Below are 57089 nucleotides of genomic sequence, written 5' to 3'. Positions count from 1 at the left end.
GATCCTTGAGATGACCATTGAGGAACTTGACTTATCTGTGCGTTCATTTAACTGTCTGAAGCGTGCAGGAATTAACACGGTTAACGATTTGATTGAAAAGTCTGCTGAAGAAATGATGAAGGTAAGAAACCTTGGTAAGAAGTCATTCGACGAGGTCAAGGAAAAGCTTCATTCATTGGGTTACGACCTTAATTCAGAGGACGATAATTAAAGTAAGGAGTGAAAATCTATGCCAGGCACAAGAAAGCTGGGAAGAACTAGCGACCAGAGAAAAGCAATGCTCAGAGCTATGGTTACTTATCTTCTCGAAAACGGTAAGATTGAAACCACTGTAACAAGAGCTAAGGAAGTTGCTGCTATGACTGAGAAAATGATTACTCTCGGCAAGGCAGGCGACCTTCACTCAAAGCGTCAGGTACTTTCTTATGTAACTAAGGAAGACGTAGCTAAGAAGCTGTTTGACAACATTGCACCTCATATGAGGCAGAAACGGCGGCTATACAAAGATCATCAAGATCGGACCACGTCGTGGCGACGCTGCTGAAATGGCTATCATTCAGTTGGTTTAATAAATTTTGCATAGCATTCAAGGCTGTATCCGTAAGGGTACAGCCTTTTTATGTGCTAATATGGGGCTTTGTATTTGAGTATAGGCGGGCGAACGCAGTTCGTCCCTATGTTTGTTGCGGTTGCTTGTGCTTATTTTAGAAGCTCGTTGCCTAAAAGGTCAATGAATTTCTTGCCTGCTATGCCGTTTTGTGAATAGCTGTGGTTTTTGAGTATATTGTTCACTGCTTTCTGAGTACCTGCACCGAAAATATCGTTTTTATCAAGGTTGATATTGTGCATACCCTTTTTCTTTGCAAGCATAAGAAGATATTTCAGTGCAAGGACACCATTGCCTTTATCGCCTTTTTTGTAGCCAGTGGTATCGAGATTTTTTGCGTTGGAAGGGTAAAGGTTAAGGCACTTTTTCTTCATTATGGCAGGGTAGTCTTTGTAGGCGTAGTTGCAATCACAGCGGTCGGAAACACCGTTTACAGTTCCTTTGCTTGTATACTGCCACATTCCATAGTTTGATATGGCAGGCTTTGCAACGTCAAAGTGTGCCACCCAAATGTCGTAGCGGTTTTTTACGGAGTCTGATACTTTGCGCTTGAAAAAGTTTGCGTAGCTGTAGACAGCCGCATAGTAGCCTTTATTTTCAAGATAGTCGCAGAAGGCTTCTATAATTTTGTTTATGGCAGCGTTTGGAAGTTCACTTTGGGAAGCGTCCTCGATATCAAAGGCGAGGGGATATTCAAACTTCTTGCCTTTGACCGCTTCAAGAAAAGTTTTCGCTTCCGCAAGTGCATCGGCTTCTGTGAGGGCGTAGGAATACCAGTATGTGCCGATATTAAGACCAGCTTTTCTGGCGGCGGCGTAGTTCTTCTCGAAATTTTCGTCTTTTTGACTGATGTACTTGCCGTAGCCTGCGTTTATCATCACAAAGCTGTAACCCTGTGACTTCACCTTGTCAAAATCTATTCTCCCCTGCCAATGGGAAACGTCTATGCCCTTAGCTTTTTCCATTGCCGTCACCTCCAGATTTTTTTGCCGTCTGTACGCCAAAGTAAAATGATATCACCACGGTGAAAACTGTGATGAACTGCTCTCCGCTGACTATCCCTTTCAGCGTGAGGATACAGAACACGCTTGTCATAAGCAGTGTGACAAGCGATTTTACGTCAATGAGCTTTGCGAGTTTTTCTTTCATGAATATCTCTCCCTTTCCATGTCTGTTATCTTTTGTTCCGCTGCCGCCATTCTTGAGATAAGTGCGTTATGCTCGGAAACTGTTTGTTCCAGCCTATCTATTCTATATATAATAAGCCGTTCGGTGGCTTCCTGTGATTTTTTGTTTTCTTTAGCTCCCGAACGAGCTATTATAAGCTGGCAGGCTATGCTGGCGGCCGCCGCTATGAACGCTGCTATAACTGCTTCCATGTTTATCACCTCCTACTTATCCCGAAAAAGAGGTGTTTTGTTGCATAAAAAATGCAACAATTGCAGAATTGTTGCCAAATTAAAATATAAATCATTTGTTTGCACAGTTTTGGTGCGGCACTTTTGTGCATTGGTCACATACTTTCATGAACAGAAAAGATATTTGTTAAGACGTAAAAAAACCACAGCTGAGTTTACATTCAGCCGTGGTTTTTGTTTTTAGTATGGTCTTATCTCTCAGGCAGAAGCATTGCAGCCGCAATATATGCGATAACGCCCGCACCGCCTGCACAGCCTATAAGCACTGCACAGATTCTGACTATGTTCACGTCGATGTTGAAATACTCGGCTAGTCCTGCGCAAACGCCTGAAATTATCCTGCCTTCTCTTAATTTGTAAAGTGGCTTTGCCATTTCTATCACTCCTTATCTGAAATTAAGCGAAATTTCGCCGATACCGTTGTCAATGTCAAGTTTTATTTTGTAGTGAAGCTCGTTCTCTTCTGTTGTGCTATTTATTTTCACTTTGCTGTCTGATTTTATCTTATAGTCGTTTTTGCAGCCATCGATATCAAAATTTATACTTCCTATGCCGCCGTCTATCTCAGCGTCACCGAGAAGCTTTCCTGCAAAGTCTGTTTCGCCTACTCCGCAGTCAAAGTCGGAATCGTTGAAGGTGCAGTCTTTGAAAACTGTTTTTCCTACTCCTAGGTCAAAGTCGGCTTCATTTTTGCAGGTGACGTTAATGACCTCTGAGCTTCCTGCACCGAAATCTATGTCGAGGTTTTCACAGGTCAGATCTGAAAGCTTCATTTGTCCTGCGCCTGCGTCTATCTTTACAGTGTCAAACGCTTTTTCAGGAAGCTCTATAGTCAGCGTAGGCTGACTTCCGTCAAAGGAGATATATCCGCCTTTAAGGTGCAAAAGGCTGTCGGCGGTCTTGACCTGAAGCTTGCTGTTTGATGACGAAAAATTTATCTTCTCTGGAAGATTTTCTCCTGTGACGTGGATATTTTCGTCACTGCTCTTTTTGATGTTGAGATCCCCTGCGGAGAAGTCGATCTCCATATTATCTATAGTGGCAACCTCAAAAGTTTCGTTGTAGGAATAACGCTTGCCAAGCTTTTGGTGTTTGTGACCTTGATAAGCACCACGCCCACAATGAAAAGCACTATGCCGATAATAAATATCGTCAAAAAAAATGGGAAACGTCTGCGTTTTACGTCGCCTGTGTTATCATATTTTGCCATTACGCCACCGCCTTTGAGCTTACAAACCTATGGACAAAGTTTGTGAATTTGTTGAAAAGGCTTACACAGCCACGCCATATGCACCTTATAACAGGCATTACAATCATGCCTCCAAGTCCGATACAAATAAGTCCTGCACCGATAAGGGCAATGCCTGCGGGATAGACCGTGAAAAGCGTTACTATACCGCCTATTGTAAGGGAGAAGCCTGTTGCGAAAACTGCAATTATTATGCTTAAAAGTGCGCAAAGTATCGCCAAGGCTATTGCGGCAAAGGCACACATAAGGCTGAACCATATTGGGCTTGTTATGATTATAACAAGAAGCTTTGAGAGAGAATTGCTGTTCTGTGGCACATTATTGTCAGTATCACGAGCCTGTGAGGGGTCAGCGGCGGCTTCCATTTGAAATACCGAGTCGCCTTGTGGGTGTATGCCACTGTCTTGCAAAATTTTGTTGGCAAGCTCTTCGGGCGAGCCGAGGTTTGCGGCAGTTTCAGCTTCATGGGCTGTTCCTGCATCAAGGAATATCTCCTCATAAAACCCCATTGCGTCATTTATTTCATCTTCGGCAAGTCCGCCGTCTTCAAGCAGTCTGCGCAGCCGGGTAAGATACTCAAGTCTGTTCATGTGTTTTCTCCACCTTTTTCTAATAATATACGGTCTACCATATTCTTATGCTTCTTCCACTCTCTGCGGTATTCTTCAAGAGCTTTTTCTCCCTTTGGGGTAACATGATAATAACGTCTGTTCCTGCCCATATATTCCTTATCGTAGGTTTCAAGCAGCTCGTTTTTTTGAAGCCGTTTCAGTACAGGATACAAGGTGGATTCTGAAACGTCCACCGCACTGCGTATGAACTGCGTTATCTCATATCCATAGGTATCCTCTCTGTCTACCACTGACAGTACCATGGAATCAAGCAGTCCTGCACTTATTGGAAAGCCCATTTACTCTCTCCTCTCTTTAGTCAGCTCAGTTATTATATAGATCTATAATACTATATCGTTGAATATATTATACGTCATATAATATTATTTGTCAAGGGGTAAAATCAATTTTTTTGTTATCATCACTTTATGCGAGTTAGTTTAGAATAATTGTTTGTTGAAAATTCCTAGACAGCCTTGAAGAAGCTTCTGCGCACATGGATATTTCCCATATGCCTGCGAGAGTAAAGTGCGCAATGCTTGGCTGGCGGACGCTTTCTGAGGCGCTGAAAGGTAAATAGGGTATAAAAATGCCGCTGAGAGAGTTCTCAGCGGTCTTTTTCTATTCTGCTTTAGAAGTATTTTCTTTTTTCATCTTGCTGTCAGCCTTTGAACTATCATTCTTTTTGCTCTCAGCGGATTTTTCTTCCGTGTCCTTTATGGAACTTGCAAGGTGGGTGAAGTCGGGGAGCTTATCCCTTGTTAGAGTGAGATTGTTGTTATACATCTTGATAAGCTCGGCGGCGGTGTTGTTTTCTTCAGCAAGCTTGCCGTCATCGGTCATAAGATAATTTCCGCCCCATTGACCTATGAACGCCCACATGGCTTTTTCGTCTGCAATGCTCTGTATGTCAGGGAAGCTTCCACATTCGCTCATTGCAATAGGCTTGTTCTTTGATATGCTTTGCAGGAAAAGCATTATGTTCACCTGTGCGTCCTTATTGCCGTCGTCATAAACATCGCAGGAAAGCACGTCGCAGTATTCGTCTCCCACATACCAATCGGCATTCTGTGCTGACCATACCCATATGAGATTGTTCAGCTTGTGGTATTTCGTCTGACGCTCGTACATAAGCTTCCAAAGCCATTTGTAGGCTTCCTTGTCATTGCCCCACCAGAAATCACCGTTGCTGGCTTCGTGGAGCGGTCGCCAAAGCACTGCTATTCCCTCATCACGGAGGGTGGAGAGTTTCTCAGATACGGTGTCGATATCCTGAACGACAGCGACACATTCTTTGCTTACCTTGCCGTCCTTTTGAAGCTTTTTGATATCCTCAAGGCTGAGTTGTGCAATATTTTCCTTTGTAACTGCCTTTTTGATGTCAAAATCCGTCTGGTCGGCATAATATTCACGCTTGTCGTCAGGGGCAGCCCAGTGCCACATATAGCCCACTATGCCGTCCTTTGAAGCCCAATCCATGGCGATGTTCATCTCGGTGTCGGTGGTAATGCTGTCCTTTTCAGTGGCAAGCATAAGGTCGCCAAAACGTATTGCAGGGTATTTTCCTGTGGTTTTGTATATCATGTCTGTTTCAGCAGATGTGCCGATGGTGTCATGCTGACCCAAAAGCACCTGCTTGCCGTAGCTTTCGCAAAGATACTGATAAAGCGCTTTTGCGTTGTAGTCGGAGTCTTTGTTTGAAAGAGCAGGCTTTGATATAGTAAGGTCAAGCTTTGATATATCCTCGCTTGCGGTGAGTGTCAGGCAGTCAACGTCAAGTCCGCCGTCCACAGGGATAACGGATATTGCCGTCTTGCCTTTTTCTATGTAGATATTCTTGAAAGTCACCTTTTCAAACTTGCCCGAGCCGCTGGCTGAGAAATCCTGAAGCTTTTTACCGTTCACAGCTATGCCGTTCACGCACGGCACATCGGAAGCCACTGTTATGGTAAGGTTATAATACTGTGAGTCGGTAAGCTCGATCTCTCTTGACCAATCTTCCTCAGCGGAAATGTTCGTCACATAACCCTTGCCCTTGTAGCCCTTGCGGTCGCTTTTTACTTTCGCCTTGCCTGAAACTGAGCCTGTTTCGGCTTCAACGCTTTTTGTAAATTTAACATAAGGTATGGCGTTTGCCACTATCTTTGTTTCTTCGTAGCTTTTTAAAGCCTGCTCGTCAGCCTTGCTGTCATCGTTTGTCTGTTTCTTTGTTGTGGTTACAACAGATGTTTTTTCGGGGGCGGTCATGCTCTCGTTTCTGCCTATCTGCACTCCGCAGCCTGACAGCGTGCAAATTGCTGCAACAGCCGCTGCCATTATCCGATAATGTCTCATTTCAATATCCTCTCAAATTTTGTCTTTTGCTCAGAATGTGAGCGTGTATGTTTTACCTGTTTCCGTGTCAAACTCTGCTGCGCCGTCTGTGTACAAGGTCTGTACCTCGCTGCTTGCAGTGTGTACCTTTACACTGTCACACACTATCCTGCATTTCTTTCCGCACTTTGAGTGAATGTGGCAGGCTGTTATCTTTGAGTCTTTCCACTCAAGGTCGATAACAAAGCCGCCTCTTGCACAAAGTCCTTTGAAGCTGCCCTCCGACCATTCTTTCGGCAGTGCAGGCAGGAGAATTATCTCGCCGTCCTCGCTTTGCAAAAGTGCCTCCGTGATACCGGCTGTGCCGCCGAAGTTTCCGTCTATCTGGAAAGGAGGGTGCATATCAAACATATTCTCGCTTGTGGAGTTTGAAAGAAGTGCTATAACATTTTCGTATACCTTTTCACCGTCAAAAAGTCTTGCCCAGTGGTTTATTATCCATGCCCTCGACCAGCCTGTGTGTCCGCCGCCATGTGAAAGACGTCTTTCAAGGGTAGCCCTTGCGGCTTTGGCAAGCTCAGGGGTCTTTCGCATTGTTATGATGTCAGCAGGATAGAGTGCGAAAAGCTGTGAGATGTGTCTGTGACCGGGCTCGACCTCGTCATAGTCCTCTGCCCATTCCATTATCTGACCGTATTTGCCTATCTCAGGTGCAGGAAGTCTGTCTCTTGCTTCAAGGACTTTCTTTCTGAAACCTCCGTCAGTTTCAAGTATCTTTGAAGCTTCCGCAACGGCTGTGAAAAGCTCATAGATTATCTGGCTGTCCATAGACGGCCCTATGCAGACAGAGCCTTTTGAGCCTGAGGCTGTGAGATAAGTATTCTCAGGGGAAACTGACGGGCAGGTAACAAGTCTGCCCTTTTTGTCTTCGATAAGGAAGTCAAGGAAAAATTCTGCCGCTTCTTTCAGGGTGTCATATTTCTCGCTGAGAAACTCTCTGTCCTGAACATAGAGATAATGCTCCCATATGTGCAGGCAGAGCCATGCCGCACCCATTGGCCACTGTGTTCCAGGTATCCACAAGTCCTGCGGTGCGGTGTCGCCCCATAGGTCGGTGTTATGGTGACAGACAAAGCCACGGCAGCCATACATATCCCTTGCGGTCTTTCTGCCGTTTGGACGGAGCTTCTCGATATGGTCGATAAGAGGCATATGAAGCTCTGAGAGATTACAGTTCTCTGCACACCAATAGTTCATTTCGGTATTGATATTTATTGTGAATTTACAGCCCCAAGCAGGCCACATATCCTTGTTCCAAATGCCTTGGAGATTTGTAGGCAGGGTCTTTTCTCGGCTGCCTGCAATAAGAAGATATCTGCCGAAGTTGTGATACATTTCAATAAGCTTGTTGTCGGGATTACCCTCTTTCACAAGTGCAAGTCTTTCGTCTGTAGGCAGGGTGGAATTACCTGAGCTGTTGTCGCAAAGGGAGATATTCGCACGGTCATAGTATGACTTGTAGTCTGCGATATGGTCAGCTTTAAGCTGTGCGTAACTTTTCTCTTCGGCTCTTTCAACGTCAAAGACAGCCTGTCCCTTGTAATCCTCACAGCGGTAGCTTGTCTGTGCACCAAGGAGGATAGTCACCTCGTCGCAGTCCTCGCAGGTTATGAAGCTTCCATATGGGTAGACCTTTCCGCCCTTGTGGAGTACCTTTATATAAGCGGCAAAGTTTATGCCATCCTCAGAACCGCATCCGCCGTAAAAGAGGATATCGTTGTCATGAACGGGCGAGTTATCGTCAAAATAATCATCTCTGCCGTCAATGCGTACACGGACGCTTATCGCCTTTTTCTCGGAAGCTGTTATGTGCATAACAAGCACTTGATCGGGCTGTGAGATGAACATTTCTCTTGTGTAGTCAACGCCGTTTATGGCATATTCTGTGGTGCAGACAGCGGTGTTAAGGTCAAGGCTTCTGCTCTTGAAGTCACATTCGCTCTCTTTATAATGTATAACGTTCATGTCGCCCAGTGGCATATAGTGCCTTTGATTTACAGGCGTGCCGCAGAAAGCGTCATAGATTATTTTTTCAGCCTCGCTTATTTTTTCCTCAAAAAGCAGTTTCCTGACTTTTTCAAGATTAGGCAGTGCGGACTTATTATTTCTTTTACGGAAGCCGCCTGACCAGACGGAGTCCTCGTTGAGCTGAATCCTCTCTTCAAGTGGCTGAGAGAACACCATTGCGCCTATCCTGCCGTTTCCAAGGGGCAGTGCTTTGTTCCAATCGTCTGCAGGGGTCTTATACCAAAGAAGTGCGGAAGTATCCATAGCTATTCCTTTCAATATCTGTATATATCTGTATTTTAATATGGTTGTAGGTTACAATCCCTTATATTATAGCATATTTTGTTTTGGTTGACAAGGGGGAGGGGACTTGTGAGATGCTAGGAAAATTATTGACATGAAAGAGAGTTTGTGATACAATAAAGGCATATAACAAAAGGGGGAGAGCATATGGCTGTAGATAAGGCGGACTGGCACTGGGACGATACTGAAAAGCTGTATAGGAAAACAAATAATGTGAAGGGTGAGCTTACCGAAGAACAGCAGGAAGAAATATGGCTGTTGGCGTCAAATCATATAGGATTATTTTTAAGGTGGCTTATTGACAGGGGTTTTAACGAGCTTATTGATGAAAGTGACGAGGAATCCTGTGTGCAGGTCCGTGAGGGCAAAATGAGCGGTGCGGAATATCTTATGCACATATTGGACGGTGCATTTTGTGAGAATGATATAAAACCCAATGTCCGTGACTTTGCGGTAAATTATTACGATAAGCAGTATTTTAATGATTATGGTAAGACTTGTCCTGCTAAAGATCTGTGTGTGCCGTGCTATAGCTTTATATCAGGTGACGATGACTACAACGCCCTGAGACCTCTTATAGACGAAGCATACGAAGAATATTGTCGTGAGAAATAACCAAAACCAGTGTAAGCCCACAGCAGGCTTTCACTGGTTTTGTTTATCATTTATAAAAAGTTTAACAATATTTTATACGCTGTTTTTATGTGCGGATTTTTTCTGCAATGCTCCGAAAAGCGTCAAAAATCTCTTCTCCCGAACGTCCTAAGGCTCTTATGGCTATGCCACGTTCCGTGTGAGTGGCGCAAAGCTGTGCGCAGTCAGGGTCGCCTGTGTAGTCGGCTTGGTAAATGCTTTCAAGCGTGGACTTATCAGGGGTGTAGATATACATAAATCCCGTGTGGGTGAAGCCCTCGAAAAAGCCTTTTTGCCGTATGGGCAGTGCGGCGGGGTCGATAAGAGTGTTGTCAATAAAATCCGCTCTGCCGTCAATTGCTATCTCGGTGCGTGAGCGAAAGCGCTTCAAGCCGAACTCCTCCCCCATTGCAGTTCTGCCACAGCAGTATATCTCAGAGAAAATAAGCTCAGAGCTTTCTGTGATGTTCACCTTGCCCATAGAGATATGCTCACAGCCTGTGAAAGTCATTATAGGGTGGGGCATATAGCAAAGCCTTGCGTTTTTGCGCACAACAAGCTTTATGCTCTGTTTTGATACGCCGCCGTTTGTGTTGAAAAGCTTTTGATAGCCCTGATCTGTGAAAATGACCTTGCAGTTTTCCCCCACAAAAAGCTTTATCTCGTTTTCGTCACCTGCCAATACTCCTGCTGAGCCGCACATTGAGATATATTTCGCCCAGCCTTTATGGTCATAAAATGGTGAATACACCTTGAAAGGGGGAGCAAAATATAAGTCCTCAGTAACGGTCTTTTGTCCGTCAAAGGCTGTTGACAGGCTTAGTCTGCCGTTCATTTCAGATCCTCAAAAAGCACTGATTTTTTTATCCAGTCTATGACCTGAGAAACGCCCTCACGGCTCATGAGATTTGTGAAAAGAAACGGTCTGTCGCCCCTCATGCGCTTTGAGTCGGAAGCCATTACTTCAAGGGAAGCTCCAACAAGTGGCGCAAGGTCTGTCTTGTTGATAACAAGCAGATCGGAACGTGTCACGCCAGGGCCGCCTTTTCTTGGTATCTTTTCACCCTGTGCAACGTCGATAACATAGATAGAAGCGTCTGCAAGGTCAGGGGAGAATGTGGCGGATAGATTGTCGCCGCCGCTTTCAATGAAAACGATCTGCGTGTCAGGGTGCTTTTTCACCATTTCGTCAACGGCTTCCAGGTTCATTGAGCAGTCTTCTCTTATGGCAGTGTGAGGACAGCCGCCTGTTTCAACACCAACTATCCTGTCAGCAGGCAGGCATGAGTTTTTTGTAAGAAATTCTGCGTCCTCTTTGGTGTAGATATCGTTTGTTACAACGCATATGGAATATTCTTTTGACATTTCTCTTGTAAGGCGTTCGATAAGTGCGGTTTTTCCCGATCCCACAGGTCCGCCTACGCCTATTTTTACATAGCTCATTTTTGGTACTCCTTATTATATTATATAAATCATAGCTTATGACATATACTGTCTTGAATACAGCCGTTCGTGCTGCATTGCACGCAGGTCAAAGCCTGCACCGCTTATGCCGATATCGTTTATATCAGTGAAAAGGGCTTTTTCTGAAGCGGAGGATATAAGCTCAAAACTCTCTCCGAGAATTTTCTGCCCTGCAAGCTGACTAAGAGGTACAAGCTTCACGCAGTTTGTGACTATGGCGGAGCATATGGAATAGCCGTATACCGCAAGCCCCTCTGAAAGCTCGATGCCATTGTCACGCATATAAAGCCCATAGGCGATGCACTGATGACCCTTGCATTTGCCCTGCTCCGTCAGGCTTTTATAAAGCCCCGTAAAGCTATCCTGACCCTTATCACATATTTTGAAAAAACGCCTTGTGACCTTTTCTGAGCCGCTTCGTATCTCAAATGGTGTTTTCACCGCAGAGTATATCTCATCAAGACGGCAAAGCTCCTTTTCGTCAGCATTGTATGCCGCTGCCGCTGCACCAAGTTCATTGTAGGGCAGCACTGAGATGTAAGAATGGAGATATTCCTCAAGTCCTTTTGGCGAAGTGATGATATCATGCTGAACGTAGGTTTCAAGCCCGTTTGAAAGCGTGAACGCACCCACTGGGAAAAGGCTGTCGCATATTTGCAGAATGTGCATAAGTCCTGCGGTATCGGTCATTTTTTATCAGCTCCGTTTAGTGAGAATGTTCGTGGTGATGATGTTCCCCATGCTCATGGGAGTGGCTGTGTGAGTGCCCGTGAGCTTTGCAGACGATAAAATCGTCAAATCTGCCTATGATGTTCTCGCACTCAAAGCCGAGGTTTTTCAGGTGCTTTTCTGTAGGCTCGTCATGTGGGATAAGCACGTTGTCGTCAGATATTTTAAGTGACAAATGCCTGTTGCCTATCTCAAAGCAAAGCCTGCCCATTTCCTGCATAGTGTGAACGTTTATCTTGATAAGTGGACAGCTTGTGAGCTTCACTGCTACGCAAAGCTTATCGTCAAGATAGATGATATCCCCGTCCTTTAGGTTTTCGTCAATGGCAATGCCTATGTCACGTCCTCCTGCGGTGGTTTTTCTTATGCGCTTTTTCTCGGCTTCAAACCAATCAAGCTCAACTGTGTCTACTTCTACAGAGGGGGTGCTTTCAGAGAGATTGCCTAATATTTTTTCTGCTATCATTTTTGTTTCCTCGCTTTAGAACATAAAGTAACGCTGTGCCAATGCAAGCTCGTCAAAAGGCTCGCAGGTAATAACTTCGCCGTCAACTGTGACAGTGTAGGTCTCAGGGTCTACTCTTATATCACCGCAGACGTTGTTGTATACCATATCAGCCTTTGAGATGTTTCGGCAGTTCTTCACAGGAAGCACCTGCCTTTTAAGACCAAGCTTCTCTTTTATGCCGTCCTCGTAGGCGTATTTTGATACGAACGTGATACAGGTGCTTGAAAGGGCAAGCCCGTGACCACCGAACATTTCTGTGTAACACACAGGCTGAGGGGTAGGGATAGAAGCGTTTGCATCGCCCATTTTTGATGCGAAAATAAATCCGCCCTTTATTATCATATCAGGCTTTGCACCGAAAAATGCAGGATTCCAAAGAACAAGGTCTGCCACCTTGCCAACTTCCACTGATCCTACATATTCTGATACGCCGTGGGTTATAGCAGGGTTGATAGTGTATTTTGAAATGTAGCGTTTTATTCTGAAATTGTCGTTTCGCTGGCTGTCATCTGGGAGTGCGCCACGCTGTTTCTTCATTTTGTCAGCTGTCTGCCATGTTCGTGTGATGACTTCGCCTACACGTCCCATTGCCTGAGAGTCGGAACTCATCATTGAGAATATGCCCATATCGTGCAAAACGTCCTCTGCGGCGATAGTTTCAGGACGTATCCTTGAATCCGCAAAAGCAATGTCCTCCGGTACGTTCTTGTCAAGGTGATGACACACCATGAGCATATCCAGATGTTCGTCAAGAGTGTTTGCGGTGTAAGGCATTGTAGGGTTCGTTGAGGAAGGGAGAACATTCGGGAACGCTGCTGCTCTGATAATGTCAGGAGCGTGTCCGCCGCCTGCACCCTCGGTGTGATAAGTGTGGATAGTCCTGCCCTTGAAAGCATTGACGGTATCTTCAACAAATCCGCCCTCGTTAAGAGTGTCGGTGTGGATAGCCGCCTGAACGTCATACATATCCGCAACAGTAAGTGCGTGGTCGATAACGTCAGGGGTAGAGCCCCAGTCCTCGTGTATCTTCAAGCCTATACAGCCTGCCTTTATCTGCTCCTCAAGAGTTGTGATGTCGCTTGAATTTCCCTTGCAGAGATAGCCGAAATTCATTGGCAGGTCTTCGGAGGCTTCCAACATTCTGTGGATATTGAACTCACCGGGTGTACAGGTGGTGGCGTTGGTGCCGTCGGCAGGACCTGTACCGCCGCCTATCATGGTGGTGATTCCGCTGTAAAGGGCTGTTCTCACCTGAGTTGGAGAGATAAAATGAATGTGCGTGTCAAGTCCGCCGGCGGTGAGGATAAGTCCCTCGCCTGCGATAGCTTCCGTGGAAGCGCCTATTATCATGTTTTTGTCAACGCCATTCATGATGTCGGGGTTGCCTGCTTTGCCTATTCCTGCTATCCTGCCGTCCTTTATGCCAACGTCAGCCTTTATGATGCCTGTGCTGTCGATGATAAGAGCGTTTGTGATAACAGTGTCAAGGCACTCCTTGTCAGTGGCTTTGCAGGATTGCCCCATGCCGTCACGGAGAGATTTTCCTCCACCGAACTTTGCTTCATCGCCATGAACTGTCAAATCTTTTTCCACTTCTGCAATAAGAGAAGTGTCGCCCAAGCGCACCCTGTCGCCAACTGTCGGACCATACATATCGCAGTAAGCTTTTCTCGATATCTCGATCATTTCCTACACCCCCTTGAAGCCAAGCTTTTTAGCCTTTTCAAAGGCTGCCTGCTTGATGTTCTCGTCGTCCATTTTTCCGTTTACAAGACCATTCAGACCATAGCCTATGCGGTCGCCGCCGATAGGTATAAGACGGACGTTTTTTTTCTCTCCCGGCTCAAATCTTACCGCTGTGCCTGCGGGGATATCAAGTCGCATACCATAAGCCGCCTTGCGGTCAAACTCCAAAGCCTTGTTTACCTCAAAAAAGTGGAAGTGGGAGCCTGTCTGGATAGGTCTGTCCCCTGTGTTTGAAACTGTAAGCTCAATGCTTTCTGTTCCCTCGTTGAGCTTGACAGTGCCTTCCTCAACGATAAATTCCCCTGGGTGAAGCTTGCTTGCACCCTTGATAGGGTCATGTACTGTCACAAGCTTTGTGCCGTCGGGCATTGTGGATTCTATTTGTATTTCGTGTATCATTTCAGGAACGCCGTCCATGACGTCATCAGCGGTAAGAAGCTTTGTGCCGTATTGCATAAGCTCAGCGGCTGACGCTCCTGCTCTTGCTTTTTCCATTACTTCCATGCTTATGTATGCCACAGCTTCAGGGTAGTTGAGCTTTAATCCCTTTGCTTTGCGGTCACGGGCAAGCATGCCCGCATAATGGAGCATAAGCTTATCCTGCTCTCTTGGAACAAGTCGCATTATTATTCCTCCTATTTATATAGTATAGTGTATCTACTGCTTTTTCTCTGAAAGGGCTTTTCTTACTACTCCCTCAGGGTCGCTTATGAGCATGGTGCCGAGCCATACGACGGTGCCGAGTGCAACAACGCAGATCCCTAAAAAGCTGTCGTTTATCATGTCTGCGGTGGCAGGTGTGAAATATCCTGCGCCCTGCTCTTTGTATTCAAAAAGTGCGTCGACCAGCCACATTATAGATGCGCCCCAGTACATATAGCACATCAGTCCCACTTTAAGCTTTCTGGCTTTTGGTGATGTGTACCATACTATGGTAATGATAACGGCTGCTATGAGAGTGATAAGAAGTGTCATACGGCGTCACCGCCCAGCTTTGCAGTCTCTTTTGGCTTACGTTTCAGTATCTTGTCAGACACCACAGTCAGCACAGCCCATACCGCTGTCACAAGAACAGCCATTGATGTTCCGACAGTCGCCATTTCGTGGAATGCTACTGCCATTTCCGAAGGGTCGTTAGCCGCTGTCAGGAATGGGAAGAACGGAGATATCTCGCCATGCCACAGATGCTCAAATGCCAAAAGTCCTGAGCCACCCCACAGAAAGCCTGAGAGCCTTGTTATCTTTTTAGAAAGAGGAAGCTTGTCCTCCGAAAGAGCTTTGACCTTTGTCTGCTCCTCTGCCTTTGCCTCGTGAGACTTTACTGCCTTTGCCACAATAGTTGTAACGATCGCTTCTGTTGCCGGTACTAAAAAACAAGCCATAATAAAACTTCCTTTCAAAATTGTTTTCTGAGTTTGACCTAGTGATAATAAAAAAACAACGCCCTTATAAACCGACAGGCATTGCCGTATCGGTTATAAGAGCGTCATTGCTTTGATTATCAGTATAGCACAGAGCTTTTTATTTGGCAATAGTGTTAATGAAAAATTCTTATTTTATTCAGTTTTGAATAAAAAATAGATGTGAACAAAATGAAAGTCTTATATATGAATGTTGCATTATTGTCATTTGTAGATTTGCACAAAGAAACTATTCAAAAATGAATAGCTTCGACTTTGACATGGACGAAATGACGCAAATACGCTATATAAGTGATAACAAAGCTTATTCCAAAGTGAATAATTTTCAGAAAAATTGAAAAATAGCTCTTGACAACTTGCAGGAATGGTGATATAATTCTGCACATAGAGCAATTCAGAAATGACTTGAACGGTCATGCGGATATGTTCCTCAGTGATTTTGAAAGGAAAGTGACCTCAAATGATCAACAACAATTGTCAGCCACCGAGTGCCTCAGGCTCTCCTCGTTTTTGTAATATGGGTAATTTCATGAGGCTTCCTCACGCGACCTCAGCAGAGGGGTTGGATTTCGCTATCGTTGGTATCCCGTTCGATACCGCCGCTTCTTTCAGAGCAGGCGCAAGATTTGGTCCTAACGGTGTAAGAAACATCTCGGCAATGATAAAGCCTAACAATGTTGCAATGGGCGTCAACATTATGGATTCACTCAAGGGTGCAGACCTTGGCGACGTTCCTGTGATCCCTGATTATATCCACGAAACATATGCAGCTATCGAGCAGACCTTGGACAGTGTTCTCGAATGTGGTGCAGTTCCAATAAGCATTGGCGGCGACCACGCTATCACCCTTGGCGAACTTAGAGCTGTCGCAAAGAAGCATGGAAAGGTAAGCCTTGTGCATTTTGATTCACACCTTGACCTGTGCGACACGGTTTTCGGTCAGAAATACAATCACGGCACACCATTCAGAAGAGCAATGGAGGAGGGTCTTATTGATCCTGAGAAGTCGGTTCAGATCGGCATGAGAGGTTCTCTTTACGATCCTGACGATTTCAAGATCGCCGCAGACCTTGGCTTCACGGTTATCCCAGGGGACAAGCTCCACACATATTCTCCTGAAGATCTTCTCAAGGTCATAAAGGAAAAGGTTGGCGACAACAAGGTGTTCCTTACGTTCGATATCGACTTTGTTGACCCGGCTTATGCACCAGGTACAGGTACTCCTGAGGTGGGAGGATTTACTTCATTTGAAACACTTCAATATATAAGAGCGCTGAAAGATCTGAACTTCACAGGCTTTGATGTAGTAGAAGTTGCTCCTCCATATGACCACTCAGAGATAACAGCTTATATGGGCGCAAATATCATTTTTGAGTTCATGTCTATCCTTGCTTATCAGAAAAAGATCGGCAAGAGAAAATAAAGATAGAAAAATAATTCACTCTCCAATAAATATAATATCAAACGCAACGGAGCGTTGACGGCGGCATTAAGGTGTCGGACTTGTCAGCGCTCCGAATTATTTAGAAAAGTAAGTGAAAGGTTGGAATCAGTTATGAAAAGCGGAAGAAGATTTGGAATGTTAAGAAAAGTTTGTGCAGTGGCAGTGGCTTCGGTACTTGCGGCAGGATGTCTTACAGCCTGCGGAAGCAGCAAGAACACAGGTCCGCTCACACTGGACCAGATCAAGGAAAACGGTAAGCTCACAGTTGCGACAGAAGCCGCTTATGAGCCTTTTGAATACATGGACGGCGATAAGATCATAGGCTACAACGCAGACCTCTTCGCAAAAATTTGCGACGATCTGGGGGTAGAGCTTGATTATATCGACCTGCCGTTCCAAGGAATACTTGCAGGACTTGAAGCAAAGAAATACGACGTTGTTGGAGCAACACTTGGTGTAACGGCTGAGCGTGCAGGCAAGTATACGATGACTTATCCTATCCAGAACGGAACTACAGTTTTCGTAAAGAGAAAGGGCGATGACAGCATCAAGTCTATCGAGGATATGTCAGGCAAAAAGGTCGGCACACAGACTTCTTGCTACAATGAGGACGATACAAAGAAATTCAACGAGAAGCTAAAGTCAGAGGGCAAGGACGGCTATGCTGAACTGCTCAAATACGACTCATTCCCTGAGGCTTTTGCAGAGCTTAAGAACGGCAAGATAGACCTTGTTGCTCAGAACTATGCAAGCTGCGCCGCAGTTGTAATGAAGAATCCTGACGATTATGAGATAGTGGCTGACGATTCAGGCAAGGCTGAAATGGTCGGTACAGACACTTGGGTATCATGGGCTGTTCGTAAGGAAGACACAGAGCTTTCTGACTATATCAACTCTGAGATACACAAGTTCAAAGAGGACGGAACTCTTGCAGAGCTTCAGAAGAAATGGTTCGGTGAAGCCGTTGACCTGCCTGAGAGCGATTATATCCCTGCCGAGTAAAAAGCACTTTTGAAAGGAGGAAATGCTCCGTCACAAACGGCGGAGCATTATATATCAATGGAGAATTTCAACATAGTATGGCATTATAAAGACCTGCTGCTGAAAGGTCTTGGCTATACAGTATTCGTATCCGTTGCAGCGATACTTATAGCGCTTTGCGTTGGTATGCTGCTTTCGGTGATGAGAATGGGCGGCGATTCGCTTCCTTCAAGGATACTGAAAAAAATAGTCGCAGTTTATATAAGCTTTGTCCGTGGCACGCCTGTGCTGGTGCAGATATACATTATATATCAGGCGCTTGCAGTAATGGGTCTGAACCTTTCAAACCTGGCGTCGGGCATAATCGCTCTTAGCCTTAACAGCGGCGGATTTATCGCAGAAATAATCCGTGGCGGACTTACGGCTGTGCCAAAGGGTCAGACGGAGGCGGCGAGAGCCTTGGGTATGAGTGAGCCAAAGATACTGATGAGGATAGTTTTCCCACAGGTATTCAAGGTAGCTTTGCCGCAGCTGACAAGCGAGTTCATAAACGTTATAAAGGTGTCGCCGATGCTTTCTGTGTTGGCAATCGTAGAGCTTACAAGAACGGCTCAGCGTCTTGTAACGCAGACATACATAAACCTGCCTTTCTATATGCTATCGCAGTTATGTATTTTGTTATCTGCGCAGGACTTGAAGAGCTTGTAAAGCTTCAGAAAAAAAGACTTGAAAGAAGATAAGGAGGCGCAGATATATGAATGAATTTATGCACGTTGCGGAAATAGCGCTTCCGCTGCTTTTGCAGGGTCTTGGAACAACGGCGGCAATATCGGTGCTGTCTATCCTTATTGCAATGGTGTTAGGCTCGGCTGTAGGCTATATGTGTCTTTCAAAAAACAAGGCTGTTGAGCTTATCGCAAGGGCGTTTATAAAGATATTCAGATGCACCCCTTTTATGGTGCAGGTATATCTTGCGTATTACGGACTCCCTGCTCTTGGTCTGAACGTTTCAGCGTTCTCAACAGGCGTTATAATTCTTGGAATGTACACAGCGGCTTATACCGCAGTTATCCTTGAAAGCGGCGTCAGCGCTATCCCAAAGGGACAGTTTGAAGCTTCATATGCAATGGGAATGTCAAGATTTAAAACAATGGTGAGAATAATTTTCCCTCAGACTTTGAAAATAATCGTTCCGTCACTGACAGGACAGTTTGTTCAGACTGTTAAGGACTCATCTATCCTTTCTATCATCACAGTTGCAGAAATGACAATGATGACAAAAGAGGCTATTGGTATAACTTTCAGCCCTCTGATAGTTTATATCTGTGCAGGCGTTCTTTACTGGGCGCTGAACCTTGTTATCGAGTTCGCATCAAGATGTATAGAAAAGCACAACAACCGTGTTGCTATCTGACGAAAAAGGAGTGTAAAATACAATGGCTGAAAGCAGAAAGCCTGTTATATCGGTTCGCGATCTGGCAAAGAATTACGGGGAACTTAAGGTCCTCAGAAAAATAGATATGGATATTTACAAGGGCGAGGTGGTAAGCGTTATCGGCCCCAGCGGTTCTGGCAAAAGCACTTTTCTCAGATGCCTGAACTATCTCGAAGAGCTGACATCAGGCGAGATAGATATAGGCGGAGTTTCCCTAAAGGGCATCGACGAGGACAAGCACAACAAAAAGCTCAACGAAAAAGCTGCAAAGGTCATAAGAAAGAACGTTGGAATGGTGTTCCAGCAGTTCAACCTTTGGCCGCACAAAACAGTGCTTGAAAACGTCATGGAGTGTCCTGTTCAGGTTAAAAAGGCTAACAAGGAAGAAACGAAGAAGAAAGCCATGGAGCTTCTTGCGAGAGTTGGAATGGACGGCAAGGCAGACGCTTATCCTACTCAGCTTTCAGGCGGTCAGCAGCAGCGTGTGGCTATTGCGAGGACCCTTGCAATGGAGCCTGAGGTCATACTCTTTGACGAGCCGACTTCCGCCCTTGACCCTGAGTTCGTTGGCGAAGTTCTGAACGTTATGAAAGACCTGGCTCAGGCAGGGATGACAATGATAGTTGTCACACACGAAATGGGCTTTGCGGCAGAGGTAGCAAACAGAGTCTGCTTTATGGACGGCGGCTATGTTATCGAGGACGGCACCCCTGAGGAAGTGTTCAAGCACCCTAAGAGCGACCGTGCAAAGCAGTTCTTCTCAAAGATACTTAATGTGTAAACTATAAAGCCGCAGAAAGGAGTGCAGATAAATGGATTATGAGCAGCTAGGGCACATTCTCGAAAGTATCCACCCAGGAGTGACTATTGCCGACAGCAGCGGAGTGTTCAGATTTGTTTCAGACTCCTATCTCAGCGGCAGAAGCGTAAAAGGCTCTGACATAATAGGTAAATTCGCAGGCTCAGAGGAAATGATGAAGATGTTTTCCCCTTGCGTGACGCAAATGGTTTTTGAAAGCCACAAGCGTGTCACAACAGTGCAAAAAGGCGTTGACAATGACGAAACTTTTGTCACCGGTATACCGGTATTCAAGGACGGAGAGCTTGAGATGATAATAAGCTATTCCTCTTGGGAGATAACGGGATTTGACGACTTGCGGGAGCGTTACAATGTTTTGCAGTATCAGAACAAGAAGCTTCTTGATGAAATAGAGCTTATGACGGGACGTGACGGCGGACAGCGTTATATCGCCCAAAGCAGCCGTTCAAGAGACGCAAGGCGGCTTGCAGGAGTTTTCTGTGACGCAGGCTGTCCGTGTTACATCTATGGTCCCACAGGAAGCGGCAAAAGCTATCTTGCTTCCACTATATACGGCAAAAAAGGAACACTTTACACCTATGACTGCGCACCTGTCGGGGAAGAAGTCATAGAAAAGGAGCTTCTTGGAGAGGGGTCGATGATATCGCCGCTTTCGGGCATTTACGCTGTGATAATAAAGCATATAGACAGGCTGTCGCCTAGGCTTCAAAGGGCAGTCCTTGAAAAATGCGCAAAAGCAGGCATTGTGCCTGTGGGGCTTTCTGAACACTCAGTGGAGGAGCTTAAAGGCGCTGACAAGCTGTCGGAGGAGTTTATAAGCGAGTTCGAACCTTATCAGGTACAGATGTATTCTCTTGGCGAGCGTGCGGAGGATCTTAAAAGCTTTATCGACTATTATCTCGGCTCGGCAAACAAGAAATACTCACGGAGCGTTGAGTTCACGCCTCGTGCCATGGGCTGTTTGTTGGGATATGATTGGAAAGAAAATATCGACGAGGTGCATAGGACTATCGAGCGTATCGTTCTTACTACCGAGAAGAAAAAGGTGGACGTTTTCGATTTGCCTGACAGGATAACAGGCGGTTCGTCTGAGGTATTTGCACAGAATGCTTCCCTAAAGGATATGCTTGAATTTTACGAAAGCGGACTTGTGATGAGAGCCTATGAAAAATACAGAACATCTGTGGCTGTGGCACAGAAGCTTGGCATAAGTCAGGCGACGGCGGTGCGGAAGATACACAAATATGCAGGCAGGGACGTTGAATGAATGAGCGTTTTGATGTTATCGTTACGATACTTGAACTTATCGGCACTGCGGCGTTTGCGGCAAGCGGTGCGCTGACAGCGATAAAAAGGCGTTTTGACCTTTTCGGCGTTATAATAATAGGAGTGACAACGGCTGTGGGCGGTGGGATAATGCGTGATGTCGTCATCGGAAGTCACCCTGTGGCGGCGTTTCGTGACCCCCTTGCGATGAGTGCGGCGGCTTTGATATCGGTGCTTGTGTTTGCTGCCTTGGCTGTAAAAGGCGACCTGGGGGGCAAGGCATTGAAGCTTTATGATACTGCAATGCTCATGCTTGATACTATAGGGCTTGGCATTTTCACTGTTACAGGTATAACAGCGGCAATGAGGAGCGGCGTGTCAGACAACACTTTTTTGCTTGTGTTTTCGGGAGTTATAACAGGCGTTGGGGGCGGAGTTCTCAGGGATATTTTCGTGAACAAGAAGCCTGAGATATTTGTGGGCAACATTTATGCCTGCGCTTCTGCCACAGGTGCAGCGGCTTTTCTGCTTTGCTATGGCATGATGTCGTTCATGCCTGCCTGCATGGTGAGCCTTGTGGTGACGTTTTCCCTAAGGCTCATGTCGGTGAAATTCGGTTGGAATTTGCCGAAGATCCAGATAAAAGCCGGACAGGAGCGGAGGATAGCCGCCACGGAAGAAAATCTCATAAATAAAAAAGGAGCATAGACTATGAAAAAGTTTATTATTACCATAAGCCGTGAGTTCGGCTGCAACGCAAGAGAGGTCGCAAGAAAGGCGGCGGCTGAGCTTGGCGTGGAGTTTTATGACAAGGATCTTGTAGATATGGCGGCAGAGCGTGCAGGCATAAGCCGTGACTCGTTTCTTGACAGTGAGGAAATGCTTGACAAAAACGCTGACCGCCTGCTGAAGTCATTCGGCTACGGCTCATCAACGCAGTTTTATTCCGACAAGGCTGTAAAAGCGCAGGTGGATATCATCAGAGATCTTGCAAACAAGCGTGTATCCGCCATATTCTTCGGCAGATGTGCAGACTATGTTCTCAGAGAATATCCAAATCACATGAACGTTTTTCTCTATGCGCCTTTGGAAGCAGGATAAAGCATATGTGTGAAACTTATGACCTTTCATGGCCGGAGGCTGACAAGCTCATAAAGCGTGTTGACCGCCAGCGCCACAACTATTATAAATACGTCACAGGCAAAAATCGTGGTGACCGTGACAACAAACATCTTATGATTGACGTAAGCGAATACGGCACTGATCTCACTGCCGAAATGATATGTTTCGCTGCAAGAAAGATGTTCAAGGACTAAGCTTTCTACTGATTACCAAATCTTCATTTGTGGGGTGCTTCTGCTTTGGAGCACCCCGCTTTCTCATATTTGTGAATATGAACAAAATGCAGGATATAAAATCACTTTATTCATACAACATTTTCTGTAAGTTTAAAAGACAGCTTGCGTTAATAAAAAGTTTATATATAAAATATAAAATGACTGATTTTCAGTATTGCAGTTGTAGTTGCTACAGGATATATCATAGGTATAACGAAAGAAAAGTTTCGTGGAGTAAATTATTTTTGAAAAGCAAAATGAAAGTCAAACAAGAAAATCCTGCAAAGTGCAGCTGTAAATATAGGAGGAATGTAAAGTGAAAAGGTTCAGGTTTATAATCAAACGGCTGCTTTCAATGATAGTCATAATGTTTTTGGTATCCTTTCTGGTGTTTGTTGTTCTGAGAATGTCAGACGCAGACCCTCTTACAGTAATGATAGGGAACAATCAATCCACTCCTGAGCTTAGGCAGGCTCTTACAGAAAAATATCACCTTGACGACCCTGTTCACATACAGTATCTCAGGTGGATAAAGGGAGTTCTTTCAGGCGACTTCGGCACAGACTATGTTGACGGTCAGGACGTAAAAGGTCTTATAATGTCAAGGCTTCCAATAACATTTGGACTTGTGATAATGAGCTCCGTCATAGGCTCAGTGATAGCTGTTATAATGGGAGTTGCAGCGGCACTGAGAAAAGGCAGACCCTCAGACGCAGCAATTTCAGGACTTATGCTTGTGCTTTCAGGTGCGCCGTCATTTTTGGTAAGCATACTGATACTTATTTTCATGACAAAGTACGTTCCCGGATATTCGTTTATCGGAACATATACAAATTTCGGAGAGTTCTTACAGCGTATAACGATACCGAGCCTGATAATGGCGCTGACGTTCGTTGCGATGCTTGGACGTATCACACGAAGCAACATGATAAATCAGCTCCAGTCCCCTTATATCGCAACAGCGGCTGCAAAGGGATTAAAGCAAAGCAGCATAACCTACAAGCACGCTTTTCACAATGCCGTTATTCCTGTTATAACAGTTGCAGGATATATGATAGCAGGCTCTATAGGCTCGACAGTAATAGTTGAGCAGGTCTTTTCTCTTCCCGGTATAGGCGGTCTGCTCATATCGGCGATAGAGGAAAACAATTTTCCTATAGTTCAGATACTTGTGCTTTTCATGCTTGGAGCTTATCTTGTAATGAGTTTTGTTATCGACATACTTTATACCGTTCTTGATCCGAGAGTTGATCTTAAATAAGGTGGGATTTTTAATGAAGAAGAAAAATAAAGCAGGAACGTTTTTCACACCTGTTGTGGCGGTGACGGGAATATTCCTTGCGGTCATAGTTTTCGTATCGCTTTTTGCAAGCGTTATCGCACCGTATGACCCTCTTGCCACAGACGTGAATGCCATATATGCTCCAGCCTTTTCTGAGGGACACATTTTCGGAACTGACGGACTTGGCAGAGATCTTTTTTCAAGGCTCATATGCAGTGCAAGAACTTCCATTCTGAATGCCTTTCTTATAGTTGCCATAGAGGTAGTAATAGGTGTTCCTCTTGGACTTATCTGCGGATACTACAGAGGTCCTCTTGACAGTATCGTAATGAGGGTGTGGGACGTTATAAGTGCAATACCGCCACTTCTTCTTTCCTTTATCCTTATTGCGGTAATGGGAAAGGGCATGATGACAGGTATCATCGCCATAGGCATTTCTTATATCCCTCTTACAACAAAGACCGCAAGATCAATGATAATGACAGAGAAAAAGGCGGTGTATGTTGAAGCCTGCAAATCAATGGGCTTTTCAGACGCAAGGATAATTTTCGTGCATATCCTGCCGAACATCATCACACCTATGATATCGCAGTTCACACTTGATATCGGTACGGCTATCACATCAATGGCGACTCTGAGCTTTCTGGGACTTGGCGTTCAGGCTCCGAATGCCGACTGGGGAACGCTTCTTCGTGACGGTATGGGCAACCTTTATAATAGTTCGGCACTGCTTTTTATACCTGCAATATGCGTAATACTTGTAACAGTATCCATAAACCTTTTCAGCGACGGTGTTCAGAACTATCTCGACCCGTCATCAAGAAAGCTTCCGTCATTCAAGAAATACGAAAAGAAACACGGCATAAAAAAGCTTTCAGCAGTTAAGGCAAACGGGGAGGCGTAAAAGATGAAAAAAGGAAACGTTCTTGAAATAAAAGACCTTTCTGTAGACTTTATGACAGTTAGAGGTATCGTATACGCCGTTCAGGGCGTTGACCTTGAAGTGAAGCAAGGGGAGATACACGGTATCGTAGGCGAGAGCGGCTGCGGAAAAAGCGTAACATCAAAGTCGGTCATAAGACTTCATAACGAGGAAACAACAAGATATGCAGGAGATATCTATATAAGAGATGACAGCGGCGAGAAAGACGTTCTTGCAATGAACAAAAAACAGCTCCGTGATTTCAGGGGCAGCACAGCCGCAATGATATTCCAAGACCCTATGACTTCCCTTGACCCTATCATGAAAGCAGGCGAGCAGATAGCAGAAATGCTCAGGCGAAGAAAAACTTAAATCGCCGTGAAGCAAGAGAAAAGGTCATCGAGATGTTTGAAAAGATAGGTATAACACCTGCTGAGAAAAGATACGAGCAGTATCCGTTTGAAATGAGCGGAGGAATGTTACAGAGAATAATGATAGCAATGGCGCTTATATGCGAGCCGAAGCTTCTTATTGCAGACGAACCTACCACGGCGCTTGATGTTACTATCCAGGCGCAGATACTAAAGCTTATAAAAAAGCTCCAGCAGGAAAGCGGAACGTCGGTAATATTCATCACTCACAACCTTGGTGTTGTGGCTGAGATTTGCGACAGCGTAACTGTAATGTATGCAGGAAAGGCTGTTGAAACCGCAAGCGTTGTGGATATTTTCGACCACCCTGCTCACCCATACACAAAGGCGCTCCTTGAAAGCAATCCAAGAGAGAGCGACACAGAAAAAAGAATGAAAAGCATACCCGGCAGTCCTCCGCTTCTGTATGAAAAGTTCAAGGGCTGTGCCTTTGCACCAAGATGTAAGTATGCTGACGATAAATGCAGAAGCTGTGTGCCTGTTACAGAAAATGTGTCTGAGGGACACAGCACAGCTTGCTTCAAGTGGCGGGAGGTGACATCACAATGAGCAAAGAAAAAGACAGACAGCCTTTTATAAGCGTCAGAGATCTGAAAAAGTATTTCTGCCTTGACAATTACAAGCTTGCAAAGGCAAAGACGAGATATATCCACGCCGTTGATGATGTTAGCTTTGATATCTACAAAGGCGAGATATTCGGCATAATAGGCGAGAGCGGCTCGGGCAAATCAACCATAGGAAGATGCGTTCTGAAGCTTATCGACGTTGATTCAGGCGAGATATATTTTGACGGCAAAAACATAACTCATGTGAGCCGCAAGGAACAGCAGGAGCTGCGTTCAAGAATGCAAATGGTCTTTCAAAACCCTCTTGCTTCCTTTGACCCGAAAAAGACTATACGCTTTAGCCTTGAAGAATCTGCAAAGGTGCATAAGATAAAGCCTGAGGTCTACAAGGCGAGGATAAAACAGCTTATGGAGTATATAGCGCTTCCGGAGGACTTGCTCACAAGATATCCTAAAGACCTTTCGGGCGGTCAGCTCCAAAGGCTTGCAATAGCAAGGGCGCTTATGCTGGAGCCTGATTTCATTCTTGCAGACGAGCCTGTTTCGGCACTTGACGTTTCTGTACAGGCGCAGATATTGAATCTTATGCTCGACCTGAAAGAGGATAAAGGGCAGACGATACTTTTTATCTCCCATGATCTGAACGTTGTCCGTCACGTTTGCGACAGGATAGCGGTGGTATATCTGGGAGCGGTAATGGAAATGGGTACGGTGGAGCAGATCTATAACAGCGTTGCTCACCCTTACACTCAGGCACTTATTTCAGCGAAGCCAAAGGAACACCCTCTTGAAAATAAGAAGCATATCCTGCTGGAGGGAGATATACCGAACGCAGTGGATATCCCCGAGGGCTGTCGCTTTGCAGGCAGGTGCAGATATTTCAAAGAGGGCTTGTGCGACAACCGCACGCCAAAGCTCAAAGACATTGGAAACGGGCATTACGTTGCCTGTCATTTCCCACTAGGCATTGACCGCAGCAAGACTGCTTCGGATATGTAATAAATCTTTTGAAGAAAGGAAAGCTATCATGAAAAAATTTTCACGCAAGATCGCGGCCGCTGCTGCATTGGCAATAACAGTTTCAAGCTGTATGACAGGCTGCTTCAACAACACAGGTTCCGGTTCAGGCTCAGGTTCTTCAGGAGGAAATTCAGAGACAGTTCTCAGGGTAGGCTATACTCAGGAGCCGTCATCATTTGACCCTGCCGACTTCACTATCGTGGCGGCAACTCTCACAGGTTATGACTGCTATGACACGCTTCTTAACTTCTCACATGACGGCACAAAAGTTGAGCCTGCCCTTGCAGAATCTTGGGAGCAGGTTGACGATACTACATACACATACAAGATAAGACAGGGAGTAAAGTTCTCAGACGGCAATGAAATGACAATGGACGATGTGCTTTATTCTCTTAACAGAGTAACAGAAGACAACTATTATATGAGCTATCTTTTTGCAAACGTTGACAGCTTTGAAGCCGACAACGATACTTGGACGCTTACAGTTCATCTTAAGCAGCCTGACTCATCGTGGCAGTATGTTCCTGCAACATCAGCCTGCACTATAGTCGAGAAGTCTGTAACAGAGGAGCAAGGCGACAAGTACGGCACTGCTGACGGAAAGACTGTCGGCACAGGTCCTTACAAGCTTTCTTCATGGTCATCAGGAAGCGAGATAGTTCTTGAAAAGAACGAAAACTGGTGGGGCGACCCTGATACTCTCGATATCGACAAGGTAGAATATTACGTTATCGAGGACGAAAGCGCATTAGCACTTGCGGCAAAGGGCGGACAGATAGACTTTGTCGAAGGTATGTCAAACAGCGTTATGTCTGTATATCAGAGCTGTCAGAACTTCAATATCCTCTCATGCGAGGGAACGACTTCAAACTATATCGCATTCAACACAGCTTCAAAGCCGTTTGATGACGAGTGGGCAAGAAAGGCTGTTGCATATTGTATCGACCGTTCCCAGATAACAACAACTATCGGCGGTGATTATGCAAAGCAGTCGGCTGTTGTTCCAATGAGCGAATCCATGATGTATATGGATAAGGATAAGTGGGATTCAACTATTGCCGAAAGCGATGTTTATACTCAGGATTATGACAAGGTAAAGGAATGTCTTGCAAAGTCAAAGTATCCTGACGGCTTTGAGTTTGATTTCTATACGACTTCACAGACGCAGAAGCAGGCTGAGCTTCTCAAGTCAATGGTAGACGCAAGCGGCTCTATCACAATGAATCTTGTGGAAGTGCCTGACAGCGATATCTTCAGCTATATGTTCGGCTACAAGACAAAGGATAACGGCGAGAGATATTACAACGCAGTCGGCACATACATGATGTCAGACTTCCTTGATCCCATGGGAATGTTAAAGACATTATATGCAGGCTCTAACGCTTGCGAGGGCGGAACGAATGAAACACTTTGGACAAGCACAGAAGCAGACGGACTTCTTGACAAAGCGGCTCAGACAACAGACGACGCTGAGAAAATGGGTTACTATACTGACGCATATAAGATATTTGCTGACCAGTGCCCTTACCTTGGACTTTACACATCATCTGATGTTTACGCAGTAAGCGACAAGTTCACATATGACCCAAGCCCGATGTTCTGGTATAACTTCAGTTACGCAGACGTTCATGTGGCAAAATAAGAAATAATATGAAAAAGGAAGTGCGATAATGTATTCATCTCTGGATACCGTGTGGGTTCTTCTCTGCACAGCTTTGATATTCTTTATGCAGGCAGGCTTTGCAATGCTGGAAACAGGCTTCACCAGAGCAAAAAATGCAGGCAACATAATAATGAAAAACCTTATGGATTACTGCATAGGCTCTGTTCTTTTCTGGGTTATCGGCTTCAGCTTTTTGTATGGCGACTCCATAGGAGGATTTATCGGAACGCCAAGCCTGTTCGCAGCAGGAAAGTTTGCAGCCGCAGGAGATCTGCCTAAGCGAGTGTTCCTTATGTTCGCAACTGTCTTTTGTTCAACTGCCACGACTATAGTTTCAGGAGCAATGGCAGGCAGAACAAAGTTCAAGGCCTATCTTACATATTCGGCTGTTATGAGCGGAATAGTTTATCCGATAACAGGTCACTGGATATGGAACAGTGCAGGCTGGCTCAAAAGTATAGGCTTCCACGATTTCGCAGGCGGAACTGCCGTTCACGTTGTTGGCGGAACTACTGCACTTATAGGTGCGCTGCTTGTGGGAGCAAGGATAGGCAAGTTTGATAAAAACGGCAAGGCGAGAGCCATACCGGGACATAATCTCACTATCGGAGCTTTGGGCATATTCATTCTGTGGATAGGCTGGTTCGGATTTAACGGTGGTTCGCTTCTCACCGCTCAGGGCGACAATGCGGCGGCAAAGCTTGGGGATATCTTCTTTAACACAAACATATCTGCGGCGGCTTGCGCAATAGCTGCAATGTTCATCACTTGGGTGCGCTACGGCAAGCCTGACGTGACAATGACCCTTAACGGAGCACTTGCAGGACTTGTGGCTTCAACCGCAGGCTGTGACACAGTTTCGGCAGGAGGAGCATTCTTTATCGGCATAACAGCAGGCTTTGTAATGGTGTTTGGTGTTGAGCTTATAACAAAGCTAAAGGCTGACGATCCTGTGGGTGCGGTAAGCGTTCACGGTCTGTGCGGAGCATGGGGAACGCTTATGACGGGCGTTTTCGCAAAGAAAAGCGGTCTTATATATTCAGGCAGCCCGAAGGATCTGCTTATACAGCTTGCAGGCGTGCTTTCAGTGGCGGCATGGACAGCGCTTATTATGGTGATAGTGTTCACAGTGATAAAGAAAACGATGGGTCTGAGAGTTAGCGAGAACACAGAGATAGTTGGTCTTGACAAGTGCGAGCATGGACTTTCAAGCAGCTATGCGGATCTTCTCAACACGGCTCAGTTCATCACCGCTGCCGCTGACGAGCCTTCAAAGGTGAGGGCTATAGACGAAGCCTCAGAGCTTAACGCTTCTGACTACAAGGCGGACGGAAAGATGCACAAGGTGGTCGTTCTTATGAACGTCGCAAAGTTCGAGATGCTGAAAAATGCTTTGGATAAGCTTGATATAACAGGTATGACAGTTACGCAGGTGAGCGGCTGTGGAATACAAAAAGGAAGCACTGAGCTTTACAGAGGCTCTGAGCTTGAATCAAGGCTTCTGCCTAAGATAAAGGTGGAGATAGTTATAAGCACTGTTCCTCTTGGACTTCTTATCGACACTATCAGAAAGGTGCTTTATACGGGCAAGATAGGCGACGGAAAGATATTTGTTTATGACGTTGCAAACGTTGTGAAGATAAGAACAGGGGCAGAGGACGAGCAGGCTCTTGAATAAGCTGCCATAATAATTGGAATGGGGGACAAGATATGACTGATGATATGAAATACACTGTGTTTTATACAGACGAAAACGGACAGCTTGTCCCGAATGGGGAAAAGCTTCTGAGCATAACCGAGATAGCAAAGTATCGAAACATACCTACAGAACGGCTTAGATATTACGATAAGATAGGGCTTTTAAGACCTGACTATGTTGACAAGCTCACAGGGCGGAGGTTTTATTCGGCACAGCAGTGTGAAAAGCTTGGCACTATAAAAGAGCTTCGCAGGCTGAACTTATCACTGAAAGAAATAGAGGACTATTTCAGCGACAGAAACCTTGAAAAGTCCGAGCGTGTTCTCAGACAGCGTTATGAGCTTTTACAGCAGGAGATAGCGGATAAGCTTGAAATAAGCCGTGTGCTGAAAGAAAAGCTTAAATTTATCAGAGAGCTTAACAACACAGATTTCAAGCTTGACGACCCTGTTATAAAGGAGCTTCCTGAACGATATGCTCTCAAAGGGGAGAGCAATAAGTTCAGAACAAATCTCACTGGTATAGAGTTTATGAAGCTTGAGGAGGCTATAGGCGGAACTTCACCTGTGCTTGCTACTGATAAGGTGGCAATGACTATAAAAAACTCAGTCGATCCTGACGATATGGATTCCGAGGTCTGCCCTATGGTGTTCTGCTCGGCAGATCAGGCTGACAAGAAAAGCTTCACAACAGTGGCAGGAGGAAAATACGTTTGCGCTTTTCACAGGAATTGCTACAGCTATTTCGGTGAGCTTATAATGAAAATGCGCTGTCTTGCACAGGAGCATGGCTACACCCTTGGAAGCGTCGGGGTGATGATATACCGTATAGACATAACCCTTACGGACAACAGTGATGAAACTATTGCGGAGCTTCAGTTTCCGCTTATAAAAGAAAGCAGGGAGAAATGATCATGATAGACAGAAATGAACTGCACGCCATGAAAACGGCGGCAAGATTTGATGAATTTGGCAACACAAGATTTCCTACAATGGCAAAGAGAGCCGTTGAGTTTGGATTAGAGCCTGCGGACAGCATTAAAAGCGAGGGCATGAGCTGTTTTGCAAGAACAAATCTCGGCCCTACATACACAAGCCACGAAACTTTTCTCAGAAGTCCTTTCTGCGAGGATATCCATAAGGTGTCGGAATATGACGTTGCAGTGGTGGGTATCCCATATGACAGCGGAGCGTCAAACCGCTCAGGCACAAGACTTGGCCCTGCCGGCATAAGACACGCTTCTTCGCAGATATCCCCTTTCAACCCTGACTATGGCGTTGACCTATACGAAAACATAAAGCTTTGCGACGCAGGAGATATCTACACACTTCCTGCAAATGCCGAAAAGACTTTCGACCAGATAACAAAGGGCATAGGCTATATATTCTCTCAGGGAGTAACGCCTATCGTTCTTGGGGGCGACCACTCTACACTTTCCCTACGCTCAGGGGCATTTCAAAGTATATCGACGGCAATATCGGCGTTATCCATATCGACCGCCACAGCGATTGCGATGCTATCCAAATGGACGAAAAAATGCACGGCACAGAATGGTATCATTCCACTCACCTGCCTAACCTCAGCGCAAAAAATCTTGTGCAGATAGGCATAGGCGGAAACTGCTGCAAGTCATGGTCAAAATTCACCCGTGACAGCGGCTGTACTGCGATCTCAATGGAGGATATAGACAAGTATGGTATCGACAAGGTGGCAGAGCTTGCTCTCGATATTGCATGGAAGGGCTGTAAGGCAGTGTATGTGAGCCTTGATATAGACGTTCTGGAAGCTGCTTTCTGCCCGGGTACTGGCACACCTGATTTTGGCGGTATGCTCCCGAGAGAGCTTTTAAGGCTTCTCAAGCTCGTGACAGCTCCCGGTATCTGTGGAATGGACGTTGTGGAGGTATCTCCTCCCTTTGATGTGAGCGAGATAACTTCACTTGCGGCGTCAAGATGTATAATCAATGTGCTTTGCAATCTTGCGCTGAACAAGTCGCTATATAAACACTGATAATATTTGTATCTGAAAGAGGCAGCTTATGAATGATCGGCAGCTAAAGGAACTTATACTGGCGGCTAAGGGTAAGCTGCCTTTTGATATTTATTTTTACAACGCAAGGATAGTTGACGTTTACAGAGAACGGATAATAGACAGCGGCTCGGTGGGGATAAAAAACGGCATTATCGACGCAGTTTGCCCTGACTTTGAGCCTAGAGCAGCAGAGTTTATTGATTGCAGAGGAATGTATCTTGCACCTTCTTTTATCGACGCTCATATGCACGTAGAGTCCTCAAAGCTCACACCTTTTGCATACTGCGAGGGCGCAGTGCCACACGGAACGGGCTGTGTATTCTTTGACCCTATGCAGATGTCGAATACTTTTGGTCTTAAAGGCATAAAAGCTATATGCGAAATGCTTGGGGAAATGCCCATAGAGAGCTTTTTGCAGCTTTCTTCGCAGTATCTTTCCACCCTGAAAACGCAAGACGATATCACCAATGTTATCAAAGAGTGCAGGGCGAAAACTGTGGGTGAGATAAGCGGTGCTGTGGTGGATAATGAGGAGATAATAAAGCTTCTCGGTGCGGCAAAAAGGGCAGGTGTAAAGGTGAACGGTCACTGTCCGTCAATGGGATATGGTAATGTTCAGCAAGCGGCTTGCGCCGGGCTTTGTGACGACCATGAGTGCGAAAGCATAAGCGACCTTGAGCAGCGGCTAGCCTGCGGAATGGCGGTGTTGGTAAGAGAGGGAACTATAGAGCCGAACTGCCGAACTCTTTGCGAGGGGATAGTAAAAAATCATATCCCTACGGACAATATAATGTTCTGCACTGATGACAAGTCTGCGGAGGATATAAAGGAAAACGGCTGTATAGATAATGCTCTGCGCATTGCAGTGAAATGCGGTATTTCCCCTGTGTCAGCGATAAAAATGGCAACTCTCAACGTCGCAAGGCATTATGGTGTTGATGATATCATAGGTTCTGTTGCTCCCTCAAGAAAGGCAAATTTTCTGCTTATGGATAGCCTTGAAAATATGACAGTGAAAAAGGTCTATCACCAGGGCAGGCTTGTGGCTGAAAACGGCGAGTTTCTTTGCAGGCATGAGTTTGACATAACTTGCTATCCTGAGCTTAAAAACACTGTGATATTGCCCAGAGGGCTTGACAGCCATTCTTTTGAGATAAAAGCAGGCTTTGAGAGGGGCTATGTTACTGCAAATGCAATTGAAATGCCCGAGGGTGGCATAGTCACAAGGCTTGTAAAAGGCAGGCTTGAAGTCAGCAACGGCATTGTATGCGGTGATACAAAAGCCGATATTCTGCCCATATTCGTTGTGGAGCGTTTCGGCAGGAGTGGTGAGATAGGCAGTGGCTTTATAAAAGGTCTTGGCATTAAAAGGGGAGCTGTTGCCGCAAGCTTTGCTCAGGAGAGCAATAATGTCGTTGTATCGGGCGTTGACCCTGTGGATATGCTTTGCGCTGTGAAAGCTGTTGAAGCGAACGGCGGCGGTGCGGCTATGGCTATTGACGGCAAGGTGGCAGGATTTTACTCACTTCCAGTGGCAGGCATACTAAGCGGTGAAAACATCACAGACGAGATAAAGGCACAGAAAGCTTTCAGAGAAGCCCTTGCCCTCACAGGCGGAAACATACAGCGTATGACGGTGGTGCTTACAGTGTCGCTGTGTCAGACTATCCCAGAGGTGGGGCTGACGGAAAAAGGGCTTTTTGACGTAAACCAGCAAAGATACATACCCACATTCACAGGCGGTGAAGAATTTGAAGAATAAGCCGGAAAATGTAATAATGACAGAGGGCGACCCTAAGAAAATAATATTCCGATTTGCACAGCCTCTTATATTTGCAAACCTTTTTCAGCAGCTTTACAACACCATGGACACCATAATAGTAGGCAAGATAAATGGTGACGAAGCTCTTGCGGCGGTGGGAGTTTCCTTTGCAGTGACAATGGTCATGATAGCCGTTGCAACTGGTACGGGCATAGGAACATCGGTGCTTATAGCGAAATACTGCGGTGCCGGGAACAAGTCGAAGGTCAAGACGTGCATTTCTACGGTGCTGATATTTTCACTTATGGTCGCAGCGTTGATAGCGGTTCTTGGGGTGGTGCTTAGTATGCCGCTTTTAAGACTTCTGAAAACGCCGCAGAATATCATAAATGACGCTGCTGACTATCTGCGGATATATTCCTTAGGTATGCCGTTTATGTTTCTTTACAACGTGCAAGCGTCGGTATTTAGTGCCCTTGGCAACTCAAAGACGCCTTTTCATCTGCTTGTGATGTCCTCTTTGCTGAACATAGGGCTTGACCTTTTGTTTGTAGGGGGATTTTCCATGGGCGTTTCAGGTGCGGCATGGGCGACTTTCATTGCTCAGGGAGTATCGGCAGTGATATCGTTTCTGCTTCTTACTTACAAGGTATACATAAAAGACCATGAAAGAGCAGAGTTCAGCTTCTTTTCGGTGGCAGTGTTAAAAGAGATGTCGTCCTATGCGGCAGTATCGGTGATACAGCAGTCAGTGGTGTCGGTGGGGATGTTAATAGTGCAGTCTGCCGTCAATCCCTTTGGCTCGGACGTGCTTGCAGGGTACACGGCGGCTTCAAAGATAGACTCCTTTGCGATAATGCCGTTCATAGCTTGCGGAAATGCGGTATCCACCTACACAGCACAAAATCTTGGGGCAGGCAAAAAAGAGCGTATCAGAGAGGGCTACAAGGCGAGCGTGCTGTTATGCGCAGGCATAGCGGTGATAGAATTTGCAGTGATAATGCTTCTCAGGCGGCGATTCTTAGGCTTTTTTATGGACTTGTCAAGCTCCTCAGCTTCCGCCATAGAAACAGGCATGGGCTACATGACAGACCTTGCGTTTTGTTATATAATAATGGGAATAAATTCAAGCTTTAACGGAATGTTAAGGGGGCTTGGGTGTTTGAAGCTGTTTTTATCCGGAAGCATAATAAATCTCACGTTCCGAATTATTTTCACCTACGCTCTAGTATCGGTCATAGGCGTATCAGCAGTATGGCTGTCAATGCCGGCAGGCTGGGTTCTGAGTTTTATTTACGGGAGAGTGGGGTATAGAATCATGTGCAAGAAGAAAGATAGTGCAGGGATAAGCGATATATAATAGGTAAAGCATTAGCTTCCGAGCAGTTGTCAGCGGCTGTTTGGAAGCTGTTTTTATTGTAAAACAAAAAAACTTGCAAACCCTTGTAAATAAAGGATTTGCAAGCTTTCTAACTTGGTGCGGCAAACGGGACTTGAACACTCAAGTCTTTCGAGGAAATAAGTGACAAAAAGAGGGAGAGAAAATCATGGGCAATGCGTTGGTTTTGAATAAGGACTTCAAAATAGTCATGTCAAACAGCATGGTCAAGGGCAAGCAGGATGTGTTGACACTGTGGCAGCATAAGATTTTTCGACTGTTAATCTCACAGATAAAGCCTTCAGACAAGGGTCTGGAAACATACACTTGCAAGATAACGGACCTTGCGGAGTATCTCGGAATGAAGCCTAAGTCCATGTATGGCGATATTAATGAGCTTACGGATAAGCTTATGCAGGCTTTTATCAAGATCAATACAGGTGACAAGGGAAATCGTGAAAATTGGTTAAAAATCAACCTTATTTCTTCCTGCTCATGCAACAATGGAATACTTACGATCAGGCTTAACGATGACGTTAAGCCTTTCGTTTTGCAACAAAAAGGATTCTATACGCAGTATGAGATAGGCAGTATCCTGAATTTCAAATCTGTCTATGCCATCAGGCTCTATGAGATATTGCTTTCCGACTTCAAAGCGAGTTTCTTTTCAAGGCACAAGTTTGAGTATTCTATTGAACGGCTCAGACAGCTTGTAGGCTGTGAGGATAAGCTTTTAAAATTCAGCCAGTTAAAGGAAAAGTGTCTTAACAAAGCTATTTTTGAAATAAACAACACTGATACATCAGAGTTCACGCTGACAGCCAAGTATCACAAGAATGGAAGAGCAGTTGAGGGAGTTTCATTCATTCTTCTCGGCAGAAGCGAATGTTTTCTGCCGTGTGATGATTACTATGATATTATCGCAACAAGCACAGAATGGAATGAAAGTTGGGCTGAACCTGACGCCCCGATTTAAAAACCACCTTTTCCTAACGAGGTGGTTTTTAAAGTTAGGAAAAAGTGGCTCTAAAACATAAAGGTGTGTTGAAAGTTAGGGAAAAGTGGTCGATTGATTAGGGAAAGGTGGCTTTTGATGTTGAAAGTTAGGAAAAGGTGGTCGAACGGTTAGGAAAAGGTGGCTTTTCGTTAGGAAAAAGTGGTTTCTCGTTAGGGAAAAGTGGTCGATTGGTTAGGAAAAGGTGGTCGAACGGTTAGGAAAAAGTGGTTTTTAAACGCTTGAAATGGCGTATCTACGCTGTTTGCGACCTCCCTAAGTATATATAAGTATATATAAGTAATTAAAGTATCTTAAAGTATATAAGTAGCGGATCGATAACGATGAAAAAAGCAACATGAAAATTGTCACTAACCTTGTCGGTGATGATTTTGATGATGTTTTCATCATCATGGCATAGAACAGGGTAGCTCCCTGACAGGCAGATTTAGTGTTCTTCATCTGCCTTTTCTATGCTTTTTTAGATTATTATGAAGAACACAAGATATCTGAAAGGACGATGTTTATGAAGAACACAAAAATTATTGCAGTAGCTAATCAGAAAGGTGGAGTTGCAAAGACTACCACAGCTATCAACACAGGTGTTGCACTTGCTATCAGGGGACGCAAGGTCCTGCTTATCGACTTTGACCCACAGGAGTCACTGTCACAGTTCTTTGGCTGTTATGCGGCTGAAAAGAATATTGCAGGACTGATGTATAACGTTGTCAACAAGCGTGATTGCAATATCTCAGATTATATCGTACATAATGATGTCAACAAAATCGACTTCATACCCTCAGAGCTTAACGCCATGAACAAGCTTGAGAAAGACCTCATTTCGGTAAGGTCTAAGGAAACAGTGTTGAAAAGAGCGTTTGCAAAGGGCAAGGAAATCATAGAGAACTATGACTACGTTATAATTGATTGCCTTGCAAGCCTTAATGTCATGCTTGACAATGCTCTGACTGCCGCAGACCATGTGCTTATACCTTGTCAGGCTTCGCCTATGTCTTTTGGGGCTTTGCCCAATTTGATACTTCAGGTAAAGGAAATTCAGGAAGAACTGAATGACAGCCTTAGCGTTCTTGGAATTGTTACAACAATGTACAGCAGAACTAATATCTGCAAAAATACAAAAGAAATGATTGACAATACCTACGGTGAGTTGGTATTCAAAACATACATAGAGCAAATGTCGGCTGTAGCTGAGTCACCGATGAAAGAAAAAGCTGTGGTGCTGAGTTCAGCACAGCGTAACAGGGTGTCAGCCCAGTACAAGGAACTTGCAGCAGAAATTGAGGAAAGGGTGTGAGCATATGAAATTTGATAAGATACTAGCAACATCTCAGAGCCGTACAAAAGCTCCGACAGAAGATACTGTTATCGAGGAAAGCAGAATAGTCAAAGATAATGCGGAGATACCGCTCACGGATATAGAGTTCTATAGCGACAATAATGTTGCACAGCCTTTTAACATTGACGAAGAAGAACTGAACAGACTAACAGAGTCTATCAAGAGCATGGGACAGCTTACGCCTGCCACTGTCAGAGAGCTTGACAGTGGAAAGTATGAGTTGCTCTCAGGTCATAAGAGATACATTGCACTCCAGAAACTTGAAAAGAAAACTATCCTTTGCCGTGTTTGTGATTTTAATGACAAAGAAGCTTTTAAGGCTGTTTGTCACGCAAATATACAGCGTAAAGGTGAGAAGCCTACAGAAATATGTAATATGTTCAATGGATACAGACAGCGTTTCGGTGAGGATATGTCTGTAACGGAAATGTCAACGTTTTTTGGAATTTCACCAAAAACGTTATATCGGTGTATTCATATCAATAATCTTATTGACGAGCTTAAGCCGTTGGTCGATACTGGTATGCTGTCGATACACGCTGTTGAGATAATAGACGCTCTGAATGATGAACAGCAGAAAGTGCTTTTTAGCTATCTAAAAAAGGTAGAAAAAGCTTTGACACCAAAGGCGGCAAAACAGGTTATTGAGCTTGCGGATCAAAACAAAGACTTTACAGTTGATGATATCGACAAGGCTCTTAATCCGCCAAAGACTAAAAAGGTCTATAAAAGCTCTGTTTATAACACAATATATAGCGTTGAACCTTTGCTCATTCAAGGAATGACTGAGCAAGAGTTGGACGAGCTTGTATATAAGTTATTAAAACAGCATATAACCGAACAGCAGGAGGGCGGTAACGAAGTTGCTAAGCCTGTTAGGTGGGACGGCAAATCAATGCAAGCAGAGGTCGATACTGCTGTGATAAGAATATCGAGAAAGTATGATATCAGACGTATGCTTGAAAGAAATGTATCGGCATTTGATATTGCTACACAGTTGAGAAATCATTGCTTTAATATGTCATATGGAAAAGTTAGTATGTCTGGAACACCTGACGGAGAGTACACTATCTTCTGCGGTGATACAATGCTGATTAAATTCACCAATCGTATACTCAATGTCAATGGTGCAACAAGACTGGAACTGACATGGCGTCAGGTAGCCGATGAACTTATAAAACTCACAGAATTGTCCATGGACAATCTGAAATCTGAATAAGGGAGATTAAAATAATGAAGAACGAATTTAATTTTGCAGACAATATCGACAAAACAAAGATAACTCTGATAAGGCACTACATGGCGGAAAAGGGCATGGACAGTGCAGACTTTGACGAACAACTCGCAAAAGAAATCAACGAAGCTGTTGAGGTCATGTATAGAAAATACGTCCCTAGAGCTGTACGAGAGCTGTTTGCTCAGGAAGCTTTACGCTGAAAAAAACAGTCGCTCCTGCGGTCAAGAGTGAAGATAGCAGAAAGGAAGTTGAGAACAATGGCTGAACATCATCTCGGAGCAATAGACTTTGAACTTTCTAAGTTCAAGAACAAGTCAAGAATAGAGGGCTACAGAGCCGCATACTTCAAGGACGATGAACATCATAGTGGCTCTATGACGTTCGTTTTTCGTGGACCTTTAGAGCCTGTTGTATATGCAAGATATCCATATGAGGAAGAAATGATGTTTGAGGTCGGCTATATTGGTCTTATCAATGATGAGATAGCTTTCAGACCATATAAGAAGTTGCCGTATGTCGGACGCTATACGGCTGAAAAGGTGACAGAAATGATGAATGAGGACAGCTTTAAGCCTGATCCAAATGAGCTTGGCAAAGTGAGATGTTTTATCCACAAGCAGAAAGAAGTGCTTGCATGGGCGCATGAACTTGGATATACTTGTTCATTCTCTAACGTTGAATATGTCACTGATGTTGACGGAAAGTCAATTCCTACGATATATTCAAGGATAAGACGATGAAAGTCGCTGAGTTGTATCAAGGTTATAGTGGAGAACTTTTTGAAATCCTATCTTTTTCAGATAATGCCGCCTGCATTATATCGGCTAACACTGGCGTTTACTCTGCGGTGGCTAAGCCTTTCATAGACAACTACACAATAGATTGGCGTTTCAAATACGATTTTAAAACACAGGAAAAAGCAATTAAGGCTACAAAGGAGCTTAGGCAAATGTATTTCAATTTTGAAGATAAAAACAGAGTAATGTCGATATCACAAGATATTGACAGTTGTATTGCAAGAAATGCAGACGGCTATCATTATGACCTTAACAGTGCATATGATGAGCTGATAGAGAATAACACGGCATTCGATATTGCCTGCACAATGGCACTCGTTGTAAAGCAACATAATCAGGTCGGACGTGATATGAGATATCACAGCGATGTTGTCGAGTGGGCTAATGATTTTCTGCAAAACAATGATATAGATTTTGAGCAATTCAAACGTCTGCCACTGTGTCATAGCCATGCTATAGTGCTTAATGGCTTTGCAGAAAGGGTAAAGGAGAGATTTGAAAATAACGGACTGAGCGTGACAATAACTAGTGGAATGTCAATGTGATGGCTTTTGTCCATGGACAAAAATCGAATACAAACGTAAGGACACTTGAGTTTCAGGTGTCCTTTTTTTTGTAAAGAAAGGCAGGAAAAAAATGATTTTTTATGATGACGAACACGAGGAACTGTTTAACAAACTCTGCAAGAAAATGCCCTATCTTGACGGCTATCACTTGTCGCTTGCGTATCTTTTGACAATGGACAGTGTTTTGCGTCACCATATTGGCGCACTATACGATGTTAAGAAAGACGTGATTATTTTCGAGGGTTTGAATAAGCCGTTTCAGACAAGCACAAGCTTGAAAACAACACGTCTTGCCTTTAACCTGTGGAACGGCACAGTTTATGACTCCGATCCCCCTGAAACGTATATCGACAAAAATGGAGAGAAAGCATATATACCAAGCAAGTATTATGCGCCCAACAATATCTTTAACTGCAACTACACGCCGTACTACTTCGAAGCAATCAAAATCAGGTACGAGATTTTCATGTAAGTAATGAAAAGGAGGTAATGGTATGAAAGTAAAACACTATCATAAAGAATATGACAGCTACAAGACTGAACGTCAGTGGGCGCTTGAGGGCTTTCTTGTAGCAGAAAATGTAGAAGGCATAGAGCTTTTGCCAAGCAAGCAAAGCAAACAGCCATGTAAGTATTACAAACCTGATGAAGTCAGACCTGCAACGGAGAGTGAGTTGCAGGCTTTTTTCAGCCCGAAAAAGAAAGACGCAGAGAACAGGCAAGGGCATATCGTAAGGCTAGGCTAGAACGTGAGCAGGAAGAACGTGAAAGAGAACTTGAAGAGGCAAAGTGGTGTGCTGTTGAGCCTTACAAGAAAAAAATTGAAGAATTGAGCATGGTGATAAATGCTCTTGACAACGATCCGTCAACAGCCATTGCTATGAACTTTGAAGCAACGGGATATGAATATGAAGATGAATTATTACAACTATCAATCATCAACTTCAAAGGGGATATTCTTTTTAACAGCTATTTTAAACCCAAAAAACACAAAGAGTGGACAGAAACTGAAAAGGAAAACGGAATAACGCCAGAAATGGTTGCTAATGCGCCACAAATATCTGAGATGGCTAAACAAATTGCTGAAATATTTAATAAAGCAGATCTTATTTTGTACAGTAAAAATTATAGTTATTATTGGCTATTTTCATGGAGCAACATTTTAATTCAACCAGAATATCGAAGAGAAGTAAATGTAAATGAAATGATAACTGAAAGTGATAACTTTGAACTTCCAAAGGATAGCCTTGAAAAATGTCAAGCTATTTTGAAAATCTACAAAGAGAAATTGCATTGGGTGGAGGATAAATAATCATGGAAAACAAATATATAGTTTTGGACACTAAAACAACAGGTTTGAACGCAGCAGAGGACGAGCTTCTTCAGGTGTCTATCATTGATAATGAGGGCGCAGTTCTTTTTGATAGCTACATAAAACCCACACAGCATACTGAGTGGGCAGAAGCGGAGCGTATTAATCATATTTCGCCCGATATGGTAGCCGACTCACCGACTATAGAAGAAGTGATTTCCGAGATTAATGATATCTTAAAAAGATATGATAAAATCGTTGGGTACAATGTCAGGTTTGACGCAGATTTTCTAAAGCACAACGGAGCAGAGTTTTTAAAAACAGAATATGCTGACGCAATGAAAATGTTTGCACCGATTTATGGCGAGTGGAATGACCAAAGAGAAAGCTACAAATGGCAGAAACTCACTACAGCCGCAGGCTATTATGGCTATGATTGGTCTAGTCACGAGAACGCCCATAATAGTTTAGGCGATTGTTTTGCCACGCTATATGTGTACAAAAAGCTCACTACCGATACAATGACTATCGAGCGTGTTATTGACGGCAAGAGGGTCGGTATCGAGCTAACGCCTGCGGAGATATCTCAGGCATACTATATCAAAGAGAGTGACGATAGACGGCAGGATATACTCAACGCTTTGGACGAAATGAATAGTCTGAAAATAGGCAACATTGACCTTTCAAAAGATTTTCTCAAAAACAGTACCACTTTTATTGATGACGTTATCTATCGTTACGAGAAAATGGACGATCACCTTGAGGACTACAACATGGCTATAGAAGATGTAGTAGATAACGCTGCTGATGATTATGCTGATAAGCTCGTTTCAAATTATGTACAGAATATGAGTTCATCTGATAAAGAACAGTTTATTGAAAGTGCTGAAATGGCTATGGATTGGAATGATACTTATGAGCCTGCAATTTCAAAGATAGAACATATGGTATATGAAAAACTTATTGATGAGCGTAGGACAGGACACACAAGAGAGTTTTCAACTGAAAACTATAAAATATATCAGTTAAAAGATGGAGAAAAATATCATGGAATAAGATTTGAGCCTTACCATAGGATAGAAGCAATTGACATTAATCTTAATAAGACTGATTATGACCTTGTTTATGAGGGGAAGATTTCTGAGATAAAAGGTAACTCTATCGATGAAAAACTTGAGAATATTTACTCAAAATTCAATAGGTATGAAACAATGCCAGAAACTTTCATGGGTCATTCGTTGTCTATAAGTGATGTTGTGGAGATAGGAAATATGGCATATTATGTTGACAACATTGGATTTAAAAAATTATCTTCTTTTTTAGATAACCAAGAGCAAGATGAAGCTCTTGATATGACAGGTCAGAACAGAGGTTTAGGAAGATAAAGATAGAAAGAGAAAAATAGATATGAGAGAACAGGATATTATAAAGCAATTTCAGGCGTCGGGAAAATCATTTCACGAGTTTTTTGAAGAAAATCAAGACTTAGTAATGACAACCTATACGGACGATATGGATACGCCATATTATAGCAAACATATTGAACGTCATTGGCTGTCTGAAAAAATCTACATAGAACGTAGATTTGGCTCTGATACTTTTGGTGATAGAACTGCCAAAACTGAAGACATCGTTTTAGTTAAGGTTTATGATCCAGATAACACGATAGACAAGATGAGTTGGGAAAAGAGTCTGAAATTGCCTGTCGAAACGAACACCATAGAAAACTATCTTCTTGAAGATTTAAAACCTTCCGAAAGTCCTTTTATACTTTCAACATTTTCCGATTTGTTTGGCGAGAAATACATTAAAGAAGCATATCTCAAAAGTTGTATTCGAGAGGCAGAAGAAGCGTTAGCTGAATTGAGTGCATATGACGAAATCTCCCCTTATGGTGGGCTTGATGTTACAGTTGGAACATTTGAGTCTTATTTGAGAGAAAATCTTGATAATGCTCAGGAAATGGGCTATGCAAGTGTCGGAGAGGCAGCTGTAAAGTGTGTCGAGCTAGGTTTGATAGACGAAAAACGGAGAAAAAATGTTATTAATGAGATTTATGATAGTGCAGAGAGCATTAAGCAGGACTACGAAAAAGGTTTGATGTCAAAAGATGATGTAAAATATCTTGCAAAGCGACACGATCCTGTGGTTGATGAGCCAAAGCGAATCGCTGATAGTCTGTTTGAAATTAAAGAAATGTCAAAAAAGAGAGAGAAGTTGTCAGCGGCAATAAAGCTTTACTCTGCCAAGAGTGAATATTACAAAAATCACGGCAATCTAAAAGAGTTAAAAACTATTGACGATAAAGTTGCGGCTTGCATAGAGTGTAATGATTGTTATTCTAAGCATATTGAAGAAACATATAACAGCGTTTTACCATATCTTTCACATACTAATGGTATTCAGTATTTGAAAACTGAAGATATACCTATTTCCATACATATGAATGGAATAAAAGCGGATTTTGATGAACCTAGAATAACTACGGATGCAGATGCAAATCACAAAGTTATTTGGGATTGTGTTTTTTATAAAGTAGAGAAACCTTCCGTGGACGTTCCCTCATTACACGAGTCCATTTACTTCAAGGCGGAAGCGTGTGATGAATTGTATCGGCTTATTGGTGAAGAGCCACCAAAAAGGTATGAAGGTATTCAGGCGGTCAAGTTACCACCTGAAATAGCGAAAAAAGTTGATTTAACCTTAAAATTTATCGACACTGAAGATTACGAGTCAAGTGTTAGGGTTGTAAGCAAGATTGATAAAATCAAAGGCAGAATTAGCTCTGCTGAGGCTGACATGGAAAATTTAAAAGATATAAAGCCTAATCTTTGGAATAAAATTTTTAGACATTCTGAAGTTAAGAAAAGAGAAATCTCATCAGCCAATCTGAGGAATAACAAGATTGAGTTAGAACAAGTATATGATGAATTGAACAAAATAACTCAGAAAATGATGTGTGAAAACTTTGAAGATGATTCAGAAAATCGCACTACCAAGGAAAGCATAGAAATAGATTATCCCGAAGAAAAAAGTTTTGACGAAAACATGGACTTTAATCAGCTATCTTCTTTTTTAGATAATGAAGAGGAAGAACAAGATGAAGTCCTTGACCTCACAAGTAAGTCAGGGAGGTCGCTTTAATGAAACGTGCTGTAAAGCAAATGCTTCCTGTGTATGCCCTGTCTTTCGTGGCAAACTTAGTATCAGCTATAGTTATATTATGCTATGGTATGCCGTATTCAGGACAGTGGGAGTTTTTTATAAGCGAGTAATTTTTGTGATTTTCTCAGTTGTCACCTCATTGTTGATCTGCGTATGGGGGACACAAAGGCTAAAAAAGATAGAAAAAGGAGAATAGATATGACAGAACAGGACGTTAATAATACATTACATAGTTTTGACGTTATCAAGCAACTTCAGACTTCGGGACAGTCCTTTGAAGATTTCTTTGAAGAAAACAAGGACTTTGTTAAAAATGAGTATTCTCACGAGTTTAAGTTTCTCTATTACTCATATTCAACTCACAGAGTTTGGATAACTAATGATTGCTTTCTTGAACATAAAAGAACAATGGACTTTAATGGCTATACGGAAGAAAGTGATGAAGTATATGTCAAAAAGCTTGGCGTTGATGATAACTATGAGTGTTGTACTATCAAGGACGATGACGAGTATATCGCAGGACGTTTAACGCAAAGCGTTTCAAATAATGATATCATCGACTATTTTAAGCATTATGGTGTAAAAGCCGCAGAATTTCCATTTGTTTATTCTCCTTTTTCAGATAAAATCGGTAAGGAGAATTTGAAAAATGCCTACCTTGATACCTGTGAGTGGGAAGTAAAAAAAAGATACAGTGAACAGCAGGATATTCTTGATTTTACACCGATCGATATCGAGCGTAAGACTCGATTTACAATGCTTAAAGAAGAACTTGCCTGCTGCGAACAGGTCGGGTTTGATAGTATTAATCAGGCTCTTTTGGAGTGTGCGAAAAAAAATATCTTTAAGGACGAAATTCTGAAATACGCTGTATTTACTGAAAATGAAATTGAGTCCGTAAAGAATGATTTATCAGAAACTGAGATCGAAGCAATGAAAAGAAGGGCGGATATGGTCAGCATTGCCAAAGAACTTATCAATGAATTTACTGTAATCGAATTTGAAAATGACGCAGATTTTTCTGACCTTTCTCATATACCGATAGCCTACACTACCGATGAGATACTTGAATTTCCGATTAATGTTTTTGTTGACCTCGAAAAAATGAAGTTGGTGAAGCGGTATAATAATAACAGCGAATTTGACAGCGGAGTATATTTTGGAGCAAGTAAAGACAAAATGTATATGATTTTGGGTAATCTTGAATTTGATGAACTGGTGAGCGTCCCTGATTATGTTAGAGAAGAAATTGGAAAAGACGATGCGCTTGACATGACAAATGATAGATCGTTGTCATTATAATTTTTTCTCGAGAGTTTTCCCTGAAAACAAGTTCATAAATGTTTTAATCAATTCAAAAATGCACAATATTTGGTGTGAAAGTTTGGCTATTCTGCCGTTGACGTGTTTTCTTGCTGTATGGTATAATATAAGTGTAGAAAACATATGGGAGGTATAACAATGGTAAAAGATTATAAGTATTATAAAAACTTGCCCGAACTTGATGAAGCGAAGATAGAGAGCCTTATCAGACCGAGCAATGAAGTTGATGATTTTATCAAAAAAGGGGAAGAAAAGCTCAATGACTCTGAGTTTGATAAAAAAACAATGCTTCTTTACACCATTGACGAAATAAAAGATTTTGTCGGTGAGGAGTTTTGGTCGGCTACGGAACAGCCACAGCACATAGCAATGACCGAAGAAGAACGTTGTCTTGAACGAATGAAAGCATACTATGATAAGATTTTCAAAGCATACTATAATCAGCTTGACGGCATGGGTGAGAACCATGATTTCAGTGGTTCAAGAAAAGCTTTTTTACGCACATCGAAAAAATTCGAGATACAATTCAAGAATATGCTTTTTGAGATGAAAGTCAGCGAAGAAGATTTTTGGAAAAGGTTTGACCGCAACTCTGAAAGATACTGGCTGTCACTTTACTATCCACTTCTCCATACGCAGAGAGAACTGCCCTCAGAAGAACCGATAGAAATGCTCAGAACACACTATATGTTTTGGATAAACCATATGATAGAGGAGTTTATGAACGATAGATACATCTATTCGCTTAATCTTCAGGCAGGATATTTTAGCTGATTGTCCAAGGACAAACGGTATGATTGACACCATTTATTGAATGTGATATAATTAAGTCGCAAAAATCAAAAGGAGGACCCCACAATGAAAAAAACAAATATAACAAGAACAATAACTTCCCTGCTCGTTGCAGCCGCTATGCTCGGTGTGACAAGCTGCGGACAGTCTGACAATACATCATCAGCCGCTCCAAAAGCGACAACCACTGCTGCTAGTGAAACTACAGAAATGGGAACAGTGACAAGCCTTTCGGCAACAACTACATCACATTCAAGCATAAGTGTATCTTCAAGCAGCTCTGTGACCTCCTCCGCACAGGGCAGCTCAGCTGCATCTGCCACAAGCAAAAGCAGCACTACAACTAAGACAAGCAGCGGTAAGACAGGCGGTCAGCCTGCAAGCAACGGCGGAACAGTAAACAACGGCGGTCAGAGCAACAGCGGAAACACCAGCAACAACGGCTCAGGCAACAACAGCTACAGCAATGACAATAACAACAGCTATCAGCCACAGCAGACGGAACGTCAGACAGAAAGACAGACAGAGCGTCAGACAACGACTAAAAGGCAGACCACAACAACGGCTAAGCCAAAGCCAAAGCCGACTACAACTACAACGGCTAAGCCAAAGTTTGAGCTGACACAGAATGATATAGACAGAGTGGTTAAGGAACTTCAACAATATAGTAATGAAACTTGTGACTTTGACGCTATCTTCTATACCGAGCAGGAAATGTGGGACAACATAGCCACAAGAAATCTTGACAACAGCTCATGGGGAACACCTGACACTGTTTCGCCTGATACTTATTCGTCTTATGATGAACTTTATCGCAAAGTAAAAGGACACATTGATGTTCTATATGACAGAATAGGCAAAGACCAAGCACATATAGTTGTGTATCAGCAATGGCATGGTGACGGCTCAGCTATTAACAGTGACGGCAAGCCTGCATGGGAAATATACCTCCTTTACTGATATATAAATAAAACTGAATAGAGTTTAAAAGCAATTCGATTTTCTTTCGGATTGCTTTTTTTATTGCGGAAATTCAAGTCCTATGGGCTTTTTAGATATATAAAAATTTTTAGGAGGAAAACAAATGAAAAAGAAAAGTCTTTTCAAACGTCTGAGCAGTGTTGCACTTGCATTTCTGCTCAGCTTGTCGGCTCTTACACAAGGCATAACAGCTAGTGCGTTCTCCGACAAAAACCAAGCCACTCAGCAGTGGCTGTCAACATGGAGCTATGATTTCCGTGGCTCAGGTCTGCCAAATGGCTATGATATTGAAACAGGGAAATACAATGACACTCACTTCACTGGATACTTTGCATCAGAAGTGCCGTATTTCACAACATCTGATAACAACTACGCTTACTGCATTAACTTTGATAAGCTGCATAATAGCGGAACAGTTTCAAAGCAGCAGACACTTAATGATTACATGAAAAACGGTCATATTCCTGATGATATGCAGTATCAGATAAAAGAGTTCTGTATTTACAGTTACAAAGGCAAAACTCAGTACGGCTATTCTAAGGACACCGAACTGTGTGCGTCAAGTGTTATGTCACAGGCGGTTTCTGCACGTTTTTTTGATGAAAGCACAACAGGTCTTTCAAATAACGAAACAAAGCTTCTCAACAGCTATTACTACAATGGCAATAATGCTTCTGCTCATCACAGTGACCTTGTCGATTGCTACAAAAAGATGAAGTTTGAAATGCTTTCACACTACAATATTCCTAGTGGTACGTCAAAGGCGTCTTACGGCAAGCCGCTCGACAAAGCTTCATATCCTGCAAAATATGATGTCAAGACAGGCAAGTGGACAGCAAAGCTCAAGCTTGACAGCCTTTCACAGTTCAGCGTTTCAAAGCCGAACTCAGTGACTGTTACACACTCAGGCTCAAATATGACTATCACAGCAGACAATGAGAAAGATTTGAAAAACGTTGTTTTCACGCTCACAAAGACAAAGGGCAAGTATGTTGAACACATAGACGAGTGTTCACCTCTTATCCTTTCGGGCGGCTCTGACGTTCAGGAAATGGTGGTAAGCTGCTACGAGGACAAAGACCCTGTTAAGGCTTATCTGAAAATAACAACACCAATAGGCTCAGCCCACCTTGACAAGAGCTTCACAGATTACTTTGACAACAAGCAGACAGGCACAGCGGATATGTACAAAGCCGTTAAGTTTCAGCTTGCCTGCAAAGTCGGTGACAGCTATAAGTTTGTAAAGGCAACTGGAAAGGACGGAAGCTACAGCTTCACTGACCTCGCTTCACAGGCTACAGACCTTACGCCAAACACCAAGGGTGATATTGATGTAACAGGTCTGCCAGAGGGCGATTATGAGTGGAGAGAAATATCCACGGCAGACGGCTACATGATATCATCAAAGAAAGCTATCACTGTTACCGCTGACAAGACGGCTACAACGGAGTTTGTAAACAAGGCTTCTGCTCCTGAAAAGGGCAAGATAACCATTCATAAGCGTGACGCTGAAACAAGAGCTGACCTTGAGGGCGCAAAGTTTGAAGTGGCAGCAGCCGAGGATATATTCGTTGGCAATGGCTATTGTATATATCCAAAGGGAACAGTTATCGACACTATAACCACAGGCGCAGACGGCATAGCTGAAACAACAAAGGCTATCTACAAAGGCTACAGCTACACAGTGACAGAAATTGAAGCACCAAAGGGCTATTCAATTTCTGATGAGCCAACACAGACTATCAAGCTTGTTGAACAGCAGGCTGAGTTCGTTGTAGATTTTGAAAACGAGCAAAACACTATTCCTTTTGAGATAACAAAGACTGACATTTCAACAGGAGAGCTTATCCCTGATTGCACCTTTGAAATTCTTAATGAAAATAAAGAACAGGTCATAACTGGCACAACGGACGAGAACGGCATTGCACATTTTCAGCTTGCTATAGGCAAATATTTCTACAGAGAGATATCAGCACCAGATATCTATGAAATTGATGATAATCCTTATCCGTTTGAAATAACTGAAAACGATGATATCGTCAAGGCTGAAATGACAAACAAGAAGAAAAGTGGTTCTATTAAGGTCACAAAGACAACAACAGGTAATCTCAATATCGAGGGCATTAAGTTCTTTGCAACAGGAATTTCTGATACAAACAAGGACTTGAAGTTTGAAGCGACAACAAACGAAAATGGCGTAGCAATGTTCGATAAGCTTGTTATCGGCAAGTATGTCATCACAGAGGACGGCTCAACAGTTCCTGCGGCTTACCTTGTAGCTGACGAACAGGAAGTAACAGTTGAATACAACGAAACAGCAGAAGTCAAGGTCACTAACGAGGAAAAGACAGGCTCTATCAAGGTTCAGAAAAGAACAGAGGGTCAGAAGAATGTTGAGGGTATCACATTCTACCTCAAGGGTACATCAGACAGTGGACGTGAGATAAACATTCCTGCAACTACCGATAAAGACGGCGTAGCAGTCTTTGAGAACGTACCGATCGGTACATACAGTATCATCGAGGACGAAGAAACAGTGCCATACGGCTATCTCGTAGCTGACGAAAAGGAAGTCAAGGTCGAGTATGCTCAGACAATAGACGCAACGATACTCAACAACGAGCAGACAGGCTCTATCACAGTTCACAAGACTACAGAGGGACAGAAGAATATTGAGGGTATCAAGTTCTATCTCAGAGGTACATCTGACACAGGACGTGAGATTGATATTCCTGCGATAACTGATGAGAACGGCGTAGCAGTTTTTGAGAACGTACCAGTGGGTACATACAAAATTATCGAGGATAAGGAAACAGTTCCATATGGATATCTTGTGGCTGACGAGAAGGAAGTCAAGGTAGAGTATGCTCAGACTATTGATGAAAATATTCTCAATAACGAGCAGACAGGAACAGTTCAAGTACACAAGAAAACAGACGGCATGACGAACATCGAGGGCATTCGTTTTATTCTTTCGGGAGTTTCCGATACTGGCAGAGAGATACGCATTGAAGCCGTCACCGACAAGGACGGACTTGCGAAGTTTGAGGGCGTTCCAGTTGGCACATACACTATCACTGAGGACGGCAGCACAGTACCTTATGGCTATCTTGTTGCCGACTCAAAACAGGTCACTGTTACTTACGCTCAGACAGTGGACGCAGATATGTTCAATGAAAAAGTTCCTGACACGCCAAACACTGGTTCTTCCGACAATGACATTGACGGAAGAACAGTTCTTGGCAGCATTGCGATAATTCTCGCAGGGGCTGCATTTTTTATGTTCAGCAAAAAGAAGAAAGAAAGATAATTGATGCTGTCTGAAAAAGATAGCTAAAGGGGATCAATTTATCTATACATGAAGAAAGCCCCTGCAACAGGGCAGGGGCTGGGGAGGGTAGATTATAAAAGCATACAGTTTTAACGTTTATCAATATCATTAGCAAATTTATAAATGACATTTGTTGGCTCATTAATGGTACATTCAATGTTGAACAAACGAGAATTAGACCACTTTCCTAAAACAGCAACTGGATAACCTGTGAAAGTTCCAAATGTGCCAAATAGATAATCTTTAATCTCTTTTATTTGATTAGTTTCCATATATATGGTGCTATAGAGGTCTATGGTCTTTCCGTATTTTGTAACTGCTTCCGTTTTTAACAAAATAAACCTCTTGGGAAAATCATATTTGATTGTATAACCAACAACCAAACGTAAGCCTGAAAAGCCCTTAAATAAACCTTTACTGCATATATTACGACTATCAACAATTATATCATTTATAGTTGTTTTATTTTCGTAAATTGTATCTAATGAGTTAGTTGTACAAAAATAAAACAAATCTTTGGTTGTATTGATGTAAGTTTTTCGTGAAGCGTTCTGCTTTGGTTGCTTGTTAACGTGAATTGTTGGTGCTTTTTTTATTGGTTTTCTAATATGAGCATAAATATCCTGCAACGAGGATTTAACAATATCATCATTATTAAGATATTTGGTTAAACCCATATCATAAGGACAACCCTGTATGTGTGGAGTACTATGCTTATGACAAAAATGTGCCTTTCTTTCACTGTTTATCCCTTTAATAAAGTATTCTGCTTTACATTGAGAATTAAGGCAAAGAAATGTGTCATTCAAATCGGTGACGTTACTTGCACAAACCACATCGTTATATTTTTTTGAAATAGCGTAAAACATCTTAACATCTCCATTATTAAAATCAAGAGGACGAACATTATGAATACATTTAAAGAATTAGAAAATTACTATAAAAGTAAGAGCTACTTGACATATCATGCGGCTAATGAGCATGAACAACTGCTGTTATTTTATCCAAATTATAAAAGCACAAAGATATACGTCATACATAAAAGTGATGACTCTAAGTGGTTTGACCTTGGTTGTCTTGAAAAAGGCGCTGATGAAAAGCTCAGTGTTCCGTTTTATGACGGCTGTGATAACAAGTTTGATGAAATGATAGCGAAAATGAAAGGCGTAGATAAGGCAGCTGAGGACTACAGGTTTACAATCTTTTATGACCCCGACACGGATACTTATTGGGTAGACAATTCATTAGAGCTGTTTTTTGAAAATCAAGAAGATGTTATCGCCAGATATTTAAAAGAAAATAGATATCATTTATCAATAGTATAGCATATATATTCACAAAACGCAAGCATTGTAAATATATGTAACTGTGGGGTTAAAACAAAATGGGCAAAAATAACCATGCACCCATAAATCCAAGGCTACTGATATTCCTACTGTTTATCAACTCATTAATGCTTGGATTTATTAAAGTGTATTTTAAAAGCAATACACTTCTTAAGACAAAAGTCGTTGTCATATGGCTTTTGATAAAAGCGGTTATTATACTTTTTAATGTAGGCTACATTAAGAAGAACATATACAATATGACACACAATAAAGAATACCCGACAAGTTCTATTGCAGTGATACGCAACACTCATTTGATGAGCTGCATATGTACTTTTGTGGCGTTCCTTATTATAAAAGTTTGATAGGAGCTGATAAGAATGGTAAAAGTAAGCATTGAGGGTTTGTTCGAGGAAGTAGAAATGTTTGTAGAAAAGCTTGAAGAGGATGGATATGAGATTTATCAGGAAGAAGAAGGATTTTGTTTGAACCGCTATTCACCGTATATCTGTCGACATATAGGAATAATACTTGATGAGGATGAAGACGATGATGAAAGCTATGGAGATTTTTAGAAAGCACCGCAGAAATCACTATAGTGGCATGGGACAGTGTTTTTCATTGATAGAGCAACAGCTCTGTACAGAGGACTTGATAATCCATGACCCTAAGTCTAGTATCATAGAGGTGACGAAGGGGAAGATTTTGGTAGAGAAATAATGAAAGAGTTAGAAAAATTTATAATATTTGAGCCACTTGTAATTATCGAAATCATTTTGATTAATATCGATATTGATGTTACAAAGCCATTTGGCTTTGTGTTCAAAATCGTACTTTTTATATTAATTTTCTTGCTTTTTATTGCCATAATCACACTGTTCATAAGGGTTGTGTATTTTAATGACGATAGCAAAAAAGTTGATAATAAGGTACACAGGAGCGTTACTTATAAATTAGCAAAGAAAAATTCAGAGAAAACTAAAAAAAGATAAAGAGGAGTAAAAACAATGAGATTTTTCAAAAAACATTTCTTCTCAAAGCTTGCAAAACTGCACAAAAGGAATAACGATAGACCACAGATGTATAACCTAAATGGAATATCTTCTGACGGAAAAGTTGTGGAGTTCCCGTATATTTCTGCTGATAAATGTGGAGTAATCAATATAAAAGGACTTCCTATTGGAACATATAAGTTCACCGAAGTTATAAATGACACACAACAATAATAATCGCAAACACGAGCGTGTGAAGAATTTCATACGCTCTTTTATTATATAAAAATTATGGAGAATATTCAAATGAAAAAGCTAATCAAGCGTAATTTCTACAACATCACTTTTATTATCGAAAATGCAGTCAACTCGATAATTGTTGTCAATAACAAAGCAGATTGGTCAACTCCGTCAGAGTATATTAAGGCAAGAATACTACCGATCATGATACTTCCTGCACTTATGGGATTGATCTTTATATTAGCTGAAAAGAGAAAAGAATAATGAGCTTTTCGGCTCTTAAATATTTTTGAAAGAGAGGTCGGTGTGAATGGCAAAAAAGGATAAAGAAAAAATGCTGTTTGCAGGAATACGAAAAGGAATTATAGATACTAACAGAATTTGCAAAGAGGTTGAGATTTATACGGACGGATATAAGCTCTATCTGAAATATGAGCGTAATCCAGATACTTGTGCAGTGTGCGGAGAGCATACACATAGCAGAATACTATGTAACGGCAAACCAGTGTGCAGGCAGTGTATGATGAAAATGAAAAAATGGTCTGAAAACTACCAAACGCAAAAAATTCATCTGTTAGACACAGGCTATGCGTCAGCAGTTTCATTGAGTGGTAATCGTTACTTGGTGTTTATTCCGCAGGATTTAACGGATACTATGTTTAAATCCTATGATAAAAACAAGACACTTGTAGGAGAATTATTTGATGATGAATTCTTGGTTATCAATGACAGAGATGAACAGGATCATAATTGCTATTTCTGTGGCAAGGTTAATGCACCATTTGAAATAGAAAATAAGCATATATGTTATAACTGTGCTAAAGAAATTGCTATAAAGGGGGAGTGTAAAGTGTGATTGAAATAGAACGAAAAATAAGTCAGTTTACTAGCTGTGGAAACCTTGACATCAAGTGCTGCGAAAATTGTGTAAACTATGTTTCAGGTTTATGTATACTGAATAATGTCGCAGTGGTGGACGAATATTCTGACTTTGATTGTGATGAGTGGCAGTTGGAGCAGGAGGAAAACTATCAAAAAAGAGGAAGAAGACTATAGGAGGTCTGTATTACAATGAAAATTTCAGTTAGAACAACGCATTATACTAACGATAATAGCCCTCAGTTGAGAGGTTATGCTACAGTAAAGTTTGATGACAGTTATGTGCTTGAGTCAGTTAAAATAATGGAAAGGCAAGACAGTAATGAGATTTTTATTGCATTGCCGTCACTGATGGTTCGTACAAAGGACCAGAACGGAAATTATGTTATCAATGATAAGGGTGAATATGTTAAGGAGTTTAAGGAAGTTTTTCACCCTATCACCGCAGAGAGCCGAAAGGTGCTAAATTCGGCTATAATGGACTCATTCAATAGGAATGATGGCAAGTATACAACAGTGGAGTTCGGTAATGACAGGTTTCAGCCCACTTTGGCAAGAATATTTGAAAGTTCCGTTAAAGATATAGAGGGTGTTGGCTCTGTGATTTTTTCTGACAGTTTTGTGCTTGAAAATGTTCAGGTCAGAAATGGCAAAAGCGGTGAATATTTTGACTCGCCCAAACGTAAGGTCAGAAATGAGAAAAAAACGTCAGGCTATGAGTATGTGGAGTTCTTTCACCCAGTAAAGGCGGAAACCTACAATGAACTTCGTGACAGTGTTGTGAATGGTTTGAATTATACGAGAAATATGAAAAGAATGAACTCATACGATAACAGCAGAGGACAAGACGAAGTGCTTGACATGACATGTGAAAGCAGAGGTCTAGGAAGATAATATAAAAAAAGCCGTTACAAAGCTATACGGCTCTTTTATTGCGCAACAACCCATATAAATGCTACTCTTTTTAGAGAATTGTTTGCGGAGGATTATAAAAAGATGAAAAAATTTAATTTGCAGGAATGGCTCGAATTTCATAAGTTTGCGTCTAATCTATATGCCTATCCATATGATGAACAGCTTCAGATTTACAATATTAACAGAAATGCTACGGCTGTAGCTCCATTTGAGGTATGGAGCAATATTGGACTTCGTATCAATGGTGGTACAAGGTCAATGACCATTTATGACAAAAACGGCATAAAGAAACATTTGTTTGATGTATCTCAAACTAACGGAAAAGATATCAAGCCGTGGAAATACAACGTATCATATAATGAGTATATCTTTGATATGTTGGATAAGATGTACGAAAAGAATGGTAGTGAAACAAGAGCGGATCGTGGCGAGAAAACCTTTCATAATAACATTTATGACTATGTGTTTGAGTCAGTGTATTCACACCCGAAGTCACCAACAGGACAGCTTTCAACGGAATTATGTGAGCTGATCGCAGAAACAGTTACATATACAGTATGCGAAAGATTAAATATCGTTGAAGAACAGTACAAGTACGATTTTTCAAACTTCCCTGTAATCAATGAAAATGCTCAGGAGCTTGTAGGTACTGTTGCGGCAGTCTATGTCAATGCCTTTTGCCGAACTGCAAAACAGCTTGTAAAAACTGTATCACTGGAAGAAGCTCAGGGCAGACAGGCTATGCGTAAGCCAATTGTCAATGATGATATTTCAGAGTTTGAGCAGAAAGTCACAGTTGAAGAAACAACAGTGACAGATAATGCTGATATCGAAACGGAAAATGATATATCTGAAAAAGAAGATGATAGATATGTTGTTGAGTCTGATGATACGGTAGAGCCTGAGCCTGACTACAATGAATTTGTAGAAGTTCCTGAAAAAGCTGAACGTCTGACAATTACCGCTGAGCAACAGGAAACAGTGCTTAAACAGATTTTTCAGGCGGATTATAAAAAAGTTAATAAGCAGGCAGTTATCAAGTTCTATAACATCAACAAGTCAGCTAAGGTGCTTATGCGGTATACCTATGCTGTATATAAAGGTTCACACCCTATCGAGCTTGCTGAAATGCCTGATGTAGTCAAATGGTCTGCGACTTCCAAGGGCGTTGTCTTTGCTGACGCTAATGGAGCGGAACTATACTGTGTAAACTGGCGTACTGCCTGTGGCTATGTTAAGCAGCTCATCAGGGATAACGAGTATGCCATAAGCAACACCATAGAGGCAACATCTGAAAAAGAAGAAAAAGAAACGGAAAAATACCGTGGTAATATTATTTCCGCAAGCACGATGAAACAGCAAAGACTGTATTCAAAGTTTGCCGAGCTGTTTCCTGATTTTCTGACGGACTATAAATATCTCAAGCTTGAAAGCGACTTAGGCTTTATGACTTTGTCCTTGGACAAAATTGGTAGCAATTCTGTAGCAATGGCACATTACTATGAGCAGAATGGCGATTTAATGGTTGACCCTGAAATAGTGTTTGATATTGATAGTAAAAATAAAACACTTACTGCAATTTCATATCAACAGGACGGCATGAGCATATATAAAACGTATGAACCAGACAGTGACGAACAGGATAATTGCAATTCTTTTGTAGATACTTGGTTCAATAATATTTCAACTCAGGCATATAGACCTGTCAGAGCGATAAACATACACGGAAAAGAGATAACATTTGCGAATGTTTTGTCCATGGACAAAAATGAGA

General features: G+C 42.8%; 64 protein-coding genes and 4 pseudogenes (1 of these 68 running past the window's edge). 49 read left to right on the top strand and 19 right to left on the bottom strand.

Annotated elements, in window-relative coordinates; translation table 11 throughout:
• Nucleotides 1-211, top strand: partial view of a DNA-directed RNA polymerase subunit alpha gene (locus DW793_RS05025; protein ID WP_022286969.1) — the end only. The gene continues 749 nt to the left of window position 1, outside the view; only the last 211 of its 960 coding nucleotides appear in the window; its start codon lies beyond the left edge, outside the window; its stop codon occupies nucleotides 209-211.
• Nucleotides 212-229: 18 nt separating this feature from the next.
• Nucleotides 230-569: pseudogene (gene rplQ, locus DW793_RS05020) on the top strand (50S ribosomal protein L17).
• Nucleotides 570-699: 130 nt separating this feature from the next.
• On the opposite strand, the gene DW793_RS05015 reads toward rplQ, so the two are convergent.
• From DW793_RS05015 to DW793_RS04970, 10 genes are all read right to left on the bottom strand, one after another.
• Nucleotides 700-1572: a glycoside hydrolase family 25 protein gene (locus DW793_RS05015; protein WP_118157257.1), complete on the bottom strand. Its 873-nt coding sequence runs from the start codon at nucleotides 1570-1572 to the stop codon at nucleotides 700-702.
• Nucleotides 1559-1756, bottom strand: a complete 198-nt coding sequence (locus DW793_RS05010; RefSeq protein ID WP_038672628.1) for a hypothetical protein — start codon at nucleotides 1754-1756, stop codon at nucleotides 1559-1561. The genes DW793_RS05015 and DW793_RS05010 overlap by 14 nt, the downstream gene beginning before the upstream one ends.
• On the bottom strand, nucleotides 1753-1986 hold the full coding sequence (locus DW793_RS05005; RefSeq protein ID WP_038672626.1) for a hypothetical protein: 234 nt from the start codon (nucleotides 1984-1986) through the stop codon (nucleotides 1753-1755). The genes DW793_RS05010 and DW793_RS05005 overlap by 4 nt, the downstream gene beginning before the upstream one ends.
• A 230-nt stretch (nucleotides 1987-2216) precedes the next feature.
• A complete protein-coding gene (locus DW793_RS05000) occupies nucleotides 2217-2399 on the bottom strand; it encodes a PspC domain-containing protein (RefSeq protein ID WP_038672624.1) in 183 nt (60 codons plus the stop codon).
• Nucleotides 2400-2411: 12 nt separating this feature from the next.
• Nucleotides 2412-3053, bottom strand: coding sequence for a DUF4097 family beta strand repeat-containing protein (locus tag DW793_RS04995; RefSeq protein WP_118157256.1), 642 nt, complete (start codon nucleotides 3051-3053; stop codon nucleotides 2412-2414).
• A gap of 5 nt (nucleotides 3054-3058) precedes the next feature.
• On the bottom strand, nucleotides 3059-3235 hold the full coding sequence (locus DW793_RS14570; RefSeq protein ID WP_181988294.1) for a hypothetical protein: 177 nt from the start codon (nucleotides 3233-3235) through the stop codon (nucleotides 3059-3061).
• On the bottom strand, nucleotides 3235-3864 hold the full coding sequence (locus DW793_RS04990) for a DUF1700 domain-containing protein (protein ID WP_118157255.1): 630 nt from the start codon (nucleotides 3862-3864) through the stop codon (nucleotides 3235-3237). Before DW793_RS04990 ends, DW793_RS14570 begins: the two co-directional genes overlap by 1 nt.
• Complete coding sequence (locus tag DW793_RS04985) at nucleotides 3861-4184, bottom strand: PadR family transcriptional regulator (RefSeq protein ID WP_002851767.1); 324 nt, start codon at nucleotides 4182-4184, stop codon at nucleotides 3861-3863. The genes DW793_RS04990 and DW793_RS04985 overlap by 4 nt, the downstream gene beginning before the upstream one ends.
• A gap of 322 nt (nucleotides 4185-4506) precedes the next feature.
• On the bottom strand, nucleotides 4507-6219 hold the full coding sequence (locus tag DW793_RS04975) for a glycosyl hydrolase (protein WP_118157254.1): 1713 nt from the start codon (nucleotides 6217-6219) through the stop codon (nucleotides 4507-4509).
• A gap of 30 nt (nucleotides 6220-6249) precedes the next feature.
• A complete protein-coding gene (locus tag DW793_RS04970) occupies nucleotides 6250-8529 on the bottom strand; it encodes a glycoside hydrolase family 95 protein (protein WP_118157253.1) in 2280 nt (759 codons plus the stop codon).
• A gap of 186 nt (nucleotides 8530-8715) precedes the next feature.
• On the opposite strand from DW793_RS04970, the gene DW793_RS04965 reads away from it, so the two are divergent.
• Nucleotides 8716-9183 carry a DUF7832 domain-containing protein gene (locus DW793_RS04965; protein ID WP_117904871.1) on the top strand — a complete coding sequence of 156 codons (468 nt, stop codon included), beginning with the start codon at nucleotides 8716-8718 and terminating at the stop codon, nucleotides 9181-9183.
• 85 nt (nucleotides 9184-9268) lie between these two features.
• On the opposite strand, the gene DW793_RS04960 is transcribed toward DW793_RS04965, so the two are convergent.
• Genes DW793_RS04960 through DW793_RS04925 form a run of 8 tightly spaced genes read right to left on the bottom strand, consistent with a single transcriptional unit; the run spans nucleotide 9269 to nucleotide 15030 of the window.
• Nucleotides 9269-10036, bottom strand: coding sequence for an urease accessory protein UreD (locus DW793_RS04960; RefSeq protein WP_118157252.1), 768 nt, complete (start codon nucleotides 10034-10036; stop codon nucleotides 9269-9271).
• The gene (ureG, locus tag DW793_RS04955) at nucleotides 10033-10644 is read right to left on the bottom strand and encodes an urease accessory protein UreG (protein WP_002851818.1); all 612 of its coding nucleotides are present in this window, start codon (nucleotides 10642-10644) and stop codon (nucleotides 10033-10035) included. The genes DW793_RS04960 and ureG overlap by 4 nt, the downstream gene beginning before the upstream one ends.
• A gap of 36 nt (nucleotides 10645-10680) precedes the next feature.
• Complete coding sequence (locus tag DW793_RS04950) at nucleotides 10681-11355, bottom strand: urease accessory protein UreF (protein ID WP_118157251.1); 675 nt, start codon at nucleotides 11353-11355, stop codon at nucleotides 10681-10683.
• A gap of 16 nt (nucleotides 11356-11371) precedes the next feature.
• On the bottom strand, nucleotides 11372-11860 hold the full coding sequence (locus DW793_RS04945; RefSeq protein ID WP_117864122.1) for an urease accessory protein UreE: 489 nt from the start codon (nucleotides 11858-11860) through the stop codon (nucleotides 11372-11374).
• Nucleotides 11861-11875: 15 nt separating this feature from the next.
• Entirely contained in the window at nucleotides 11876-13588 is a 1713-nt protein-coding gene (gene ureC, locus DW793_RS04940) for an urease subunit alpha (RefSeq protein ID WP_118157250.1), read from the bottom strand.
• Nucleotides 13589-13591: 3 nt separating this feature from the next.
• Entirely contained in the window at nucleotides 13592-14272 is a 681-nt protein-coding gene (gene ureA, locus DW793_RS04935) for an urease subunit gamma (protein ID WP_118157249.1), read from the bottom strand.
• 33 nt (nucleotides 14273-14305) lie between these two features.
• Entirely contained in the window at nucleotides 14306-14623 is a 318-nt protein-coding gene (locus DW793_RS04930) for a hypothetical protein (protein WP_118157248.1), read from the bottom strand.
• Nucleotides 14620-15030 (bottom strand): hypothetical protein, encoded by a 411-nt coding sequence (locus tag DW793_RS04925; RefSeq protein WP_117877690.1) that lies wholly within the window; start codon nucleotides 15028-15030, stop codon nucleotides 14620-14622. Before DW793_RS04925 ends, DW793_RS04930 begins: the two co-directional genes overlap by 4 nt.
• A 499-nt stretch (nucleotides 15031-15529) precedes the next feature.
• Between DW793_RS04925 and speB (DW793_RS04920) the strand changes: the two genes are divergently transcribed.
• The 36 genes and pseudogenes from speB (DW793_RS04920) to DW793_RS04750 all read left to right on the top strand — a co-directional run bounded on the left by speB (DW793_RS04920) (nucleotide 15530) and on the right by DW793_RS04750 (nucleotide 50940).
• A complete protein-coding gene (gene speB, locus DW793_RS04920; protein WP_181988293.1) occupies nucleotides 15530-16492 on the top strand; it encodes an agmatinase in 963 nt (320 codons plus the stop codon).
• Nucleotides 16493-16648: 156 nt separating this feature from the next.
• Complete coding sequence (locus DW793_RS04915) at nucleotides 16649-17515, top strand: transporter substrate-binding domain-containing protein (RefSeq protein ID WP_181981528.1); 867 nt, start codon at nucleotides 16649-16651, stop codon at nucleotides 17513-17515.
• 57 nt (nucleotides 17516-17572) lie between these two features.
• Nucleotides 17573-18202, top strand: coding sequence for an amino acid ABC transporter permease (locus DW793_RS04910; RefSeq protein WP_118157247.1), 630 nt, complete (start codon nucleotides 17573-17575; stop codon nucleotides 18200-18202).
• 46 nt (nucleotides 18203-18248) lie between these two features.
• Nucleotides 18249-18908, top strand: coding sequence for an amino acid ABC transporter permease (locus tag DW793_RS04905; RefSeq protein WP_051706754.1), 660 nt, complete (start codon nucleotides 18249-18251; stop codon nucleotides 18906-18908).
• Between the two features lie 22 nt (nucleotides 18909-18930).
• A complete protein-coding gene (locus tag DW793_RS04900) occupies nucleotides 18931-19710 on the top strand; it encodes an amino acid ABC transporter ATP-binding protein (protein ID WP_118157246.1) in 780 nt (259 codons plus the stop codon).
• Between the two features lie 31 nt (nucleotides 19711-19741).
• The gene (locus DW793_RS04895; RefSeq protein ID WP_118157245.1) at nucleotides 19742-21016 is read left to right on the top strand and encodes a sigma 54-interacting transcriptional regulator; all 1275 of its coding nucleotides are present in this window, start codon (nucleotides 19742-19744) and stop codon (nucleotides 21014-21016) included.
• On the top strand, nucleotides 21013-21723 hold the full coding sequence (locus DW793_RS04890; RefSeq protein WP_118157244.1) for a trimeric intracellular cation channel family protein: 711 nt from the start codon (nucleotides 21013-21015) through the stop codon (nucleotides 21721-21723). Before DW793_RS04895 ends, DW793_RS04890 begins: the two co-directional genes overlap by 4 nt.
• A gap of 3 nt (nucleotides 21724-21726) precedes the next feature.
• Nucleotides 21727-22331 (top strand): annotated as a pseudogene (locus tag DW793_RS15865) (cytidylate kinase-like family protein).
• Nucleotides 22332-22668: 337 nt separating this feature from the next.
• Entirely contained in the window at nucleotides 22669-23613 is a 945-nt protein-coding gene (locus DW793_RS04875) for an ABC transporter permease (RefSeq protein WP_118157241.1), read from the top strand.
• Between the two features lie 13 nt (nucleotides 23614-23626).
• A complete protein-coding gene (locus DW793_RS04870; protein ID WP_117864141.1) occupies nucleotides 23627-24538 on the top strand; it encodes an ABC transporter permease in 912 nt (303 codons plus the stop codon).
• 3 nt (nucleotides 24539-24541) lie between these two features.
• Nucleotides 24542-24928: an ATP-binding cassette domain-containing protein gene (locus tag DW793_RS15200; protein WP_252969672.1), complete on the top strand. Its 387-nt coding sequence runs from the start codon at nucleotides 24542-24544 to the stop codon at nucleotides 24926-24928.
• 11 nt (nucleotides 24929-24939) lie between these two features.
• Nucleotides 24940-25152: pseudogene (locus tag DW793_RS15860) on the top strand (ATP-binding cassette domain-containing protein); the annotation flags it as partial.
• Between the two features lie 87 nt (nucleotides 25153-25239).
• On the top strand, nucleotides 25240-25536 hold the full coding sequence (locus DW793_RS15855) for an oligopeptide/dipeptide ABC transporter ATP-binding protein (RefSeq protein WP_390624634.1): 297 nt from the start codon (nucleotides 25240-25242) through the stop codon (nucleotides 25534-25536).
• Nucleotides 25533-26552 carry an ABC transporter ATP-binding protein gene (locus tag DW793_RS04860; RefSeq protein ID WP_118157240.1) on the top strand — a complete coding sequence of 340 codons (1020 nt, stop codon included), beginning with the start codon at nucleotides 25533-25535 and terminating at the stop codon, nucleotides 26550-26552. The genes DW793_RS15855 and DW793_RS04860 overlap by 4 nt, the downstream gene beginning before the upstream one ends.
• 28 nt (nucleotides 26553-26580) lie before the next feature.
• Complete coding sequence (locus DW793_RS04855) at nucleotides 26581-28215, top strand: ABC transporter substrate-binding protein (protein WP_118157239.1); 1635 nt, start codon at nucleotides 26581-26583, stop codon at nucleotides 28213-28215.
• A 28-nt stretch (nucleotides 28216-28243) separates the two neighbouring features.
• Nucleotides 28244-29914, top strand: a complete 1671-nt coding sequence (locus DW793_RS04850; RefSeq protein ID WP_046441119.1) for an ammonium transporter — start codon at nucleotides 28244-28246, stop codon at nucleotides 29912-29914.
• Nucleotides 29915-29946: 32 nt separating this feature from the next.
• The gene (locus DW793_RS04845) at nucleotides 29947-30846 is read left to right on the top strand and encodes a MerR family transcriptional regulator (protein ID WP_118157238.1); all 900 of its coding nucleotides are present in this window, start codon (nucleotides 29947-29949) and stop codon (nucleotides 30844-30846) included.
• Nucleotides 30843-31945 (top strand): annotated as a pseudogene (gene speB, locus DW793_RS15190) (agmatinase). The gene DW793_RS04845 and the pseudogene speB (DW793_RS15190) overlap by 4 nt, the downstream one beginning before the upstream one ends.
• A 28-nt stretch (nucleotides 31946-31973) precedes the next feature.
• A complete protein-coding gene (locus tag DW793_RS04830; protein ID WP_118157236.1) occupies nucleotides 31974-33728 on the top strand; it encodes an adenine deaminase C-terminal domain-containing protein in 1755 nt (584 codons plus the stop codon).
• On the top strand, nucleotides 33718-35088 hold the full coding sequence (locus DW793_RS04825) for an MATE family efflux transporter (RefSeq protein ID WP_118157235.1): 1371 nt from the start codon (nucleotides 33718-33720) through the stop codon (nucleotides 35086-35088). Before DW793_RS04830 ends, DW793_RS04825 begins: the two co-directional genes overlap by 11 nt.
• A 187-nt stretch (nucleotides 35089-35275) precedes the next feature.
• A complete protein-coding gene (locus DW793_RS04820) occupies nucleotides 35276-36082 on the top strand; it encodes a replication initiation protein (RefSeq protein ID WP_118157234.1) in 807 nt (268 codons plus the stop codon).
• A 544-nt stretch (nucleotides 36083-36626) separates the two neighbouring features.
• Nucleotides 36627-37415 carry a ParA family protein gene (locus DW793_RS04815; protein ID WP_118157233.1) on the top strand — a complete coding sequence of 263 codons (789 nt, stop codon included), beginning with the start codon at nucleotides 36627-36629 and terminating at the stop codon, nucleotides 37413-37415.
• A gap of 4 nt (nucleotides 37416-37419) precedes the next feature.
• Nucleotides 37420-38676, top strand: coding sequence for a ParB/RepB/Spo0J family partition protein (locus tag DW793_RS04810; protein ID WP_118157232.1), 1257 nt, complete (start codon nucleotides 37420-37422; stop codon nucleotides 38674-38676).
• Nucleotides 38677-38690: 14 nt separating this feature from the next.
• Nucleotides 38691-38894 (top strand): hypothetical protein, encoded by a 204-nt coding sequence (locus DW793_RS04805; RefSeq protein ID WP_118157231.1) that lies wholly within the window; start codon nucleotides 38691-38693, stop codon nucleotides 38892-38894.
• 57 nt (nucleotides 38895-38951) lie between these two features.
• A complete protein-coding gene (locus DW793_RS04800) occupies nucleotides 38952-39434 on the top strand; it encodes a hypothetical protein (protein WP_118157230.1) in 483 nt (160 codons plus the stop codon).
• Nucleotides 39431-40036, top strand: a complete 606-nt coding sequence (locus DW793_RS04795; protein WP_118157229.1) for a hypothetical protein — start codon at nucleotides 39431-39433, stop codon at nucleotides 40034-40036. The genes DW793_RS04800 and DW793_RS04795 overlap by 4 nt, the downstream gene beginning before the upstream one ends.
• A gap of 91 nt (nucleotides 40037-40127) precedes the next feature.
• Entirely contained in the window at nucleotides 40128-40529 is a 402-nt protein-coding gene (locus tag DW793_RS04790) for a DUF6075 family protein (RefSeq protein WP_118157228.1), read from the top strand.
• Nucleotides 40530-40551: 22 nt separating this feature from the next.
• On the top strand, nucleotides 40552-40803 hold the full coding sequence (locus tag DW793_RS04785; protein WP_118157227.1) for a hypothetical protein: 252 nt from the start codon (nucleotides 40552-40554) through the stop codon (nucleotides 40801-40803).
• 89 nt (nucleotides 40804-40892) lie between these two features.
• Nucleotides 40893-41369, top strand: coding sequence for an exonuclease domain-containing protein (locus DW793_RS04780; protein ID WP_118157226.1), 477 nt, complete (start codon nucleotides 40893-40895; stop codon nucleotides 41367-41369).
• 2 nt (nucleotides 41370-41371) lie between these two features.
• Nucleotides 41372-42754 carry a YodL domain-containing protein gene (locus DW793_RS04775; protein ID WP_118157225.1) on the top strand — a complete coding sequence of 461 codons (1383 nt, stop codon included), beginning with the start codon at nucleotides 41372-41374 and terminating at the stop codon, nucleotides 42752-42754.
• A 22-nt stretch (nucleotides 42755-42776) separates the two neighbouring features.
• Nucleotides 42777-44513 carry a hypothetical protein gene (locus DW793_RS04770; protein ID WP_118157224.1) on the top strand — a complete coding sequence of 579 codons (1737 nt, stop codon included), beginning with the start codon at nucleotides 42777-42779 and terminating at the stop codon, nucleotides 44511-44513.
• The gene (locus DW793_RS15615) at nucleotides 44513-44644 is read left to right on the top strand and encodes a hypothetical protein (protein WP_290126972.1); all 132 of its coding nucleotides are present in this window, start codon (nucleotides 44513-44515) and stop codon (nucleotides 44642-44644) included. The genes DW793_RS04770 and DW793_RS15615 overlap by 1 nt, the downstream gene beginning before the upstream one ends.
• 88 nt (nucleotides 44645-44732) lie before the next feature.
• Entirely contained in the window at nucleotides 44733-45836 is a 1104-nt protein-coding gene (locus DW793_RS04765; protein ID WP_118157223.1) for a hypothetical protein, read from the top strand.
• Between the two features lie 159 nt (nucleotides 45837-45995).
• Nucleotides 45996-46631, top strand: coding sequence for a hypothetical protein (locus tag DW793_RS04760; RefSeq protein WP_118157222.1), 636 nt, complete (start codon nucleotides 45996-45998; stop codon nucleotides 46629-46631).
• 84 nt (nucleotides 46632-46715) lie between these two features.
• Complete coding sequence (locus tag DW793_RS04755) at nucleotides 46716-47609, top strand: hypothetical protein (RefSeq protein WP_118157221.1); 894 nt, start codon at nucleotides 46716-46718, stop codon at nucleotides 47607-47609.
• Nucleotides 47610-47733: 124 nt separating this feature from the next.
• Nucleotides 47734-50940: a SpaA isopeptide-forming pilin-related protein gene (locus tag DW793_RS04750; RefSeq protein ID WP_118157220.1), complete on the top strand. Its 3207-nt coding sequence runs from the start codon at nucleotides 47734-47736 to the stop codon at nucleotides 50938-50940.
• A gap of 110 nt (nucleotides 50941-51050) precedes the next feature.
• On the opposite strand, the gene DW793_RS04745 is transcribed toward DW793_RS04750, so the two are convergent.
• Nucleotides 51051-51830 (bottom strand): hypothetical protein, encoded by a 780-nt coding sequence (locus DW793_RS04745; protein WP_118157219.1) that lies wholly within the window; start codon nucleotides 51828-51830, stop codon nucleotides 51051-51053.
• Nucleotides 51831-51869: 39 nt separating this feature from the next.
• Here DW793_RS04745 and DW793_RS04740 point away from each other — a divergent pair, with 39 nt between their 5' ends.
• The 10 genes from DW793_RS04740 to DW793_RS04695 all read left to right on the top strand — a co-directional run.
• A complete protein-coding gene (locus DW793_RS04740; RefSeq protein ID WP_118157218.1) occupies nucleotides 51870-52286 on the top strand; it encodes a hypothetical protein in 417 nt (138 codons plus the stop codon).
• 383 nt (nucleotides 52287-52669) lie between these two features.
• Entirely contained in the window at nucleotides 52670-52864 is a 195-nt protein-coding gene (locus DW793_RS04730) for a hypothetical protein (RefSeq protein WP_118157216.1), read from the top strand.
• Entirely contained in the window at nucleotides 52851-53009 is a 159-nt protein-coding gene (locus DW793_RS14565) for a hypothetical protein (RefSeq protein ID WP_252969670.1), read from the top strand. Before DW793_RS04730 ends, DW793_RS14565 begins: the two co-directional genes overlap by 14 nt.
• Entirely contained in the window at nucleotides 53009-53281 is a 273-nt protein-coding gene (locus DW793_RS04725; RefSeq protein ID WP_118157215.1) for a hypothetical protein, read from the top strand. The genes DW793_RS14565 and DW793_RS04725 overlap by 1 nt, the downstream gene beginning before the upstream one ends.
• A 15-nt stretch (nucleotides 53282-53296) precedes the next feature.
• Nucleotides 53297-53515 (top strand): prealbumin-like fold domain-containing protein, encoded by a 219-nt coding sequence (locus tag DW793_RS04720; protein ID WP_118157214.1) that lies wholly within the window; start codon nucleotides 53297-53299, stop codon nucleotides 53513-53515.
• Between the two features lie 72 nt (nucleotides 53516-53587).
• Nucleotides 53588-53785 carry a hypothetical protein gene (locus DW793_RS04715; protein ID WP_118157213.1) on the top strand — a complete coding sequence of 66 codons (198 nt, stop codon included), beginning with the start codon at nucleotides 53588-53590 and terminating at the stop codon, nucleotides 53783-53785.
• A gap of 46 nt (nucleotides 53786-53831) precedes the next feature.
• Entirely contained in the window at nucleotides 53832-54377 is a 546-nt protein-coding gene (locus DW793_RS04710) for a hypothetical protein (protein ID WP_118157212.1), read from the top strand.
• Nucleotides 54374-54577: a hypothetical protein gene (locus tag DW793_RS04705; protein ID WP_118157211.1), complete on the top strand. Its 204-nt coding sequence runs from the start codon at nucleotides 54374-54376 to the stop codon at nucleotides 54575-54577. The genes DW793_RS04710 and DW793_RS04705 overlap by 4 nt, the downstream gene beginning before the upstream one ends.
• A 15-nt stretch (nucleotides 54578-54592) precedes the next feature.
• Nucleotides 54593-55294, top strand: a complete 702-nt coding sequence (locus DW793_RS04700) for a SpoVG family protein (RefSeq protein WP_118157210.1) — start codon at nucleotides 54593-54595, stop codon at nucleotides 55292-55294.
• Nucleotides 55295-55396: 102 nt separating this feature from the next.
• Nucleotides 55397-57089, top strand: a 1693-nt coding sequence (locus DW793_RS04695) for a DUF6908 domain-containing protein (RefSeq protein WP_147342158.1), incomplete at its 3' end; no start/stop codon positions are given.

This window comes from Ruminococcus sp. AM31-15AC (assembly GCF_003462045.1).
Classification (GTDB): Bacteria; Bacillota; Clostridia; order Oscillospirales; family Ruminococcaceae; genus Hominimerdicola; species Hominimerdicola aceti.
The sequence above is the reverse complement of the archived record's forward strand: the minus strand, read 5'-3'. Positions and strand labels throughout refer to the sequence as shown.

Coding starts and splice junctions, on each gene's coding strand:
- DW793_RS05015 (WP_118157257.1), bottom strand. CDS start 1,572: ATGGAAAAAGCTAAGGGCATAGACGTTTCCCATTGGCAGGGGAGAATA.
- DW793_RS05010 (WP_038672628.1), bottom strand. CDS start 1,756: ATGAAAGAAAAACTCGCAAAGCTCATTGACGTAAAATCGCTTGTCACA.
- DW793_RS05005 (WP_038672626.1), bottom strand. CDS start 1,986: ATGGAAGCAGTTATAGCAGCGTTCATAGCGGCGGCCGCCAGCATAGCC.
- DW793_RS05000 (WP_038672624.1), bottom strand. CDS start 2,399: ATGGCAAAGCCACTTTACAAATTAAGAGAAGGCAGGATAATTTCAGGC.
- DW793_RS04995 (WP_118157256.1), bottom strand. CDS start 3,053: ATGGAGATCGACTTCTCCGCAGGGGATCTCAACATCAAAAAGAGCAGT.
- DW793_RS14570 (WP_181988294.1), bottom strand. CDS start 3,235: ATGGCAAAATATGATAACACAGGCGACGTAAAACGCAGACGTTTCCCA.
- DW793_RS04990 (WP_118157255.1), bottom strand. CDS start 3,864: ATGAACAGACTTGAGTATCTTACCCGGCTGCGCAGACTGCTTGAAGAC.
- DW793_RS04985 (WP_002851767.1), bottom strand. CDS start 4,184: ATGGGCTTTCCAATAAGTGCAGGACTGCTTGATTCCATGGTACTGTCA.
- DW793_RS04975 (WP_118157254.1), bottom strand. CDS start 6,219: ATGAGACATTATCGGATAATGGCAGCGGCTGTTGCAGCAATTTGCACG.
- DW793_RS04970 (WP_118157253.1), bottom strand. CDS start 8,529: ATGGATACTTCCGCACTTCTTTGGTATAAGACCCCTGCAGACGATTGG.
- DW793_RS04965 (WP_117904871.1), top strand. CDS start 8,716: ATGGCTGTAGATAAGGCGGACTGGCACTGGGACGATACTGAAAAGCTG.
- DW793_RS04960 (WP_118157252.1), bottom strand. CDS start 10,036: ATGAACGGCAGACTAAGCCTGTCAACAGCCTTTGACGGACAAAAGACC.
- ureG (WP_002851818.1), bottom strand. CDS start 10,644: ATGAGCTATGTAAAAATAGGCGTAGGCGGACCTGTGGGATCGGGAAAA.
- DW793_RS04950 (WP_118157251.1), bottom strand. CDS start 11,355: ATGACCGATACCGCAGGACTTATGCACATTCTGCAAATATGCGACAGC.
- DW793_RS04945 (WP_117864122.1), bottom strand. CDS start 11,860: ATGATAGCAGAAAAAATATTAGGCAATCTCTCTGAAAGCACCCCCTCT.
- ureC (WP_118157250.1), bottom strand. CDS start 13,588: ATGATCGAGATATCGAGAAAAGCTTACTGCGATATGTATGGTCCGACA.
- ureA (WP_118157249.1), bottom strand. CDS start 14,272: ATGCGACTTGTTCCAAGAGAGCAGGATAAGCTTATGCTCCATTATGCG.
- DW793_RS04930 (WP_118157248.1), bottom strand. CDS start 14,623: ATGACACTTCTTATCACTCTCATAGCAGCCGTTATCATTACCATAGTA.
- DW793_RS04925 (WP_117877690.1), bottom strand. CDS start 15,030: ATGGCTTGTTTTTTAGTACCGGCAACAGAAGCGATCGTTACAACTATT.
- speB (WP_181988293.1), top strand. CDS start 15,530: ATGATCAACAACAATTGTCAGCCACCGAGTGCCTCAGGCTCTCCTCGT.
- DW793_RS04915 (WP_181981528.1), top strand. CDS start 16,649: ATGTTAAGAAAAGTTTGTGCAGTGGCAGTGGCTTCGGTACTTGCGGCA.
- DW793_RS04910 (WP_118157247.1), top strand. CDS start 17,573: ATGGAGAATTTCAACATAGTATGGCATTATAAAGACCTGCTGCTGAAA.
- DW793_RS04905 (WP_051706754.1), top strand. CDS start 18,249: ATGAATGAATTTATGCACGTTGCGGAAATAGCGCTTCCGCTGCTTTTG.
- DW793_RS04900 (WP_118157246.1), top strand. CDS start 18,931: ATGGCTGAAAGCAGAAAGCCTGTTATATCGGTTCGCGATCTGGCAAAG.
- DW793_RS04895 (WP_118157245.1), top strand. CDS start 19,742: ATGGATTATGAGCAGCTAGGGCACATTCTCGAAAGTATCCACCCAGGA.
- DW793_RS04890 (WP_118157244.1), top strand. CDS start 21,013: ATGAATGAGCGTTTTGATGTTATCGTTACGATACTTGAACTTATCGGC.
- DW793_RS04870 (WP_117864141.1), top strand. CDS start 23,627: ATGAAGAAGAAAAATAAAGCAGGAACGTTTTTCACACCTGTTGTGGCG.
- DW793_RS15200 (WP_252969672.1), top strand. CDS start 24,542: ATGAAAAAAGGAAACGTTCTTGAAATAAAAGACCTTTCTGTAGACTTT.
- DW793_RS15855 (WP_390624634.1), top strand. CDS start 25,240: ATGTATGCAGGAAAGGCTGTTGAAACCGCAAGCGTTGTGGATATTTTC.
- DW793_RS04860 (WP_118157240.1), top strand. CDS start 25,533: ATGAGCAAAGAAAAAGACAGACAGCCTTTTATAAGCGTCAGAGATCTG.
- DW793_RS04855 (WP_118157239.1), top strand. CDS start 26,581: ATGAAAAAATTTTCACGCAAGATCGCGGCCGCTGCTGCATTGGCAATA.
- DW793_RS04850 (WP_046441119.1), top strand. CDS start 28,244: ATGTATTCATCTCTGGATACCGTGTGGGTTCTTCTCTGCACAGCTTTG.
- DW793_RS04845 (WP_118157238.1), top strand. CDS start 29,947: ATGACTGATGATATGAAATACACTGTGTTTTATACAGACGAAAACGGA.
- DW793_RS04830 (WP_118157236.1), top strand. CDS start 31,974: ATGAATGATCGGCAGCTAAAGGAACTTATACTGGCGGCTAAGGGTAAG.
- DW793_RS04820 (WP_118157234.1), top strand. CDS start 35,276: ATGGGCAATGCGTTGGTTTTGAATAAGGACTTCAAAATAGTCATGTCA.
- DW793_RS04815 (WP_118157233.1), top strand. CDS start 36,627: ATGAAGAACACAAAAATTATTGCAGTAGCTAATCAGAAAGGTGGAGTT.
- DW793_RS04810 (WP_118157232.1), top strand. CDS start 37,420: ATGAAATTTGATAAGATACTAGCAACATCTCAGAGCCGTACAAAAGCT.
- DW793_RS04805 (WP_118157231.1), top strand. CDS start 38,691: ATGAAGAACGAATTTAATTTTGCAGACAATATCGACAAAACAAAGATA.
- DW793_RS04800 (WP_118157230.1), top strand. CDS start 38,952: ATGGCTGAACATCATCTCGGAGCAATAGACTTTGAACTTTCTAAGTTC.
- DW793_RS04795 (WP_118157229.1), top strand. CDS start 39,431: ATGAAAGTCGCTGAGTTGTATCAAGGTTATAGTGGAGAACTTTTTGAA.
- DW793_RS04790 (WP_118157228.1), top strand. CDS start 40,128: ATGATTTTTTATGATGACGAACACGAGGAACTGTTTAACAAACTCTGC.
- DW793_RS04785 (WP_118157227.1), top strand. CDS start 40,552: ATGAAAGTAAAACACTATCATAAAGAATATGACAGCTACAAGACTGAA.
- DW793_RS04780 (WP_118157226.1), top strand. CDS start 40,893: ATGGTGATAAATGCTCTTGACAACGATCCGTCAACAGCCATTGCTATG.
- DW793_RS04775 (WP_118157225.1), top strand. CDS start 41,372: ATGGAAAACAAATATATAGTTTTGGACACTAAAACAACAGGTTTGAAC.
- DW793_RS04770 (WP_118157224.1), top strand. CDS start 42,777: ATGAGAGAACAGGATATTATAAAGCAATTTCAGGCGTCGGGAAAATCA.
- DW793_RS15615 (WP_290126972.1), top strand. CDS start 44,513: ATGAAACGTGCTGTAAAGCAAATGCTTCCTGTGTATGCCCTGTCTTTC.
- DW793_RS04765 (WP_118157223.1), top strand. CDS start 44,733: ATGACAGAACAGGACGTTAATAATACATTACATAGTTTTGACGTTATC.
- DW793_RS04760 (WP_118157222.1), top strand. CDS start 45,996: ATGGTAAAAGATTATAAGTATTATAAAAACTTGCCCGAACTTGATGAA.
- DW793_RS04755 (WP_118157221.1), top strand. CDS start 46,716: ATGAAAAAAACAAATATAACAAGAACAATAACTTCCCTGCTCGTTGCA.
- DW793_RS04750 (WP_118157220.1), top strand. CDS start 47,734: ATGAAAAAGAAAAGTCTTTTCAAACGTCTGAGCAGTGTTGCACTTGCA.
- DW793_RS04745 (WP_118157219.1), bottom strand. CDS start 51,830: ATGTTTTACGCTATTTCAAAAAAATATAACGATGTGGTTTGTGCAAGT.
- DW793_RS04740 (WP_118157218.1), top strand. CDS start 51,870: ATGAATACATTTAAAGAATTAGAAAATTACTATAAAAGTAAGAGCTAC.
- DW793_RS04730 (WP_118157216.1), top strand. CDS start 52,670: ATGGTAAAAGTAAGCATTGAGGGTTTGTTCGAGGAAGTAGAAATGTTT.
- DW793_RS14565 (WP_252969670.1), top strand. CDS start 52,851: ATGGAGATTTTTAGAAAGCACCGCAGAAATCACTATAGTGGCATGGGA.
- DW793_RS04725 (WP_118157215.1), top strand. CDS start 53,009: ATGAAAGAGTTAGAAAAATTTATAATATTTGAGCCACTTGTAATTATC.
- DW793_RS04720 (WP_118157214.1), top strand. CDS start 53,297: ATGAGATTTTTCAAAAAACATTTCTTCTCAAAGCTTGCAAAACTGCAC.
- DW793_RS04715 (WP_118157213.1), top strand. CDS start 53,588: ATGAAAAAGCTAATCAAGCGTAATTTCTACAACATCACTTTTATTATC.
- DW793_RS04710 (WP_118157212.1), top strand. CDS start 53,832: ATGGCAAAAAAGGATAAAGAAAAAATGCTGTTTGCAGGAATACGAAAA.
- DW793_RS04700 (WP_118157210.1), top strand. CDS start 54,593: ATGAAAATTTCAGTTAGAACAACGCATTATACTAACGATAATAGCCCT.